At 64.9% G+C, this 57,671-nt stretch carries 50 protein-coding genes and 1 tRNA gene (2 of these 51 running past the window's edge); 19 read left to right on the forward strand and 32 right to left on the reverse strand.

Annotated features, from left to right (window positions below; translation table 11 throughout):
* Together sucD and sucC are read right to left on the reverse strand one after the other, a co-directional pair.
* Window positions 1-358, reverse strand: the 5' end (the start) of a protein-coding gene (gene sucD, locus BW38_RS16580) for a succinate--CoA ligase subunit alpha (RefSeq protein WP_017356169.1). It extends 518 nt beyond the left edge of the window; the window shows 358 of its 876 coding nt (coding positions 1-358); the start codon lies at window positions 356-358; its stop codon lies off the left edge, out of view.
* Between the two features lie 21 nt (window positions 359-379).
* Entirely contained in the window at window positions 380-1,549 is a 1,170-nt protein-coding gene (sucC, locus tag BW38_RS16575) for an ADP-forming succinate--CoA ligase subunit beta (RefSeq protein ID WP_025874298.1), read from the reverse strand.
* 376 nt (window positions 1,550-1,925) lie between these two features.
* Here sucC and BW38_RS16570 point away from each other — a divergent pair, with 376 nt between their 5' ends.
* Window positions 1,926-3,539 (forward strand): ATP-binding protein, encoded by a 1,614-nt coding sequence (locus tag BW38_RS16570; protein ID WP_032975166.1) that lies wholly within the window; start codon window positions 1,926-1,928, stop codon window positions 3,537-3,539.
* A 54-nt stretch (window positions 3,540-3,593) separates the two neighbouring features.
* Entirely contained in the window at window positions 3,594-4,967 is a 1,374-nt protein-coding gene (locus tag BW38_RS16565; RefSeq protein WP_025874296.1) for a sigma-54 dependent transcriptional regulator, read from the forward strand.
* A 514-nt stretch (window positions 4,968-5,481) separates the two neighbouring features.
* Here the strand turns inward: BW38_RS16565 and pilB are convergent.
* Together pilB and BW38_RS0120490 are read right to left on the reverse strand one after the other, a co-directional pair.
* Window positions 5,482-7,209 carry a type IV-A pilus assembly ATPase PilB gene (pilB, locus tag BW38_RS16560; protein WP_032975168.1) on the reverse strand — a complete coding sequence of 576 codons (1,728 nt, stop codon included), beginning with the start codon at window positions 7,207-7,209 and terminating at the stop codon, window positions 5,482-5,484.
* A gap of 17 nt (window positions 7,210-7,226) precedes the next feature.
* Window positions 7,227-10,280: a fused MFS/spermidine synthase gene (locus tag BW38_RS0120490; protein WP_161763227.1), complete on the reverse strand. Its 3,054-nt coding sequence runs from the start codon at window positions 10,278-10,280 to the stop codon at window positions 7,227-7,229.
* Window positions 10,281-10,796: 516 nt separating this feature from the next.
* Between BW38_RS0120490 and BW38_RS0120495 the strand changes: the two genes are divergently transcribed.
* The 3 genes from BW38_RS0120495 to BW38_RS16550 all read left to right on the forward strand — a co-directional run bounded on the left by BW38_RS0120495 (window position 10,797) and on the right by BW38_RS16550 (window position 14,135).
* Window positions 10,797-11,669: a glycosyltransferase family 2 protein gene (locus BW38_RS0120495; protein ID WP_032975170.1), complete on the forward strand. Its 873-nt coding sequence runs from the start codon at window positions 10,797-10,799 to the stop codon at window positions 11,667-11,669.
* A gap of 101 nt (window positions 11,670-11,770) precedes the next feature.
* Window positions 11,771-12,895, forward strand: coding sequence for a glycosyltransferase (locus BW38_RS16555; RefSeq protein WP_235189896.1), 1,125 nt, complete (start codon window positions 11,771-11,773; stop codon window positions 12,893-12,895).
* On the forward strand, window positions 12,885-14,135 hold the full coding sequence (locus tag BW38_RS16550; protein ID WP_032975172.1) for an oligosaccharide flippase family protein: 1,251 nt from the start codon (window positions 12,885-12,887) through the stop codon (window positions 14,133-14,135). The genes BW38_RS16555 and BW38_RS16550 overlap by 11 nt, the downstream gene beginning before the upstream one ends.
* On the opposite strand, the gene BW38_RS16545 is transcribed toward BW38_RS16550, so the two are convergent.
* Window positions 14,098-15,213, reverse strand: a complete 1,116-nt coding sequence (locus BW38_RS16545; RefSeq protein WP_032975173.1) for a glycosyltransferase — start codon at window positions 15,211-15,213, stop codon at window positions 14,098-14,100. The two genes, BW38_RS16550 and BW38_RS16545, sit on opposite strands and share 38 nt — an antisense overlap.
* Window positions 15,210-16,097, reverse strand: coding sequence for an FkbM family methyltransferase (locus BW38_RS16540; protein WP_051584899.1), 888 nt, complete (start codon window positions 16,095-16,097; stop codon window positions 15,210-15,212). The genes BW38_RS16545 and BW38_RS16540 overlap by 4 nt, the downstream gene beginning before the upstream one ends.
* Window positions 16,098-16,178: 81 nt before the next feature.
* On the opposite strand from BW38_RS16540, the gene BW38_RS16535 reads away from it, so the two are divergent.
* The gene (locus BW38_RS16535; protein ID WP_032975174.1) at window positions 16,179-17,291 is read left to right on the forward strand and encodes a glycosyltransferase family 4 protein; all 1,113 of its coding nucleotides are present in this window, start codon (window positions 16,179-16,181) and stop codon (window positions 17,289-17,291) included.
* Here the strand turns inward: BW38_RS16535 and BW38_RS16530 are convergent.
* From BW38_RS16530 to BW38_RS16520, 3 genes are read right to left on the reverse strand one after another with little or no spacing between them, the layout of a single operon-like run.
* Window positions 17,285-19,189 carry a hypothetical protein gene (locus BW38_RS16530; RefSeq protein ID WP_032975175.1) on the reverse strand — a complete coding sequence of 635 codons (1,905 nt, stop codon included), beginning with the start codon at window positions 19,187-19,189 and terminating at the stop codon, window positions 17,285-17,287. The two genes, BW38_RS16535 and BW38_RS16530, sit on opposite strands and share 7 nt — an antisense overlap.
* A complete protein-coding gene (locus BW38_RS16525) occupies window positions 19,189-19,626 on the reverse strand; it encodes a pilin (protein WP_313114357.1) in 438 nt (145 codons plus the stop codon). The genes BW38_RS16530 and BW38_RS16525 overlap by 1 nt, the downstream gene beginning before the upstream one ends.
* A gap of 60 nt (window positions 19,627-19,686) precedes the next feature.
* Window positions 19,687-20,100 (reverse strand): pilin, encoded by a 414-nt coding sequence (locus BW38_RS16520; protein ID WP_032975177.1) that lies wholly within the window; start codon window positions 20,098-20,100, stop codon window positions 19,687-19,689.
* 352 nt (window positions 20,101-20,452) lie between these two features.
* On the opposite strand from BW38_RS16520, the gene BW38_RS16515 reads away from it, so the two are divergent.
* The 3 genes from BW38_RS16515 to coaE are packed head-to-tail and all read left to right on the forward strand — an operon-like array spanning window position 20,453 to window position 23,206.
* The gene (locus BW38_RS16515; protein ID WP_032975227.1) at window positions 20,453-21,712 is read left to right on the forward strand and encodes a type II secretion system F family protein; all 1,260 of its coding nucleotides are present in this window, start codon (window positions 20,453-20,455) and stop codon (window positions 21,710-21,712) included.
* A 7-nt stretch (window positions 21,713-21,719) separates the two neighbouring features.
* The gene (locus BW38_RS16510; RefSeq protein ID WP_025874291.1) at window positions 21,720-22,583 is read left to right on the forward strand and encodes an A24 family peptidase; all 864 of its coding nucleotides are present in this window, start codon (window positions 21,720-21,722) and stop codon (window positions 22,581-22,583) included.
* Window positions 22,584-22,594: 11 nt separating this feature from the next.
* A complete protein-coding gene (gene coaE, locus BW38_RS16505; RefSeq protein WP_032975178.1) occupies window positions 22,595-23,206 on the forward strand; it encodes a dephospho-CoA kinase in 612 nt (203 codons plus the stop codon).
* Window positions 23,207-23,258: 52 nt separating this feature from the next.
* Here coaE and BW38_RS16500 read toward each other — a convergent pair whose 3' ends face one another.
* From BW38_RS16500 to BW38_RS16455, 10 genes are all read right to left on the reverse strand, one after another.
* On the reverse strand, window positions 23,259-23,645 hold the full coding sequence (locus BW38_RS16500; RefSeq protein WP_025874288.1) for a hypothetical protein: 387 nt from the start codon (window positions 23,643-23,645) through the stop codon (window positions 23,259-23,261).
* Between the two features lie 564 nt (window positions 23,646-24,209).
* Entirely contained in the window at window positions 24,210-25,580 is a 1,371-nt protein-coding gene (locus BW38_RS16495) for a HAMP domain-containing sensor histidine kinase (RefSeq protein ID WP_032975180.1), read from the reverse strand.
* Entirely contained in the window at window positions 25,543-26,220 is a 678-nt protein-coding gene (locus BW38_RS16490; RefSeq protein ID WP_025874286.1) for a response regulator transcription factor, read from the reverse strand. The genes BW38_RS16495 and BW38_RS16490 overlap by 38 nt, the downstream gene beginning before the upstream one ends.
* An 8-nt stretch (window positions 26,221-26,228) precedes the next feature.
* Window positions 26,229-26,702: a hypothetical protein gene (locus BW38_RS16485; protein ID WP_025874285.1), complete on the reverse strand. Its 474-nt coding sequence runs from the start codon at window positions 26,700-26,702 to the stop codon at window positions 26,229-26,231.
* An 89-nt stretch (window positions 26,703-26,791) separates the two neighbouring features.
* Window positions 26,792-27,268: a hypothetical protein gene (locus tag BW38_RS16480; protein ID WP_032975181.1), complete on the reverse strand. Its 477-nt coding sequence runs from the start codon at window positions 27,266-27,268 to the stop codon at window positions 26,792-26,794.
* A gap of 255 nt (window positions 27,269-27,523) precedes the next feature.
* A complete protein-coding gene (gene rimK, locus BW38_RS16475; protein ID WP_025874283.1) occupies window positions 27,524-28,402 on the reverse strand; it encodes a 30S ribosomal protein S6--L-glutamate ligase in 879 nt (292 codons plus the stop codon).
* Between the two features lie 96 nt (window positions 28,403-28,498).
* Window positions 28,499-28,729, reverse strand: a complete 231-nt coding sequence (locus tag BW38_RS16470) for a hypothetical protein (protein ID WP_032975182.1) — start codon at window positions 28,727-28,729, stop codon at window positions 28,499-28,501.
* Window positions 28,730-28,873: 144 nt separating this feature from the next.
* The gene (locus BW38_RS16465) at window positions 28,874-29,278 is read right to left on the reverse strand and encodes a DUF805 domain-containing protein (protein ID WP_032975183.1); all 405 of its coding nucleotides are present in this window, start codon (window positions 29,276-29,278) and stop codon (window positions 28,874-28,876) included.
* 291 nt (window positions 29,279-29,569) lie between these two features.
* Window positions 29,570-29,643, reverse strand: a tRNA-Gly gene (locus BW38_RS16460).
* 112 nt (window positions 29,644-29,755) lie between these two features.
* A complete protein-coding gene (locus tag BW38_RS16455) occupies window positions 29,756-31,588 on the reverse strand; it encodes an autotransporter domain-containing esterase (RefSeq protein WP_032975184.1) in 1,833 nt (610 codons plus the stop codon).
* 207 nt (window positions 31,589-31,795) lie between these two features.
* Between BW38_RS16455 and thiS the strand changes: the two genes are divergently transcribed.
* The 4 genes from thiS to BW38_RS16435 all read left to right on the forward strand — a co-directional run bounded on the left by thiS (window position 31,796) and on the right by BW38_RS16435 (window position 35,532).
* Entirely contained in the window at window positions 31,796-31,996 is a 201-nt protein-coding gene (gene thiS, locus BW38_RS16450; RefSeq protein WP_025874279.1) for a sulfur carrier protein ThiS, read from the forward strand.
* Window positions 31,997-32,128: 132 nt separating this feature from the next.
* Window positions 32,129-32,923 carry a thiazole synthase gene (locus tag BW38_RS16445; protein ID WP_032975186.1) on the forward strand — a complete coding sequence of 265 codons (795 nt, stop codon included), beginning with the start codon at window positions 32,129-32,131 and terminating at the stop codon, window positions 32,921-32,923.
* On the forward strand, window positions 32,923-33,657 hold the full coding sequence (gene trmB, locus BW38_RS16440) for a tRNA (guanosine(46)-N7)-methyltransferase TrmB (protein WP_032975187.1): 735 nt from the start codon (window positions 32,923-32,925) through the stop codon (window positions 33,655-33,657). The genes BW38_RS16445 and trmB overlap by 1 nt, the downstream gene beginning before the upstream one ends.
* 27 nt (window positions 33,658-33,684) lie before the next feature.
* Window positions 33,685-35,532 (forward strand): SLC13 family permease, encoded by a 1,848-nt coding sequence (locus BW38_RS16435; protein WP_025874276.1) that lies wholly within the window; start codon window positions 33,685-33,687, stop codon window positions 35,530-35,532.
* Window positions 35,533-35,975: 443 nt separating this feature from the next.
* On the opposite strand, the gene BW38_RS16430 is transcribed toward BW38_RS16435, so the two are convergent.
* Window positions 35,976-36,311 (reverse strand): Rieske (2Fe-2S) protein, encoded by a 336-nt coding sequence (locus BW38_RS16430; protein WP_032975229.1) that lies wholly within the window; start codon window positions 36,309-36,311, stop codon window positions 35,976-35,978.
* Between the two features lie 178 nt (window positions 36,312-36,489).
* On the opposite strand from BW38_RS16430, the gene BW38_RS16425 reads away from it, so the two are divergent.
* The 4 genes from BW38_RS16425 to BW38_RS16410 all read left to right on the forward strand — a co-directional run bounded on the left by BW38_RS16425 (window position 36,490) and on the right by BW38_RS16410 (window position 39,664).
* On the forward strand, window positions 36,490-36,771 hold the full coding sequence (locus BW38_RS16425) for a hypothetical protein (RefSeq protein ID WP_025874274.1): 282 nt from the start codon (window positions 36,490-36,492) through the stop codon (window positions 36,769-36,771).
* Between the two features lie 70 nt (window positions 36,772-36,841).
* Entirely contained in the window at window positions 36,842-37,558 is a 717-nt protein-coding gene (locus tag BW38_RS16420) for a fumarylacetoacetate hydrolase family protein (protein WP_025874273.1), read from the forward strand.
* A 55-nt stretch (window positions 37,559-37,613) separates the two neighbouring features.
* Window positions 37,614-38,018, forward strand: coding sequence for a large-conductance mechanosensitive channel protein MscL (gene mscL / locus BW38_RS16415; protein WP_032975189.1), 405 nt, complete (start codon window positions 37,614-37,616; stop codon window positions 38,016-38,018).
* 224 nt (window positions 38,019-38,242) lie between these two features.
* A complete protein-coding gene (locus tag BW38_RS16410; RefSeq protein WP_032975190.1) occupies window positions 38,243-39,664 on the forward strand; it encodes a M28 family peptidase in 1,422 nt (473 codons plus the stop codon).
* 78 nt (window positions 39,665-39,742) lie between these two features.
* On the opposite strand, the gene BW38_RS16405 is transcribed toward BW38_RS16410, so the two are convergent.
* The 10 genes from BW38_RS16405 to BW38_RS16365 form a co-directional block, all read right to left on the reverse strand.
* The gene (locus tag BW38_RS16405; RefSeq protein ID WP_025874270.1) at window positions 39,743-41,194 is read right to left on the reverse strand and encodes an alanine/glycine:cation symporter family protein; all 1,452 of its coding nucleotides are present in this window, start codon (window positions 41,192-41,194) and stop codon (window positions 39,743-39,745) included.
* A gap of 13 nt (window positions 41,195-41,207) precedes the next feature.
* Window positions 41,208-42,200: a hypothetical protein gene (locus tag BW38_RS16400; protein WP_032975191.1), complete on the reverse strand. Its 993-nt coding sequence runs from the start codon at window positions 42,198-42,200 to the stop codon at window positions 41,208-41,210.
* A 209-nt stretch (window positions 42,201-42,409) separates the two neighbouring features.
* A complete protein-coding gene (locus BW38_RS0120500; RefSeq protein ID WP_032975193.1) occupies window positions 42,410-43,243 on the reverse strand; it encodes a TrmH family RNA methyltransferase in 834 nt (277 codons plus the stop codon).
* Window positions 43,236-44,753, reverse strand: a complete 1,518-nt coding sequence (locus BW38_RS16395) for an alanine/glycine:cation symporter family protein (RefSeq protein ID WP_025874267.1) — start codon at window positions 44,751-44,753, stop codon at window positions 43,236-43,238. The genes BW38_RS0120500 and BW38_RS16395 overlap by 8 nt, the downstream gene beginning before the upstream one ends.
* Window positions 44,754-44,989: 236 nt before the next feature.
* Window positions 44,990-45,529, reverse strand: coding sequence for a GNAT family protein (locus BW38_RS16390; protein ID WP_032975194.1), 540 nt, complete (start codon window positions 45,527-45,529; stop codon window positions 44,990-44,992).
* The gene (locus BW38_RS16385; RefSeq protein ID WP_025874265.1) at window positions 45,522-48,647 is read right to left on the reverse strand and encodes an efflux RND transporter permease subunit; all 3,126 of its coding nucleotides are present in this window, start codon (window positions 48,645-48,647) and stop codon (window positions 45,522-45,524) included. The genes BW38_RS16390 and BW38_RS16385 overlap by 8 nt, the downstream gene beginning before the upstream one ends.
* On the reverse strand, window positions 48,644-49,750 hold the full coding sequence (locus BW38_RS16380) for an efflux RND transporter periplasmic adaptor subunit (protein WP_025874264.1): 1,107 nt from the start codon (window positions 49,748-49,750) through the stop codon (window positions 48,644-48,646). The genes BW38_RS16385 and BW38_RS16380 overlap by 4 nt, the downstream gene beginning before the upstream one ends.
* Window positions 49,751-50,067: 317 nt before the next feature.
* On the reverse strand, window positions 50,068-52,131 hold the full coding sequence (locus BW38_RS16375) for a TonB-dependent copper receptor (protein WP_032975197.1): 2,064 nt from the start codon (window positions 52,129-52,131) through the stop codon (window positions 50,068-50,070).
* 72 nt (window positions 52,132-52,203) lie between these two features.
* Complete coding sequence (locus BW38_RS16370; protein ID WP_032975230.1) at window positions 52,204-52,632, reverse strand: DUF2946 family protein; 429 nt, start codon at window positions 52,630-52,632, stop codon at window positions 52,204-52,206.
* A 618-nt stretch (window positions 52,633-53,250) separates the two neighbouring features.
* Window positions 53,251-54,234: a LysR family transcriptional regulator gene (locus BW38_RS16365; RefSeq protein ID WP_025874261.1), complete on the reverse strand. Its 984-nt coding sequence runs from the start codon at window positions 54,232-54,234 to the stop codon at window positions 53,251-53,253.
* Between the two features lie 208 nt (window positions 54,235-54,442).
* Here BW38_RS16365 and cysK point away from each other — a divergent pair, with 208 nt between their 5' ends.
* Both cysK and BW38_RS16355 read left to right on the forward strand, forming a co-directional pair.
* The gene (gene cysK, locus BW38_RS16360; RefSeq protein WP_032975199.1) at window positions 54,443-55,402 is read left to right on the forward strand and encodes a cysteine synthase A; all 960 of its coding nucleotides are present in this window, start codon (window positions 54,443-54,445) and stop codon (window positions 55,400-55,402) included.
* A gap of 321 nt (window positions 55,403-55,723) precedes the next feature.
* Window positions 55,724-56,320, forward strand: coding sequence for an O-acetyl-ADP-ribose deacetylase (locus BW38_RS16355; RefSeq protein ID WP_025874259.1), 597 nt, complete (start codon window positions 55,724-55,726; stop codon window positions 56,318-56,320).
* Between the two features lie 73 nt (window positions 56,321-56,393).
* On the opposite strand, the gene BW38_RS16350 is transcribed toward BW38_RS16355, so the two are convergent.
* A complete protein-coding gene (locus BW38_RS16350; RefSeq protein WP_032975200.1) occupies window positions 56,394-57,506 on the reverse strand; it encodes a hypothetical protein in 1,113 nt (370 codons plus the stop codon).
* Between the two features lie 135 nt (window positions 57,507-57,641).
* Window positions 57,642-57,671, reverse strand: the 3' portion of a protein-coding gene (locus tag BW38_RS16345) for a class I fructose-bisphosphate aldolase (protein WP_025874258.1). 975 nt of this gene lie beyond the right edge of the window; only the last 30 of its 1,005 coding nucleotides appear in the window; its start codon lies off the right edge, out of view — the gene reads right to left on this strand; its stop codon occupies window positions 57,642-57,644.

Consider the following 57,671-nt stretch of genomic DNA (forward strand, 5'->3'; position numbering starts at 1 on the left):
CGGTGTCCGGATGCGAACGGGTCAGCACGTTCTTGACGCGCAGCATGTCCAGCACCGGGATGCCTTCGGTGATGCAGACGATGACCTTGATGCCGGCAGCAGCGGCTTCCAGGATCGCGTCAGCCGCGTACGGCGGCGGCACGTAGATGACCGAAGCGTTGGCGCCGGTGCTCTGCACGGCGTCGGCAACGGTGTTGAAGACCGGCAGGTCGATATGGGTGGTGCCACCCTTGCCCGGGGTCACGCCGCCAACAACCTGGGTGCCGTACTCGATCATCTGAGTGGCGTGGAAGGTGCCCTGCTGGCCGGTGAAGCCCTGCACGATCACCTTGGTGTTCTTATTGATCAAAACTGACATTGGATTTCCTTCGGTGTCGGATCAGGCGGCGTTCTTGACAGCTTCGACGACCTTCTTGGCACCGTCGTTGATGTTGTCGGCCGGGATGATGGCCATGCCGCTGTCACGCAGCAACTGCTTGCCTTCTTCCACGTTGGTGCCTTCCAGACGCACCACGACCGGAACCTTGACGCCCACTTCCTTCACGGCGGCAATGATGCCTTCGGCAATCATGTCGCAGCGGACGATGCCGCCGAAGATGTTGACGAAGATGCCTTCGACCTTGTCCGAGGACAGGATCAGCTTGAACGCTTCGATGACGCGCTGCTTGTTGGCGCCGCCGCCCACGTCCAGGAAGTTCGCCGGCTCGCCGCCGTTGAGCTTGATGACGTCCATGGTGGCCATGGCCAGGCCTGCGCCGTTGACCATGCAGCCGATGTTGCCGTCCATGGTGACGTAGTTGATGTCCAGCTCCGAAGCGATCACTTCGGTCGGATCTTCCTGGGTCTTGTCGCGCATGGCGACCAGGGCCTTCTGGCGGAACGCGGCGTTGTCGTCGCTGTCGAACTTGCCGTCCAGCGCGTACAGGTTGCCGTCGTCCAGGATGGCCAGCGGGTTGATTTCAACCAGCGCCAGGTCCTTTTCGTTGAACAGGCGGTACAGGTTCACCATGATGTTGGCGAACTGGCCGGCCTGCTTGGCGGTCAGGCCCAGCTTGAAGCCGAAATCACGACCGTGGTAACCCTGCACGCCTTCGACGAAGTCGACGTTCAGCGAGTGGATCAGCTCCGGGGTTTCAGCGGCGACCTGCTCGATCTCCACGCCGCCTTCCGAAGAAGCGATGTAGGTGATGGTCTTGGTGCCACGGTCAACCAGCACCGACAGGTACAGTTCCTTGACGATCTCGCCAGCGGTGGTCACCAGCACCAGGTTGACCGGCAGTTCAACGCCAGCGGTCTGGTAGGTGGCCATCTTGGTGCCGAGCATCTTGGCCGCAGCGGCCTTCACGTCGTCGGTGGTCTTGCAGAACTTGACGCCGCCAGCCTTGCCGCGGCCGCCAGCGTGGATCTGCGCCTTGACCATCCAGGGGCCCTGGCCCAGGGAGTTGGCAGCGGCAACAGCTTCGTCCGGGGTCGCAGCGACCTTGCCGGCCGGGACCGGGATGCCGTACTCGGCAAGCAGTTGTTTTGACTGGTATTCGTGGAAATTCATGCGTCACCGTGGGAATAGGAACGACCGCACGCAATTCCTCAGGGCCCCGGCGGGGCGCCGGCATGGACCGCGGCGGGCCCACTATTGTGGCCGAGCCGGCGCCGGGGCGCAAAGAAGTATGGACAAAAGGCCGGAACCGGCCAGATTTCCATGGTCATTCAGGCAGTTGCGGCACGGGCTGGATCACGCCGCAAACGCCCGCCCGGGCCGACTGCGCAGCCCAGCCCGGTACAGGCGCCCTATACTGGCCCCGTAAATTCGACCCACGGTGCCGGCAACCGGGCAGCGAGCAGATCCGACGATCGGGGGACGTCGGGCAGGTTCGGCCCACCGCCGTCATGACCCAGTTCCAGGCAGCCAGAAGGGGAGTTCCGGCGTGTCACCCAGTGCTTCATTGATCGACCGCATCGAATCGATACCGCGGCGCGAGCTGTATTTCTTCGCCCTGTACCGGGTGCTGATCGCCTCGGTCATCGCCGCCCTGCTGTACAGCCCGTTGTCGGCCATGGTCGGCGAAGCCCACCACCCGCGCCTGGCCTATTCGGTCGGCGCCAGCTATCTGCTGCTGTCGCTGCTGCTGCTGGTAATCGGCCGCAACGAACGCTGGCTGCGACCCATCGTGGTCGGCGGCGTGCTGTTGGACATCGTCGCCGCCAGCCTGCTGGCGCATGCCCTGCCCGGCGCCAGCGCCGGCATCTCGATGTCGCTGCTGTTCAACATCGCCGCCGCCGCCACCCTGCTGCCGCTCAGCTGGGGCCTGCTGCTGGCGCTGGCCGCGAGCGTCGCCACCGCTGCCGAATACCTGTGGAAGGTGCTTGAAGGCGGCGACCCCACCCGCACCCTGGCCGAACTGGCGATGTTCACCACCAGCTACCTGGCCCTGGCCTTCATCAGCTACCAGGTCGGCAACCGTGCACGCCGCAACCAGCAGCTGGCCAACCAGCGCGGCGATGAAGTGGCCAACCTGTTCCAGATCAACGAACTGATCATCCGCCGCATGCGCACCGGCGTGGTGGTGGTGGACGCCGACAACCGCATCACCCTGGCCAACGAAGCCGCCTCGATCCTGCTGGGCGACCGCGATGGCAACAGTGATTCGGGCCGCCTCGACCTGGCCAGTGTCGCCCCCGAACTTGCCCGGCGCCTGCAACGCTGGCGCAACGGCTGGGCACAGGATGAAATGCCGCTGCAGCTCAACCCCGACCAGCCGGAAGTGCAGCCACGCTTCGCCCGCCTGCTGGCCGGCAGCGACCTGGTGCTGGTGTTCCTGGACGACTCCAGCGTGGTCTCGCGCCGCGCCGAATCGCTCACCCTGTCGGCGATGGGGCGCTTCTCGGCCAGCCTCGCGCACGAGATCCGCAACCCGCTGGCGGCCATCAACTACGCCGTGCAGCTGCTGGAGGAAGGCACCGGCTTCAACGAAAGCGACCGCCGCCTGCTGCAGATCATCCACCAGCAGTGCCAGCGCACCAACGGCATCGTTGAAAGCGTGCTGGGCCTGGCCCGGCGCGAACGCGCCAACCCGGAAAATGTCGACCTGGCCGCCTTCGTGCGCCGCTTCGTGCTGGAGTACAAGCAGGGCCAGACGCTGGAAACCGACAGCATCGAACCGATCATCAACGACACCTCTGTGCCGGCCCAGGTCGACCCGCGCCACCTGTACCAGGTGCTGACCGTGCTGGTGCACAACGCCCTCAAGTACGGCCGCATCGGCGAGCAGCCCGCGCGCGTGCGGCTGCGCGTGGCCCAGCACGAGCGAAGTGCGGTGATCGACGTGATGGACCGTGGCCCCGGCATCCCCGAGACCGTCGCCGCGCAGCTGTTCCGCCCCTTCTTCACCACCTCCGAGCACGGCACCGGCCTGGGCCTTTATATCGCCCGCGAGCTGTGCAGGGCCAACCAGGCGCGGCTGGATTACATCCCCGTCCCCGCCGGCGGCTCCTGCTTCCGCCTGGTACTGCCCGGCCCGCACACCCTGCTTCCGCACTGATTCGGTGCGTCAAACATTTGTCGCCTTCCACACCCTCGGCTATCTTTCCCACCCATGAACGAAACCCGCAGCGCCCTCGTCGTCGACGATGAACGCGATATCCGCGAACTGCTGGTGTTGACCCTCGGCCGCATGGGCCTGCGCATCAGCACCGCCGCCAACCTCGCCGAAGCCCGCGAACTGCTGGCCAGCAATCCCTATGACCTGTGCATAACCGACATGCGCCTGCCCGATGGCAATGGCATCGAACTGGTCAGCGAGATCGCCCAGCACTATCCGCGCACGCCAGTGGCGATGATCACCGCCTTCGGCAGCATGGACCTGGCCGTGGAAGCGCTGAAAGCCGGTGCCTTCGATTTCGTCAGCAAGCCGGTGGACATCACCGTGCTCCGCGGCCTGGTCAAGCATGCGCTGGAACTCAACAACAGCGAACGCCCGGTTGCCGGCCCCGCCGCCGAACAGGCCGCACGTCTGCTCGGCGAATCGCCGGCGATGGACGTGCTGCGCGCCACCATCGGCAAGGTTGCGCGCAGCCAGGCACCGGTCTACATCCTGGGCGAATCCGGGGTGGGCAAGGAACTGGTTGCACGCACCATCCATGCTCAGGGTGCACGCGCCGCTGGGCCGTTCGTGCCGGTCAACTGTGGCGCCATTCCCACCGAGTTGATGGAGAGCGAGTTCTTCGGCCACCGCAAGGGCAGCTTCACTGGCGCCCATGCCGACAAGCCGGGACTGTTCCAGGCCGCACACGGCGGCACCCTGTTCCTGGATGAAGTGGCCGAGCTGCCGCTGCAGATGCAGGTGAAGCTGCTGCGTGCGATCCAGGAAAAATCGGTGCGCGCGGTGGGCGCCCCCAGCGAAGAGCCGGTGGACGTGCGCATCCTCTCGGCCACCCACAAGGATCTGGCCGAGCTGGTCGAAGACGGGCGCTTCCGCCACGACCTCTACTACCGCATCAACGTCATCGAACTGCGCGTGCCGCCGCTGCGCGAGCGTCGCCAGGACCTGCCCGCACTGGCGGCGTCGATCCTGGCGCGGCTGGCCCGCAGCCACGGCCGCGCCACCCCGCTGCTGGCGCCGTCGGCGCTGGACGCGTTGGCCCAGTACGGCTTCCCCGGCAACGTGCGCGAGCTGGAGAACATCCTGGAACGCGCGCTGGCACTGGCCGAGGAAGACCGTATCGGCGCCGACGACCTGCGCCTGCCGCAGCATGCGCCTCGCTCACCCGGCAGCGCTGCGCACGCTGAAGCCGTGGTCGATCTGCACCCGGGCAGTGCCGCCCTGCCCTCGTACATCGAGCAGCTCGAGCGCAGTGCGATCCAGCGCGCGCTGGAAGAAAACCGCTGGAACAAGACCCGCACTGCCGCGCAGCTGGGCATCACCTTCCGTGCGCTGCGCTACAAGCTGAAGAAGCTGGGGATGGAATAGGTAGTGCCGGCCGCTGGCCGGCAACCTCGTGCACCGCCCATCCACGCATGGCGTGGATCAACCGGCCGTTCTGCGTCGGAATGGTAATGCCGGGCGCTGCACCGCCCATCCACGCATGGCGTGGATCTACTGGTTGGCCATCCACGCACGGCGTGGATCAACCGGCCGTTCTGCGTCGGAATGGTAATGCCGGCCGCTGGCCGGCAACCCCGTGCATCACCCATCCACGCATGGCGTGGATCTACTGGTTGCCCATCCACGCATGGTGTGGATCAACCGCCCGTTCTGCGTCGGAATGGTAGTGCCGGCCGCTGGCCGGCAACCCCGTGCACCGCCCATCCACGCATGGCGTGGACCTACTGGTTGCCCCATCCACGCACGGCGTGGATCAACCGCCCGTTCTGCGTCAAAATGGTAGTGCCGGCCGCTGGCCGGCAACCTCATGTACCGCGTCATCCACGCATGGCGTGGATCTACTGGTTACCCCATCCACGCCTGGCGTGGATCTACGGCATCAATCCTTGGTGACGCGATTGATCTCGGCCAGGCTGGTCACGCCCGCGGCCGCCTTCTTCAACGCCGACTGCCGCAGGTCATTCACGCCGATCGCCTGCGCGGCCTCGGCAATCTGCAGCGCGTTGCCGCCCGCCAGCACGATGGTCGCGATCTCGTCGGTCATCGGCATCACCTGGTAGAGGCCGGTACGGCCCTTGTAGCCCTCGGTGCATTCGTCGCAGCCCACTGCCTCATACAGTTCGATGCCTGCATCCAGCTGCGCCTGGGTGAAGCCCTCGGCCAGCAACGCATGCTCCGGCAGATTGGCCGGGCGCTTGCAGTTCGAACACAGGCGACGCGCCAGGCGCTGGGCGATCACCAGCGTCACCGAGCTGGTGATGTTGTACGGCGCGATACCCATGTTCATCAGGCGCGCGATGGTCTGCGGCGCATCGTTGGTATGCAGCGTGGACAGCACCATGTGACCGGTCTGCGCAGCCTTGATCGCAATTTCCGCTGTTTCCAGATCGCGGATTTCGCCGACCATGATGATGTCCGGATCCTGTCGCAGGAACGAGCGCAGCGCTGCAGCAAAGGTCATGCCGCGCTTGTTGTTCTGCTGCACCTGGTTGACGCCGGGCAGGCGGATTTCCACCGGATCTTCCGCGGTGGAGATGTTGCGGGTCTCGTCATTGAGGATGCCCAGCGCGGTATACAGCGACACCGTCTTGCCCGAACCGGTCGGACCGGTCACCAGCACCATGCCGTACGGCTTGTGGATCGCCTCCAGGAACAGCTTCTGCTGGTCCGGCTCGTAACCCAGCTTGTCGATGCCCAGCTTGGCCGCGCTGCCATCGAGGATACGCAGCACCACCTTCTCACCGAACAGCGTAGGCAGCGTGCTGACGCGGAAGTCGATCTGCCGGGTCTTGGACAGGTTGAGCTTGATGCGCCCGTCCTGCGGCACACGCTTTTCGGCGATATCCAGCTGCGCCATCACCTTCAGGCGCGCGGCGATGCGCTGGTTGAGCTTGTTCGGCGCGCGCGCGACCATCTTCAGCAGGCCGTCGATGCGCAGACGCACGCGGTAGTCGTCTTCGTAGGGCTCGAAGTGGATGTCCGACGCGCCCTTGCGGATCGCGTCGACCAACACTTTATTCACGAACTTGACCACCGGGGTGTCGTCGCCCTTGGCGTCGATACCGCTGTCGGTGCTGGTCATGTCGTCGTCGCCACCGCCAACATCGAGGTTGGACATGCCATCGTCATCACCACCCAATGCATCACCGATGGTGTCGTGGCTTGCATGCCACTGCTCCAACGTGCGGCGAATCTGATCCTCATCCACCAAGATCGGCTCCACCACCAGATTGGTGTGGAACTTGATCTCGTCCAGAGAATGGGTGGGGTTGCTGGTGCCGACGAACAGCTTGCCGCCGCGTTTGAACAGCGGCAGCACGTTGTGCTTGCGCAGCAGCTCCTCGCTGACCAGACTCATCGCGTTCTGGCTGCTGTCGAACGTGGAAACGTCAAACAGCGGCATGCCGAACTCGAGCGAATTGGCGGCAGCCAGTTGGGCAGCGCCGACAACCTTGTTCTGGGCGAACCAGGTCGGTAGTGGCTGGCGCGCAGCGGTGGCCTTGGCCATGGCATCACGGGCAGCGGCTTCGTCCAGCGCGCCATCCTGGACCAGGCGGCGGGCCAGCCCAGTGATGCCGACGAGGTTGGCAGTGATAACGGCGTTCATCTCAGCTACTCCAACTATTATTTGCTTCCAGACCGCAAGCTTACGCTCTCAGTCGGATCGGTTCCCATACCTGGGGCCGGACTCGCCGCTGGGGCTTCCTGCATCGAAAGGCGCGCGAGCAGCTGCAGGATCGGGTCACTTGAAGCGATAGGTGGCAGGTGCGGGGTATACGTCGAGTGAAGGATCTTCGCCAGTTCCGGCTGCTGCGTCGCCAGGGCCGCATAATGCAGGCTTCCCAGTACGTAATGGCTTGCGATTTCACTACTCAATACACCACGCGCGCCCGGGCCGCCCAGCATCCGCTGCCCGATTGCCAGGACCGCTTCCTGGTCATCCTGCGAGGCTGCCGCAACCAGGGCGAAAGCATCCACTACTGCAGAATCCTTTGGGGCACATTTGACCCACGTCGGCTTCTGCCACAAGTCCACCTGATCCCCAGCCGCCATGAACGGCACGGTTTCAATCGCAAGCGAATAGATCATGTCGGCAGAACCCACCGGATCCTTATCCAACGAGCAAGCCTCTGCACGCGACCGAAGCACCTCTGCCTTCAGGGCATCGCTAGGCGTCACGTTAACCGTCAAGTTTCCCTTGCCATCAACGATAGATCGGCGAAGCTCACGCGCAGCCCGATTCTTGGAGACAACACGTAATGGCAGCCCACTTCCGCCAGTCGCTTCATCATTGATCGGCCGTCTGGAATGACCGGCAAGAAGCTTCGTAATCGGCCACGGAGCAACGCTGATTCCACCGAAGTCGGCAACTTGGTCGTTGCGGAATCTGGCTTCAGGCGCCTTCAGTTGCAGGAGCGGGAAGTAGTCGGAGTTGGCGCGTGCGGGGTATTGCTGAGTGAAGGCAATCAAACCACGACGGTCCATCACGAAGCTGTCCTGAAGGTCGTGCAATGTCTTCACTCCAACTCGAGCCAGGTCTGCCTGCAGGAGTTCGCTATTGAATGCATCGGCACCCAATGCCGGAATCCTGCCTTTCGGCGAAGCCACCAGGATCAGATCACTTTCATTGGCCAGATAGGCCCTTACGTCCGAAAAATTTGCCAGCATTCCAGTGATCACCGAGCTCACGAGCTGCGGGTTGATCTCGTACAGCTGTAGCCACTGAACGAACAAGCCGCCGGAATTCAGTTGTCCCGGGACGAATGAATAGAATTCCCTGCTGAAAAGGGACGCCGTACCCCCCATCCACGGGTTGGACGGTTCTGACACGATAAGATCGTATTTCGTCGGCGACGCGGAGAAATATGCCTTCGCATCATCAATGACGATGTTGGAACGAGGGTCTTCGTAGGCGCGCGCCACCTTGCTCCCGAAGTGACGGGCAGCCTCCACCATCGCCGGTTCGATTTCCACTGTATCCACACGGCCAACATTGCGACTGCCCAGCAACGAGTGGGTTGTCATGCCTGAGCCGAATCCAATGACACCAACATGTGGATACTCTGCCTTGAGCGAGAGAGGCAATGCAGCCAACAGGACCATGGTGGACTCGTCAATCGCAGGCGGCGCCGACGGATTGATCGTCAAGCCCGCGTCGACCTTTCCGTTAGTGGAAATCGAACGTGAGATCGCACCATCACCACGAGCGGGCTCCTCGTATACCGCTACCGTGGCCGTCTTGCCGTCCTTGGAGAAGATCACCTTGGTGCCTTCTGCCAGCATGGACCGACCATGCCTGTATACGGAAGAATTCAACATAAGCGGATCGAAGTGCACAAACATGAGGGCGCACGAAATGCCCGCCGCGGACAAGCCTGCCGCCCAAGCGATCTCCTTGCGCGCGCCAAACCCGGAAATCGAATAGCGCTTCAACAGCAGCATGCCCAACAGCAGATCAATCGCGGCCGCAACAGCCAGCGCCAGCTTGAGGCCCAAGCCAGGCAGCAGAAGGTGAGCCGCGAGAAGAATACCCACGATCGCGCCCAATGTATTGAAGGCGTACACCTGCCCGATTGCGCGCTCACCATGTCCCTGCCGCAGCAGCGCGAGGGTCAGCAATGGCAGCGTCATGCCGGCGAAGAACGCTGCGGGGAACATCACCAGTAGCGAGATGATTCCGCTGGCAACATTGTAGAGACCGTAGCCTTCACTGCCACGGACGATGACGCGCATGAGCCAGCCGACCCACTCGAACGAGTGGGCGTAGACGAACATGGACGCCAGTGCGGCCAGGCCCATCCACACCTGGACCCAGCCTGCAGTGCGCAGGGGAGAATCGAGGCTGTCCGCACGGGATCGCAGCCACAATCCGCCCATAGCGATGCCCGCGATGAACGCAGCCAGCATCAGTTCAAATGCATGGATGGTCGTGCCCAGGGCCAGCGAAAGCATGCGGACCCAGGTGATTTCGTACACGAATGACGACGCACCGGTCAGGGCGGCAACCAGCAGGACGAACATTGACAGGCGACGCCTTCTGCTGCCCTGCGCTCCATGCGAGGTCGCAACAATTGCCGGCGATTCCGATTTCGTCAGCGGATAGATGAAGATCGCAATGAGGACATTGAGCAATCCAGCCGTCATCATCGCGCCCGGCAGCCCTACGCCGGGCAGGAGCAGATAAGTGGCCACCAGCGCACCCGCAGCAGCACCGATGCTGTTGGAGAAGTACAGACCGGAGAGCACCTCCCCCTGTGCCCCCTCCTTGATGCGGATGAAGCCCGCGCTCATCAGCGGGAATGTAGCCCCCAGCAGTATGCATTGCGGCAGCACTAGAGCAGTTGCCAGGCTCCAGCGCACAAGCTGGACACCTTCAACGCCTATCCCCGGGAAGACGCTCGTGTACGCCCAGCGGGTCAACGCACCGTAGGCTGGATCAAAGGCAAGCCCGAACAGACCGATGATCAGCTCAATAGCCGCATATGCCAGCAAGGGGCGGGCAAGCAGCTCACTGCGCCGGCTGACAAGCCAGGCGCCGCATGCCATGCCGCCCATGAAAAGCAACAGGACGAGAGATTGCGCGTAGGAGGAATGTCCGAGGAACAGTCCCAGGTAGTGGGTCCAGATTGACTGGTATACGAGGCCTGAAAAGCCCGAAAGGACGAACAGCCACAACAACAGCACGCCACTAGGCGACGACGAAGATCTCAAGCCGTTCTCCCCGAATATCGTTGAATATAGGGCGCCCATATCCCCACAGGCACCCTGGTGACATCGTAACAGTTGCGTGCACTACCAGCGGCAGACCTTTAAGTGGCCCTAGCCAGACCCCGCCCCCATACACGGTGCGTGTCAGCCCTGCCGATGTATCGATGCCCCTTGAAGGCAACGAAATGGATCAACATCGAGGGAGTAAGGCTGCTTGACGGCGGCACCATCCAAGGACCATGCACCTTCAGCATTGCTGCGCAGTAGCTCCTTGCCCACGCACACTCCGGCCCGGGGTCGCCCACCGCTTCCAGTCCGATAGGCACACTGTGGGCTCCCCCTGAGGTGATCGCTCTCCCAAGCAGCCCCCCCCGGCCTGATCGGCGCACATGACGGCAATCAGCGACCGCATGAACTGTAACCGCCAGCAGCCCATTCAGGCACCATGGCGGAGTAAGATTGGACAGGGGAAAACGGGGACACGCATTGAATCAGCTCAGTATCATCCTGCCAGCAAAAAACGAAGCCGAAGGTCTTCTTCGCACGCTTCCGGCACTCCGCCAACTGTACGCTCACGCCGAGATCATCGTCGTGGATGACGGCTCCACTGACGCCACGGCAACCATAGCCCACGAGCAAGGCGCGCGGGTGCTTTCCAGCCCCTATTCCATGGGCAACGGCGCCTCGATCAAGCGAGGCGCGCGCATGGCCACCGGGGACATTTTGGTGTTCATGGATGCCGACGGGCAGCATAGCCCGAGCCACGTCGCCGTCCTGCTGGAAAAGCTGGAAGAGGGCTATGACATGGTCGTCGGTGCCCGCGACAGCAGCGGCCAGGCCAACGTGCACCGTGGCTTGGCCAACCGGTTCTACAACTGGCTAGCGAGCCACATGACGGGTTTTGAGGTCATGGATCTCACCTCCGGCTTCCGGGCCGTACGGGCAGGGCGTTTCCGCGAATTCCTGCACCTGCTGCCGAATGGGTTCAGCTACCCGACCACCAGCACGATGGCCTTCTTCCGCAGCGCCTACCCGGTAGCTTACGTCCCCATCCCCGTGGGCAAGCGAGTGGGCAATGGCAGCCACATCCGCCCCATCAAGGACGGCATCCGCTTTCTGCTGATCATCTTCAAGATCGCCACGCTCTATTCACCGCTCAAGCTGTTCGCACCCGTCGCAGCGGCGTTCTTCCTGCTGGGGCTGGGCTACTACGGCTATACCTTTACGACCATGCACCGCTTCACCAACATGAGCACTTTACTGTTCAGTGCGTCAGTGATCATCTTCCTGATCGGCCTGATCTCGGAACAGATCACCGGCCTGACTTACCTCGCGTCGCGCAAGGACTCCCAACCGTGACAGCAGGGGGCGGGGCCACTGCAGCCCTTCCAAAACTCCTGGTCGTGGCGTCCACCTATCCGCGCTGGCGAGGCGACCCGGAACCTGGATTCGTCCACGCCTTGAGCCGGGACCTGACCGCCCACTTCCAGGTCACAGTGTTATGCCCGCATGCCCCCGGTGCAGCCCACCGGGAGCATCTGGACGACGTACAAGTCATCCGCTACCGCTACGCACCCGAAGCGCTGGAACAGTTGGTCAACGGCGGAGGTATCGTTTCCAACCTGCGGCGGCGCCCGTGGACGCTGGCGCTGGTACCCAGCTTCCTGTTTGGCCAGTGGTGGGCCGTGCGACGCGAACTGCAGCGGCATCGCCACCACGCCCTCCACGTCCACTGGATCGTGCCACAGGGCTTGACCAGCGCCCTGCTTCCGAAACGGCTGCGGCCGCCGATGCTGGTCACTTCCCATGGCGGCGACCTGTTCTCGCTGCATGGCCGAATGTTCCAAGCGTTGAAGCGCTTCGCGCTTGCCCGCGCACAGGCAGCCAGCGTGGTCAGCGAAGCAATGGTCGCGCCGATGCAAGCGCTGGCGCCGCACCTACCCCTGTTGGTCTCCCCAATGGGCGTGGATCTGCAGCATCACTTCACGCACTCCACGGCTGCACGCGCAAGCAATGAACTGCTTTTCGTCGGCCGCCTGGTCGAGAAGAAGGGCCTAGTCTATTTGCTGGACGCGCTGCCCACAGTTCTCGCCCACCACCCTTGCACAACACTTACCGTCATTGGGGATGGCCCGGAACGCGAGGCACGGCAATCCCAGGTGGAAGCCCTAGGACTGCAGGACCATGTGCACTTCCTTGGCGCCCTGTCGCAGAACGCTCTGCCGGCGCATTATCAGCGCGCAAGTGCTCTGGTCGCCCCTTTCGTGCAGGCCCGCAATGGCGACCAAGAAGGGCTGGGGCTGGTCTCCGTCGAGGCTCTCGGCTGCGGCTGCCCGGTGGTAACCACTGACGTCCCTGCGGTACGCGATGCGTTCCCGACCGCCCCCCCGCGCTATCTGGCCCCGCAGCGCGATGCTGAGGCCCTTGCGAGCGTGCTGGTGCAGTTGTTGGATGCGCCGGAAGAGGCCGAAGCTTGGGCCCGATCTCAGCGCCCTGCCCTGCTGGCGCGATTCGATCACGCCGAAGTCGCCGCCAGGTATGCCCGGCAATTGCAGACCATCATGGAGGCAGCGAGTGCCCCTTGAATTGCCGCGTCTTGGCAAGCTGGCCAGAACCTCGATCTTGGTGATGTTCTGGCAGAGCGTCCGCATGGTCTGCCTGGCCGCTTGGATCCTCGTCGGTGCGCGCGTGCTGGGCGCGGACAACTATGGCCTTTTCTCCGGCACGGTCGGAACCGCGTCGGCCCTAGCTGGTCTGGTGGGGCTGGGCGGCGGCATGCTGATGTACCAGTACGCTGCTGCAGACCGCGCACGCTTTGCCCGTTACTGGAAACAGTGCCTGCTGCTCTGCCTGATGAGCGCGCCACCCCTTTCCCTCGTCTTCTGCCTGCTCAGTGCCGGGCTACTGTCATGGCCTGCGCTCTGCCTGGTCGCGCTTTCGGAAATCGTCGCGTTTCCCTTCGTGACCAATGCCGCGTTCGCCTTCTCCGCAAATGATCGGATGGGATGGTCAGCCGCGCTGCCTGCGCTGAATGCAATGCTACGGCTGGCCGCGATCTGCATCTTCAGTGCCCTGCCATCGTCCGCAGCCCTGACCGGTTATCTTCTGCTGCATCTGGCATCGGCCGCCTGCAGCGCATTATTCGCATTGCTGGCGGTGCGCCACCTACTGAAGCCAGGACCGGCGCAGCTGCAGATCAACCGTAGCGACCTGATCCATGGCACCGGCCATGCCGCCGCATGGAGCTCATCCGTGGGGGTAACCACCCTGGACAAATCCTTCGTGCTGCACACCGGCGGCAGCATGATTGCTGGCCAGTATTCGGCCGCCTACCGCATCGCCATGGTCCTGGCGATGCCACTAGATGCCATGGTGATGTCCGCCATGCCGCGTCTGTTCCGCGCCCAGCAGGACAATGTCCGTTACCGCCGTCTGGTCACCTCGATGGTACTGGCAGCGCTTGGTTACGGCGCCATCGCCAGCCTGGCTCTGGCCTATTGCGCCCACCTGCTGCCGCATCTGCTCGGCGGCGAGTTCACTGCCGCCATACCGGCCCTGCAATGGATGGGGCTGTTCGTCGCCGGCTACAGCCTGCGGCAGATCGGCTGCAACACGCTTGTAGGTCGAGGCTGGAAGATGCGCAGGTTCCTCATCGAAGCCCTCGGACTGATGCTGATGGCGGTGCTTTCGGCTCTATGGATACCGGCACATGGACTGCAGGGCGCAGTATGGATGATCATCACCGCCGAAGCCGTGATGGCCTCCCTTGCATGGCTGACCGTCCCCTTCAGCCCCGCGCCTGCATACGCACACGCGCAGCACTGAACAGGTCAAGGTACGCGCGGCAGGCGGCGTCGATGGAAAAAGCACTGCTGTGTGCCCGCAGTACCTCCGCAGGAACCTCACAGCGCCCGTCGACAACATTGCGCAGTGCCTGGGTCAGTGCAAACACATCCCCTACCGGCACCAGTTGCCCGTACTTTCCTGCACCGAGCACCTCGGCCGGGCCATGCGGACAGTCGGTGGACACCACCTGGACGCCGCAGTGCATGGCCTCAACCAAAACGTTGCCAAAGCCTTCGTAATCCGAACACAGCACCAGCGCCCTGCCTCGCGCTATCCACGGCAGTACGTCCGCTACACGCCCGGGCATCGCGACGTCCTTCTGCAAGGTGCTGGCCGCCACCCAAGCTGAAAGATGACGCCCCTCCTCGCCCTGCCCCAGTACCAGCAGGCGTGCCCGATGAGTCTGTCGCAACCGCGTGAACGCCTCCCACAACAGGTCCAGGCGCTTTTCCGCTGACAGACGCCCGGCATAGATCAACACCGGAACGCCATCATCGGGGAACGGCCACAGCTGCTTGGGCAAGGCTTGAGCGCGGCGAGATGCGCGCGTGATCGGATTGTGGATGACCTGCACCCTGGAAGCAGGAACGCCAAGCTCCCCTTCCATATCCCTGGCCAAGGCGGCGGAAACCGCGATCATTCCCTGTGCGGCTGGCATTACGATGCGCATCAGCCAGCGGATGATCTCCCGCTTGCAACGCGCGTAGCCACGCGCCGCCTTCCGCGGAGCGGACAGTGAAAGATGCTGGGCAATCACCACGGCTGTTGTGGGATACAGCAGTCGGCGCCAGAAAACGACCCAGATGGCCACATCATTGGCAGTGGTGACGACGACGAGGGGACGCTGCTTGCGAATCAGCCACGGCAGCCGCAGCAGCAGCTGCCAGGCACCGGCAGGTGCGATGAAGTCAACCTCGCCAGCATCTCCCGGCCCACCCAGATCGCGGCCCGCAATGATGCGCGCCGCCTCCCCTTGCTTCTTGAAGCCACGCAGCAGATTCAGCTGCACTCGCTCCAAGCCACCAGGCTCCCAGCGGCTGGCCAACAACCAGATCATGCCGCTTCGACCGCTCTGAGCGGCCCAGCGATACAGATGACATCCTGGTAGTCACGCAGGTCTGCAATTTCGATCCTGACCAATCGACCTTGGGCTTCCAGCCGGTGGAAGCGATATCCCAACGGCTGCAGAAACGTGAGGATGTCCCGGCTCTGATAACCCGCTGCCACGCAGGCCTGTTCCTGTACCTCAACGGCAATGACCGGGAGAAACCGACGCACGATGTTCAACCCACCCTGCAGGCACGGGAGCTCACCGCCTTCGATATCGATCTTCAGCAAATCCAGACGGGTCAGCCCGACGCGATGGGCGACGTCCTCCAGCGTAGTAATGTCGGCCACACCGACACAGCGATCCACGCTGGCATTTCCATACAGGCTGCCAAGGCCCTGGTTGAACTCCACTCCGTCGGTCTGCCCACAGGATGCGTATATCGGCAACTGACCGGCCTGGGCCGCGAGTCCTTGCCGGTGAACCTGTACTGTTTCCTGCAGACCATTGATCTGTACGTTGCGCTGCAACTGATCAGCGATCCCGGCGATGGGCTCGATGGCTATCACGCAGCCGCTTGGCCCCACGCGATTCGCGCAGACCAGGCTTATCTCGCCGATGTTGGCTCCGACATCGATCACGGTCATGCCAGGTTCGAGAATTCGATCCAGGAGTGAGACCAGGTGGATGTTGTAGTAGCCCATCCAGAACATGCGCCTTTGCATGTGCTCGGCAAGATCCAGTGACACGGTAAACCGGCCGTCGAAGTCATCAATGATCTGCCGCCCGCGCAAATGCCGGAACAGCCTGCGCAACGCACTCTGGGCCACGCCGGGCCGCTCGCCAACGCGCAGGCTGTTGCCCATCTGCCGAAGCACCGTCATCAGCCCCATCGCTTTTCCCCAAGGTGACTTTCCACCTGCAACTGCCCATCATGAGGTACTGCCCGCAAGAATAGCCCTACAGGTCCGTCCATGCATGTCCTCATGCTCTGCAAACGGCAGTACACCGGAAGGGATCTGCTTGATGACCAATACGGAAGGCTGTACGAACTGCCGGAGGGTCTAGCCCGCCATGGTTTCGCGGTCAGCGGCGTCACCCTGAGCTATCGCCCCCGGGCAGAACGGGAGCATCGATCCCCAGCGGGTGTGCATTGGAAATCGCTCAACGTCAGGCCCAAGGGTCTTCTTGCCCTGCCTGCTTCCATTCGGGACATCCACCGACGCAGACCCGTGGATGTCGTGCTGGCAGGCTCGGACGCCCCCTGCTGTATTCTCGGCAGTAAGATCGCAGAACGTCTCGGCGTGCCCTATGTGCTTGATCTGTACGACAACTACGAGAGCTTCGGACTGAGCCGTATCCCCGGCGTCACCACCGCCTTCAGGAACGCATGCGCATCGGCAGACGGGATCAGCGCCGTCACTCAGACGCTGGCCGACTACCTCCGCACCATCGTCAACCCATGGTTGCCCATTGAGGTGATTGGAAATGCGGTGCGAACCGATATCTTTCGCGCGCTCGACAAACAGGAATGCCGCAAGGCGATGGGCCTGCCAGCGCACGCGCGCTTGATCGGTTGTGCTGGTGCCATTGATGAAAGCCGGGGCATCGCCGACCTGTTCCAGGCATTCCAACAGCTGGCGGAACACGATCCCGACCTCCACCTGGTGGTTGCCGGGCCCGGGGACGGAACAGCCGCGCGCTTCGCGCACCCCCGCCTGCTGGATCTGGGTGTACTGGACTGGAAGCGCGTACCGATCCTTCTCAATGCGCTGGACGTAGCCATCACCTGCAATCGGGACTCGGCCTTCGGTCGGTACTGCTACCCGCTCAAGCTCGCCGAGAGCCTGGCGTGCCGGACGCCGGTGGTCGCCGCCGCTATAGGAGACGCCGGCGCACTGGTGGACAATGCGCCCGCCTGTCTCTATACGCCCGGAGATACCCGTGGCCTGGCTGGGGCCATCAGCGATCAATTGTTCAGCCCAAGGTACCCCGACTCAGTAGAAATATACGACTGGAGTCATCGGGCAACGGCACTGGCGGACCTACTCATCCGAGCAGTGGCGACGGCAGGCACCGCTCACTGAGGAGGCTTCGCGGGAGAAGCCACCGGCGGAGCAGTTTCGATTCCCAGCTGCTTCGCGGTCTGTCTGGCCACTGCGGCCTGCTGAAGGTGGCCTTGGCGTTCCATCGTAGAGATCATCTTCTGCACATAGTCAGGCGAACCCAAGCTTTGCTCTACTGCCTTGGCGAACGCCCAATCGGCCATTGCTGGATTACCAGCACGGGTCAGGGCGTAGTCACCGAACTGAGCGTAGCTGCTGGGCGGCAACGTGGTGCGATCAAACAATACACCAAAGGCTTCCATCAGTCGGCCATCATCCAATTCAAAACCTTCGTAACGACTGTTCATGAGCGAAAACAGTGCGCCTCTTACTTCTGGGGCAATAGGCTGTCGTCGCAACTTGCCAATCAGGCGCTGCCACCAGGCATCCGGGACCGGACGCCTCGCCTGGGTGGCCGCGAGGATCAATCCCTGGTCGCTGATGACCGAGCTCCCCGGCAGAGCGGCAGAGCGCTCGAACTGGCTGATGGCCAAGTCTACAAACGGAGAATCCGGATATCCGTCAGACATCTCCAGATAGATCGCACCCAGGTCGTTGGCCGCACGCGCCGAGCGCGGATTCTCCACCGCAAGGTCAGAAGCAAGCAGCAGAGGATCGCCCCATATGCTGGAACGGATCAACGATGCGCCTGACAGCAGTACGACAATCGCAGCCACGACCGCCCGGCGAACGAGAGGCGATCCAACACGGATGTTGACCATGATCGCCGCCACAGCCCAGAGGATACCCAACAGCGCAAGATAGTTGCGATGCTCGAAAATCAACTCAAGACCGATGACATTGCTGGTCAACAGATGGGAAACAAAGAACCAGAGCACCCCCAGACAGAGCAGTGGCGCCCTGCGTCTCAAAACAGAAACTCCCAGCACAAGCGTCAACAACACCAGGCCGGAGAGCAGGGTCGAAGCCGGATGCAACCAATCATGCGAGGGCTGGAAGTCGTCGTAATAGAAAGTCAGCGAGGTCGGTAGCGGCAGGAGTACTTGGGTCAGGTACATGCACAGGACGCGCAGCTGACTCAGCAGGCGCTCATAGGTTCCGAAATCGCGCCCGGGGTAATTGTCAACCCAGTAGGTCGGGACCACGACGAAGAGGAACCCCACTATCGCCACGATCAAGGCAACAGCGCAGAGCGACTTCCAAAAACGGATCACGTGCGGCGAGCGCGCCCTGAAATGCAGTACTCCCCACTCCAACAACACGCCATAGGCAGCGACCAGAACGCCCGATTCCTTGGCGAGCACCCCCAGCAAAGCGAGCGGCAGACATGCAACGAACCAAGGCCATGCGCGGCGCTCCTGCATCTGCTGAGTACGTGCCTGCAGGTAGCACAGCAGCGTACCGAGCATGAAGGTCGCCGCAAGCGTCTCCATCCGCTGCACGACATACAGCACGCTCGAGATCTGCAGGGGGTGAATGGCCCATATGAATGCCACGACAAAACTGATGCGCAGCGCCACAGTCGGCGTTGCGGTCTCCAGGAGGATCAGTATCCGGCGGGTCAGCAGCAGCACGAGCACAACGTTGACCAGGTGCACTAGCACGCCGATCAGTTTGTAACCCCAAGGGTCCAGCCCTCCCAAAGCGTGATTCAGCGCGAAGCCAGCCATCGACAGCGGCCGGGCGCCCAACAGACCGCCGGGCTCGAACGAGGTTGTCGCCTGCAGGATCGCCTGCCATGTCAACGAATCTGCATGGATAGCCCTGTTTTCAACGATGGTGCCGAAATCGTCAAAGAGGAAGGGGCCACGCATGCCGGGCCAGTAGATGCCGGCAACCAGCAGCAGGACAACCGCCAACCACAGGTAAGACGATGCGAACAGGCGCTTCGCGCGTGTGTCATTCGGAGGCAGCGCCATCAGTTGCAGTCGCGAGGCCGGGCGTAGGAGGGTATATCCGCATCGACCTTGCACTGCCAGACGCCTGACGAATTGCGTGCAATCTGCACCGTCTTGCCATTGATGATCGGATTGCCCTTGAGGCGGCAGCGGATGCTGCCGGTCTCCGACGAATCCATGCTCATGGTGCAGCGTGCGGTGCTGGACTGAAGGCCGATATCAGACAACTGAAAAGTGGTGATGTTATTGGCAAGTATCTGTGATTCGAACATGGTACGGCCGCCGGCCACCTCGGCCAGCCCCGCAGTTACCTGCGATTTCGCCACGAACATCTGGTACGCAGGCACGGCAATGGCCGCCAGAACCGCAATGATCGCAACCACGATCATCAGCTCAATCAACGTAAAACCACGCTCCCCAAGCATGGCGCCTCCCCTTGGATACTCTTGATTTTCCATGATGAAAAACGAAGAAGGGGGCGAATTCGCCCCCTTCTTCAAACACCTGCGAGCCCGCTATCAGCAGCCGGCCGGCTTGTAATCAGCCAGCTTGGCCGATGCGGTGCAGTTCCAGGCACCGGAAGCGTTGCGGGTGAGGGTGACGGTCTCGCCGACGACCTTCGGGTTACCCTTCAGGGTGCAGACGATCTTCTGGCCAGAAGCATCGCTCCAAGCGCCGCTCGGGGCAATGCCGCAACGCGGGGTGTTGGAGTTCAGACCAAGGTCAGCAGCCACCGGGCTACCAGTTTTGGTGCCCGACTGGATGCCTTCTTCGAAGGCAGTCACGCCGCCGCGGATGTCGGCCAGGCCGGCAGTGACCTGCGACTTGGCGACGTAGTTCTGGTAAGCCGGCAGCGCAATGGCGGCCAGGATCGCGATGATCGCGACGACGATCATCAGTTCGATAAGGGTGAAGCCCTTCTGGTTCTTCATAGTCGTACATCCCCAAGATTAGTGGTGGTTGAGTCAGTGCACAGGATCGGTCCGACCTTCGGCCGGCTGAGCGGGTCCTGCACCTGCGGGTGGATCAACGCAGGTTGCGTGCCAACCCCGGCACGCCTCCCCCTGGATTTCCCCGCGCCCATGATGGCAGCAATTTCGTGGATGGGAACCCCCCGTATGCGAATCTGCGATGGACGCGGCAATGTGACGCAGTGCGTCACCTTTGGTCGGCGGCCGGCACGAAATTGCATTCCGGCCCGCTCGGCAACTGCCCAGACGGCAATGAACCCGCTACCATCGGCAACTGGATGCCCGTCTGGGGATGGCGGGCCGGGGAGCCAACATGTCTGTCAGTCGCAGTGCGATCAAGAAAGAACCGGTGGCGCGCGCCACCATGGAGCTGCAGCCGTTTGTCTGGGAGGGGACCGACAAGCGGGGCGTGAAGATGAAGGGCGAGCAGTTGGCCAAGAATGCCAACCTGCTTAGGGCCGAACTACGCCGCCAAGGCATCAATCCGGGAACGGTGAAAACGAAGCCGAAGCCATTGTTCGGCGCCGCTGGTAGTGCGATCAAGCCCAAGGACATCGCCTTCTTCAGCCGTCAGATGGCGACAATGATGAAATCCGGTGTGCCCATTGTTGGCGCCTTGGACATCATCGCGAGCGGGCATAAGAACCCGCGCATGAAAAAAATGGTTGACTCCGTGCGTACCGACATCGAGGGCGGATCCTCCTTGTATGAGGCGGTCAGCAAGCATCCGGTGCAGTTCGACGAGCTCTACCGCAACTTGGTGCGGGCGGGCGAAGGGGCGGGTGTACTTGAAACGGTGCTGGACACCGTTGCTACTTACAAAGAGAACATCGAAGCCCTGAAAGGCAAGATTCGCAAGGCACTCTTCTATCCCGTCATGGTGATGGCAGTAGCGCTCTTGGTCAGCAGCATTCTGCTCGTTTGGGTGGTCCCGCAATTCGAAGATGTATTTAAGGGCTTCGGCGCCGAACTGCCTGCCTTCACTCAGATGATTGTCAACCTATCCAGATTTATGGTGTCTTGGTGGTGGTTGATACTGATCGCTTTAGTTGGAGGCATTGTTGGGCTGATCGCCGCCTACAAGCGCTCACCAAAGATGCAGCACGGAATGGATCGCCTGATCCTGAAGGTGCCAGTGATCGGCCAGATCATGCACAACAGCGCCATTGCGCGCTTCGCCCGCACCACGGCAGTGACCTTCAAGGCCGGTGTACCGCTAGTGGAGGCGCTCGGCATCGTGGCTGGCGCTACCGGCAACACTGTGTACGAAGAGGCGGTGCTGCGGATGCGCGATGACGTGTCTGTCGGCTATCCGGTCAACGTATCCATGAAGCAGACCAACCTGTTCCCGCACATGGTCATCCAGATGACCGGTATCGGCGAAGAGGCTGGCGCCCTGGACGCCATGCTGTTCAAAGTGGCTGAATACTATGAACAGGAGGTCAACAATGCTGTTGACGCCCTGAGCAGTCTGCTGGAACCGATGATCATGGTATTCATTGGTACCATCGTCGGCGGCATGGTCATCGGCATGTACCTGCCGATTTTCAAGCTCGCTTCCGTCGTCGGATAAAACATACATGGCATTTCTTGACCAGCATCCCGGCCTCGGCTATCCCGCCGCGGCCGGCCTGGGACTGCTTCTGGGCAGCTTCCTGAACGTCGTCATCCTGCGCCTGCCCAAGCGGCTGGAATGGCAGTGGAAGCGCGATGCGCGCGAGGTTCTGGAGGAGCCGGACTTCTACGAACCGCCCCCGCCGGGCATCGTGGTGGAGCCCTCGCACTGCCCGCACTGCAAGCACAAGCTGGCCTGGTACGAGAACATCCCGCTGTTCAGCTGGATGATCCAGGGCGGCAAGTGCCGCCACTGCAAGGCGCCCATCTCCATCCAGTACCCGCTGGTGGAGGCCCTGACCGCGGTGATGGTGCTGGCCTGTGTGTGGCAGTTCGGCTTCGGCTGGCAGGGCTTCGGTGCGATCGTGCTGACCTGCTTCCTGATCGCCCTGTCCGGCATCGACCTGCGCACCCAGCTGCTACCGGATCAATTGACCCTGCCGCTGATGTGGCTGGGGTTGATCGGCAGCATCGACAACCTGTACATGCCCGCCAAACCGGCCCTGCTCGGCGCCCTGCTGGGCTACCTGTCGCTGTGGTCGGTGTGGTGGCTGTTCAAGCAGCTGACCGGTAAGGAAGGCATGGGCCACGGCGACTTCAAGCTGCTGGCCGCGCTGGGCGCGTGGTGCGGCATGAAGGGCATCCTGCCGATCATCCTGATGTCGTCGGTGCTGGGCGCCCTCATCGGCTCGATCTGGCTGTACAGCCGTGGCCGTGACCGGGCGACGCCGATCCCATTCGGCCCCTACCTGGCCTTGGCCGGCTGGTTGTTCTTCATGTGGGGCGAGCCCCTGCTGAACCAGTATCTGGTGATGAGCGGGCTGCGCTGAGGGGAGTCCCCATGAGCCAGTATGTGGTGGGCCTGACCGGCGGCATCGCCTCGGGCAAGAGTGAGGTGACCCGGCGCTTCGAGGCGCTGGGAATTGTCGTGGCCGACGCCGACCTGGCCGCGCGTGCGGTGGTGGCGGTGGGCAGCCCTGCCCTCGCCCTGATTGCCGAGCGCTTCGGTGCGGACATGCTGCTCGCCGACGGAGGTCTGGACCGAGCGCGCCTGCGTGCCCACATCTTTGCCGACCCGGCCGAGCGGACGGCGCTGGAAGCAATCACGCACCCGGCCATCCGCCGGCTGATGCAGCAGCAGTGCGAGCAGGCCGCCAGCCCCTATGCGCTGGCGGCGATCCCGCTGCTGACCGAAGTGGGCGGTCGCCAGGCCTATCCGTGGCTGGACCGGGTGCTGCTGGTGGATGCCCCGGAAGCCGTGCAGCACGCCCGGCTGATGCAGCGCGACGGCATCGACGCCGCGCTGGCTGACCAGATGATCGCCTCCCAAGCCACCCGCGCGCAGCGCCTGGCGCTGGCTGATGACGTGGTCGTCAATGATGGCCATCCGGATGACCTGCAGGCGCAGGTCGAGCAGTTGCACGCGCGGTACCTGGTGTTGGCGGCAGGGTAATCCTGCAGGTCTATCGGCACCGCGCGAACGCGCATCCACGCATGGCGTGGATCTACTCCAGCTGCTGGCGGGCGTAGCGGGCCAGTTCGCGGGCGGCCAGCAACAGACCTTCCACTACATCCGGCGGCAGTTGCTGGCCTGCGCTGCCCTGCACGCGTGCCGCTTCGGCGGCGTGCAGCATCTGGATCAGCGCATTGAGACCGGCCAGGGTACGGCTGAGGCTGGCCAGGGTTACGGCCTGCGACGGACTGAGACCGGTGCCCTTCCGGGTCTGGCCATCGGCGTTGTCGCGGCCATCCATGCGTGCCATCAGCGCGGGCAGCAGGTCGCTGGGTTCGGCCAGTACGTCTTCGATGCGTTCGGCGATGTCGGCCGGCAACTGATCGGCGGATTCGCCAACCAGGCGGCGCAGGTTCGGATAGGTAGTGCGTGCAGACATGGCAATGCTCCTCGCAGACGGCAAGGCCACCCGCGAATGCGGGGTGGCGGACGGTGCGGGTTGGCGTACCGGAGACCCAACTACTCAACAGCAAGGAAAAAGACTCCAGCGGATTCTGGTGAATCCCCACGCACCGCCCGCCGAAGCAAGAGCATGCGGTGCATTTTCCATGATGGCCTGAGCGCATCAGGAGCTGTTGAATTGTCGGGTTTATTCGGGACGCCAATCCCGGCCGGGGCGATGACCCCGACCGTGCCATCTCGCCAGCTGCATGCATTGCGGTCATGAGGCGAAAACGCCATGCGGGCCAGCCGTCTGCGGAACCGTGCGGTGTGACACGCGCAGGGCGCGGAATGCATCACGCAGGTGTCGTGCTGGACCAGAAATGCCGCGCCTTCGCGGAAGCTGCATTGGCGTTGCATGCGACATTTCGCGCCGAGTGGGAGATTTTGGCGACGGATGGATTTGTGCCGACCAAGGTCGGCACCCACCAGATCAGCATCGGCGACCGGAGGATTCGTGCCGACCAAGGTCGGCCCCCAGCAAAGCAGCAGCCAGAATGGGTTACAGCGGCTTCGGCGAGAACGTCAGCGTTGCGATCACGCCACGGGCGCCGCCCGGGCGCACGCTCACCTGCCAGCCGTACAGATCGCACAGGCGGCTGACGATCGACAGGCCAATGCCACCGCCCTGCGAGTGGCCGGCATGGGTACCGCGGTAGCCGCGCTGGAACAGCTTGGCGGCATCTTCCTCGCTCAGGCCCGGCCCGCTGTCGGTCACCGACACGGCGTTGGCGCCCACATGCACGCGCACCTCGCCATCCTGCGAATACTTCACCGCATTGCCGATCAGGTTGCCCAGCGCCACCGACAGCGCCGCTTCGGGGGCATCGATGACCAGATCGCGTTCGCCATCCAGGTGCAGCTCCAGCGGCTTGCCACCCAACTGGGCGCGGTGCGCGTCCAGCAGCTGTTCGGCCACCCGGGCTACATTGCTGCTGCCCTGCCCGCGTTCGTTGCGCGACAGCAGCAGCAGCGCGCCGATCAGATCGCTGCACTGCTGCTCGGCACGCTGGATGCGCTGCAGGCGCTGCAGCACCTTTTCGTCCAGGCCGGGGCGGGTCAGCAGAAGCTCGGTGGCGCCACGGATCACCGCCAACGGCGTGCGCAGCTCGTGGCTGACATCGGCATTGAACTCACGGTCGCGCTGCACCACTTCGGTCAGCCGCGAGGAATAGTCATCCAACGCCTGTGCCAACTGGCCCACTTCGTCATCCGGGAAGCGCGGCGCCAACGGCTCGGGCTCACTGGTACCGCCACGGTACGCACGCAGGCGCGCGGCCAGATCCGAGACCGGCTTCATCACCTTGGAGGCCGACCACCAGCCCAGCACCAGCGACAGCAGGCTGAATACCAGCACCGACAGGAACAGCGCGCGGTTGAGCTGCTGCCCACCGCGGACGCTGTCGGTCATGTCGTAGGCCAGGAACGCCCACGCATCGGGAGTCTTGCGCACGGCCAGCTTGTAGGAATAGCGCTCGCCGCGCTCGTCCACACCGCCCATGTTGTACAGGCCGTCCTTGAACTCGTACCAGTCCGGCTCCTCCTCGCGCAGGGCTTCGAACTTGTCCGGCTTGATCAGGCGCGCGCGCATCTGCTGCACCGGCAGGTCGGGGTTGCGGTCCGGGCTTTCGTAATAACGCCGCACGTACTCGCTGATGTTGCGGTTCATCACGTCTTCCACCAGCTGGTTTTCCACCCGCATGCGGGCCCAGTTGGTGGCGAACGCGAACAGTGTCGTCAGGCAGAAGCCCAACAACACGAACGAGACGATGATGCGGCTGCGCAGGCGCCGCCGATAAGGCGTGCGCCGGCGCTCCCCCTTGCTTGCCACAGAATCAGGCTTCCGGCGTAGCGATGCGGTATCCGATGCCATGGCGGGTCTGGATCATCGGCACTTCAAAGGGCTTGTCCACCACGGCGCGCAGGCCGTGGATGTGCACGCGCAGCGAATCAGAGTCCGGCAGCTCTTCGCCCCAGACACGGGTTTCCAGCTCCTGCCGGGTGACCACGGCCGGGGCCGCTTCCATCAGCGCCTGCAGGATCTTCAATGCGGTCGGGTTGAGCTGCAGCAGCTTGCCCTGGCGGCGCACTTCCAGCGTGTCGAGGTTGTATTCCAGGTCACCGGTTTCCAGCACGCGGGTCTGCACGCCCTTGCCGCGACGCGACAGGGCGTTCAGACGCACTTCCACTTCCTGCAGCGCGAACGGCTTGATCAGGTAGTCGTCAGCACCGGAATCGAAGCCGGCGAGCTTGTTGTCCAGCGAATCGCGCGCGGTCAACATCAGCACCGGGGTCTGCTTGCGCGCTTCGTTGCGAAGCTTGCGGCAGACCTCGATACCGTCCATGCCCGGCAGGTTGAGGTCCAGGACAATCGCGTCGAACTCGTGCACGACAGCCAGATGCAACCCGGTCACTCCGTCGGCAGCGAAGTCCACGGTGTGGCCCCGGTCCTCCAGGTAGTCGCCCAGATTGGCCGCAATGTCGCTGTTGTCTTCGATTACCAGGATTCTCACTGTCACCTCTAATTGACGAATTTACCGACGCGCTGGGCCTGGCCCATGTCGCGCTGTGCCTTGTCCTTCTGCCGAGCACGCTCGGCGACGGTCATGCATTGCGTGGACGACATGTTGGAACCAATGGTCTTCTCACGTCGGCATATTAGACGACTATCTTCACGCGCCTGTGTCAAAACGGTGTTCACGACCTGCTGATCGTTGAAGACCTCAGTTCGTACCGATTCAGGCATCGCGTCCTTGGTCGGGTACTGCTCGGCGGCGGCACGGATGCGAACCAGGGTCTCGCGGACCTTGCCGCGCTCTTCCTGACGCAGCTCGGAATAGGTTTCGCCATCGTTGAGCTCGATCTCGATGCGCTCTACCTGCTGCAGCAGCGGCTTGCCCGGCAGGAATACCTCTTCGGCACTCTTGGCCCCTGCCGAGGCAGCGACCAGAGCCAACGCCGAAACCAGAACCGCTGATATCACTGGATGCTTCATGACAAACGAATCCCTGTCTGAGGTGAACGCCGACTGTATGCGGATGCCCGCTCTGCCAGCAAGTGCTGGCCGGCAGGGTGCAGGCGGCCTTAAAGCTTGGAGTCCGGGTTCAAGTTGCTGTAGGTGCGCTGGTCGTTGAGCAGGGCCTTGCCCTTCTCTTCGATGCGGCGCCGTTCGGCCACGGTCATGCAACGGCTCTTGGGCATGTTGCTGCCCGTGGTGCGCTGGTACGAGCAGATCTGGCGGCTGTCGTCGTGGGCGCGCGTCAGGATGCCGTTGACCCGCTCCTGATCGTTGAAGACGTCGTTCTGCACCTGCGGTGGCAGCTCCTGGACGGTCTGCCGGTCGCCCATCCGCTGGGTGATCCGCGCCAGTGCCTGCTGGACCTGACTGCGGTCCTCGGCGGAGATTTCGTTGTAGTCGCCCTGCTGCAGGGCTTTTTCGACCTGGCGGACCTGCTCGGCCACCGGGGTCTGGCGGTCCATCTGCACAGCCGCCTTTTCCGGCTTGGCCAGTGCAACGCCAGGCAGGCACAGCAACAGCACGATCATCGTGGTGCGGTACATCGCCAACCTCCCGATCCTTCGGAACGAAGGCCCAACTCTACGAGTGTCCCCACGTGCCCACAAGGGCCCCTTGGCAGGGGGACACAGGGCATAAAAAAGACCCAGGCGGTGCACCCGCCTGGGCCTGAAGTTGTATCCCGATACCGATCCTGCTGAGAGGCAGAGCTGCGGTTCGTTGAAGGCTACGCCCGCGGCGATTAAAGCAGTGTTAAACCCGCCAACCCTGCCTGAATTTAATTTCAAGCCACTGAAATATCAGGATTTTTTGATCTTCTCGACGTGTTCGATGATGCGTGCAGCCACATCCACCCCGCAGGCGGCCTCGATCCCTTCCAGACCCGGGGTTGAGTTCACCTCCAGCACCAGCGGGCCGCGCTCGGAGCGGATCAGGTCCACCCCGCAGACGCCCAGCCCCAGCGCCTTGGCCGAACGCACCGCCACCTGCTGCTCGGCCCGGCTGGCCTTGGACGCCACCGCCGTGCCGCCGGCATGCAGGTTCGAGCGGAAATCCCCCTCCGGCGCCTGGCGCTGCATCGACGCCACCACCTGGTCGCCGACCACGAAGCAACGCAGGTCGGCGCCCTTGGCCTCGCCGATGAACTCCTGCATCAGGAAGTTGGCATACAGGCCACGCAGGGCTTCAACGATGCCGCGCGAGGCGCTGGCCTTCTCGGTGAGGATCACGCCACGGCCCTGGGTGCCTTCATTGAGCTTTACCACATGCGGCGGCGGGCCGAGCATGGACAACAGGTCGACGGTGTCATCCGGGTTGTCACCAAAGACGGTGACCGGCATGTCGATGCCCTTGGCCGCCAGCAGCTGGTGCGCCCGCAGCTTGTCGCGCGAGCGCAGGATCGCGTCGGACGGATTGGGCGTGCGTGCGCCCATCAGTTCGAACTGGCGCAGCACGGCGGTGCCATAGCGGGTGACCGAAGCGCCGATGCGTGGGATGACCGCGTCCACGCCGGTCATCGGCCGGCCCTTGTAGTGCATGGAAAAGCCGTCCGCGGCGATGCGCATGTAGCAGCGCAGGGGGTCCAGGATGCGCACGGTATGGCCGCGCGCGCGCGCGGCCTCGACCAGCCGACGGGTGGAGTACAGCCGGGTGTTGCGGGACAGGATGGCGAGCTTCATCGCAGTGGGATCGGTCGGCAGGCGCGAAGCATAGCGTGGCAGCGTTGCGACCGGATGATGTTGCCTGGCGGCACCACCGCGTGCCGGGCTTCCCCTTCATTCCGCCGCTGGATAGCCGCGTGCGGCCTCGCCCAGAGCGGCGATGCACGCCATCTGGACAGTCGACCCGCCGAAGGCATCCTTGTAAATCTCCACGATGCGCTGCGCGGCCTCCGGCCCACCTGCCCTGCCCAGGGCGCGCACCGCTTCAACCTGTTTGGCCGAGCCAATTCCCGCGGAAAGGAATATCTGATGCAGTTCGTTGACCAGGTCGTTCCTGCGTTGCATGCCGGCGTGCTCCTTGAAATGAGGGCAACACGCTAGCGGAGGGCAAGTCGGGGGGACATACGGATTGTTGGAATCTGCCTTGCACGCTCGGACGCGAAGTCCGCACTCTCAAGCAGGCACCGGCAAACGCTGCGCCAGATACTTTCAGCCCCCCGACAATCCCTGCGTCCCGCCAAATCGATTCTCTTCCTCGCTACCGGGCAGCAGCATGACCGGAAACAGAACGAACACCCCCAAAGGAACGAAGGCAATGACAACAAACCATCCCGACTCATCAATGTCGTGCAACCTGCGCACGGTCAGTGCGAGCATGGGCGGGAGGAAAGATACCAGCGCGACCGTTGCCAGGCCCTGCCCCACGCTATTGAGACGCAAGCCCAGTTCCCAATTGTAGAACCGTGTGCCGATCAGCCAGTAGCCAGCTTCCATCAAGCTGTAGCTCAGCGCGGCCAAGAAAGCGGCAAGCAGGAAGAACGACCAGAACTCTGTCCGGTTGGATCGTCCCGAAAAATCAAAGCATCGCCTGATGGGCACAAGTGCAGCGATCATTCACGCTCCGGACAACGAACGATTGATACCAATTGTTGACGGATTTCTAGCATGTCCGATCCCAGCAAGAACTGAACCTGTCCGTGTGACTGGATCGAGCAGACCGCAAGGTCGCAGAGGAGGCTTTCCAGCGCTAAGGACGGTCGCGCGGCGCTGAGCCAAGGAAAACTCACCTGGCAGCATGCCCGCGATCACTGTGCGGCAAAGCGGATCGAAGTGCCCGAGCCGAGGCGCTGTCGCGCTGGCTGGGTAGCGCGGAGCGGCTGACACGCCGCAAACCGCTGGAAGACATGGAGCGGGCGAAGGGAATCGAACCCTCGTCAGTAGCTTGGGAAGCTACAGCTCTACCATTGAGCTACGCCCGCGTTGCCCGACAAGTCTATGCGGGGCACGTGTTCAAACGCAACGGGCAGGCCCTTGCAGCTTGCCCGTGACGGTGACGGTGACGGCAGGCCCGCAGGCCTGCCGTCGTGTGCATCAGAAGCTGCCGCTGAAGCTGGCAAACAACGTCGCGTCCTGCGCACGCTTCTGCAGGGTGGTGGCGCTCAGGCCGATGTTGCTCTGCAGGCCGAACAGCTCCATGCGCGCGCCCAGGATGGCGGTCGCATAGTTCTTGTCGAAGTCCATGCCTGGCACGCGGTACATGCCCACGTCCGGCAGGCTCTGCACCCAGGCGCTGGCCTGCTTGGTGTCTTCGAACTCGTGGTCGTAGGTCACCTGCACGTACGGCTTGACCGCACCGCCGTCAAAGCGGGCCTGCCAACCGATACGGCCTACAGTGGAGTCGACATCCTGCTTGCCGTAACCCAGTGCAGTAGCCAGGGTGCCGGCGTTGGCGCTTTCGGTGTAACCGTCGATCTTGACCTGCTGCCAGATCACCGAGGCGATCGGGCCGTGGCGGAAGCCGCCTTCGGTGCCGAACTCGTAACCGGCGTTCAGGGCGGCGGTCAGGTTGCTGCCGTCCGGCGAGCCACCGTGTTCGCGGGTGGCCGGGCCGAGCTGGACCTTGCGGTTCACGTCATAGGACAGCCAGGTGTAGCTGACCTGGCCATTGACCCACATGCGGTCGCCGTACCAGCCGGCGAACAGACCGGCGGTGGTGTCCTTCTGGGTGAAATCGCCACGGCTGTTGCCGAAGTCGGCATTCAGGCGGCCAAAGCCGGCGAAGCCGCCGAAGACCATGCCGTCACGTGCCCAGTCGACACCGAACAGGCCGGCCGGGGCCAGGCCGTCGTACAGATCGGCGTGGTCGTAGCGCTGCATGTCACCGCGCACGCCGCCCCACCAGGACATCCCGTCGGCCGGACGGCCGGCCTGGTGCAGGCTGACCTGGTCGGCGCGCGAACGGCCGATGGTCTGCGCCGAGTGGCTCAGCACCTGCTGCAGGCGCGGGCCTTCCAGGATCGAGATGGCGTACTGGCCCAGCATCTGGTGCGCGGCCGAGGTCGGATGCACGTCATCGGCGAAGAGATAGCTGCTGGCCGCGTCCGGACGGGCATAGGCCAGCGGGCTGCAGGTCAGTGACGAAGCCACCAGGCAGGCGCGGCCGGTGACGTTGCTGAAACCATACATGCCCGGATTGGCGATGATTTCATGCAGCAGGGTGTAGGTATCGAGAGGGATGAAGTCGATACCGGCCTGCTTCAGGCCACCGTACAGCGCAGTGTTGTACGCGGTAGACAGGGCCGTACCCTGCGCTTGACCCGCCGCACCGCGGTCGATGAACCCGGGGGTGATACCGACGTCGGGCAGGTTCGGCACCAGCACATACTGCGCGCCGGCCTGCTTGAGGCTGGCCACGATGCCGATCTGGTCGGTCACCGCTGCGCCAATCACGGCCGGGGCCTGGGCCGGAGCGGTGATCGAGAACAGGTCGTTGGCGCCCCCCCACACGGTGTACAGCGCATTCGGGTCCGCCTTGCCACCGTTGGCGGCGAGATACCTGGCCATCTGCGTCTTCAGCGACGGCACCGGCACGTTGCCGAAGGCCGGCTGGGTCAGGTCGGTACCCACGCGGGCACCGCCGACAGCGTAGTTGTCACCGGTCTGGCCGTTGCCGTTGGGGGACGCATTGGTGCCGTAGTAATCGGCGACGAACTGCGCCCACTCCCAACCGGGGTTGGTGGTGAACTGGCCGGCGACCGGACGCGCCTCCGCCGGCAGCAGGGGACGGTAGTAGCCGCTGTCGGTGAGGCTGTCACCGAAGAACACGGTACGGGTGAACGGGGATTCGCCTGCCATGGCCGGCAGCGCGGCCAGCGCGATCGCGGCCGCCATGAGGGAGCGGATCGGGCGTTTGCTGAGCAGCATGTAAAAACTCCTGTGGGGATATCGTTTGAGGATCCGACGCACGTACGCCGGCGCACGGTGAATGGTTTCACTGCGCCGCCAATTGCTCACGCTGCGCCGCCGCATGGATTGTCGCTCGAGCCAGGCCCGGCGGGCTTTGCCGGTGCGGGCGTAGCGCAGAACTTGCAACGGTTCCGATGCGAACCGGCAATCAGCGACAATGGCCCCATGAACATCCAGCTCAATGGCGAACCCCGCACCCTGCCCGCTTCAGCGACCCTCCTGGACCTGCTCGCGGCCGAGCAGCTGTTGCAACGCCGGGTGGCGGTTGAGGTGAACGGCGAGATCGTCAGCCGCAGCCGTCATGCCGAGCATGTGCTGGCCGAGGGCGATGTGGTGGAGATCGTGCATGCCCTGGGCGGCGGCTGAGGCGTCCCGCGCTTCGCGTTCGCCGGGCATGGCCCGGCGCTACCCTGCGCATCCGTTCCGGTAGCGCCGGGCCATGCCCGGCGGCGTCGAAGTGACGACCCCATCTTCGGGCGGATAAGCGATAATCGCGTCATGAACGCTCATGTCTCCCCCGATTCGCTGGTGATCGCCGGCAAGACCTACAGCTCGCGGCTGCTTACCGGCACCGGCAAGTTCAAGGATCTGGAAGAAACCCGCCTGGCCACCGAGGCCGCGGGCGCCCGGATCGTCACCGTGGCCATCCGCCGCACCAACATCGGCCAGAACCCGGGCGAACCGAACCTGCTCGACGTGCTGCCGCCGGACCGTTACACCATCCTGCCCAACACCGCCGGCTGCTACACCGCCGAGGATGCCGTGCGCACCTGCCGCCTGGCCCGCGAACTGCTGGACGGCCACAACCTGACCAAGCTGGAAGTACTGGGCGACCAGAAGTCGCTGTACCCGGACGTGGTGCAGACCCTCAAGGCCGCCGAGCAGCTGGTCAAGGACGGTTTCGAGGTGATGGTCTATACCTCCGACGACCCGATCCTGGCCAAGCGCCTGGAAGAGATCGGCTGCGCTGCGGTGATGCCGCTGGCCGCGCCGATCGGCTCGGGCCTGGGCATCCAGAACAAGTACAACCTGCTGCAGATCATCGAAGACGCCAAGGTGCCGATCATCGTCGACGCCGGCGTGGGCACCGCGTCGGATGCGGCGATCGCGATGGAGCTGGGCTGCGACGGCGTGCTGATGAACACCGCCATCGCCGGCGCGCGCAACCCGGTGTTGATGGCCAGCGCCATGCGCAAGGCCGTGGAAGCCGGCCGCGAGGCGTTCCTGGCCGGCCGCATTCCGCGCAAGCGCTATGCCAGTGCGTCCTCGCCGATCGATGGGCTGATCGGCTGATGACCAATCCATTCGACAGCGCCGGTTCGAAGGCACCGCCCAAGCCGTTCACGGTCAACGAAGGCCGCCGTGAAGTGCGCAGCTTCGTGCTGCGCCAGGGCCGTTTCACCCCGGCCCAGCAGCGCGCGTTCGACGAGCGCTGGCCGCGTTTCGGCCTGGATTTCAGCGGTGAAGCGCGTGATCTGGACGCCACCTTCGGCCGCGATGCACACAAGGTGCTGGAAATCGGCTTCGGCAACGGCGCCGCGCTGCGCTTCGCCGCACAGCAGGACCCCAGCCGCGACTACATCGGCCTGGAAGTGCACGCGCCCGGCGTGGGCCGCCTGCTGAACGCGCTGGCCGACGACAACGCCGACCACGTGCGCCTGTACCACCACGACGCAGTGGAAGTGCTGGAAAAGGAAATCGCCGATGGCGCGCTGGACGAAGTGCGCATCTACTTCCCCGACCCGTGGCACAAGAAGCGCCACAACAAGCGTCGCCTGATCCAGCCGGGTTTTGCCGAGCTGCTGGTGCGCAAGCTGCGCCCCGGTGGCCGCCTGCACTGTGCCACCGACTGGGAGGATTACGCCGAGCAGATGTGGGACGTGCTCGATGCCACCCCCGGCCTGGTCAACCGTGCCGGTCCGCGTGGCAGCGTGCCGCGCCCGGACTGGCGCCCGCAGACCCACTTCGAGACCCGCGGCCAGAAGCTCGGCCATGGCGTCTGGGACCTGTTGTACGACCGCACCTGATGAACGCCTGAGGACGCCGCGCCCCACATGGATACCGCGCTGACGCTGACCACTGACATGAAGCTCGTGCTCGGGCTGGTCGGCTTCACAATGGCGATGTTCCTGTTCGAGCGCATCCGCGCCGACGTGGTCGCGCTGGTGGTGCTGGTGGTGCTGGGCGTGACCGGCCTGATCGCGCCGGAGGAGATCTTCGGCGGCTTCTCCGGCAACGCGGTGATGAGCATCATCGCCACCACCATCCTCGGCGCGGGCCTGGACCGCACCGGTGCGTTGAACCGGCTCGCGGCCTGGCTGCTGCGGCGCGGCCATGGCGTGGAGCAGCGGCTGCTGATGATGACCACGGCCATCGCCGGCCTGAACTCGTCCTTCATGCAGAACCCGTCGGTGATGGCGTTGTACCTGCCGGTTGCCTCGCGCCTGGCCGCGCGCACCGGGCTGACCATGCAACGCCTGCTGCTGCCGATCTCGGCGGCGATCGTGATGGGTGGCGCGCTGACCATGGTCGGCAACTCGCCGCTGATCCTGCTGAACGATCTGCTGGCCTCGGCCAACAACAACCTGCCCTCCGGCCTGGCCACCATCGAGCCGCTGCGCATGTTCGCGCCGCTGCCGATCGGCATCGCCCTGCTGATCGCCTCACTGCTGTATTTCCGCTACTACGGCGACCGCAAGCTGGTGGAAGAGGAAAGCCTGGTCAACGACGGCACCACGCCGGCCCGCACCGAGAGCTACTTCGCCAAGACCTACGGCATCGAAGGCGACGTGTTCGAGCTGGTGGTCACCGCCGAGAGCCCGCTGGTCGGCATGACCCTGGGCGAGGCCGAGAACCTGCATGACGCGCCGCTGCTGCTGGCACTGAAGACCGGCAATGACACCCGCTTGGCACCGCCGGCGGAAATGCGCATCTGGGTGGGCAGCGTGCTCGGCGCGATGGGACCGCGCCAGCAGATCCACGATTTCGCGCAGAACCAGTTCCTGCGCATGTCCTCGCGCCTGAAGCACCTTGGCGATCTGTTCAATCCCAGCCGCGCCGGCATTTCCGAGGCGGTGGTGCCGCCGACCTCCGGCGTCATCGGCAAGACCGCAGGCGAGCTGCGCCTGCGCAAGGAACGCGGCATCAGCCTGCTGGCGATCAACCGCGACAAGCAGGTGATCCGCGAGGATGTACGCGATGTGCAGCTGCGCGCCGGCGACATGCTGGTCTTCCACAGCATCTGGACCGACCTCGCGCAGGCCGCCAAGAGCCGCGACTTCGTGGTGGTCACCGATTACCCCACCGGCGAGCAGCGCCCGCACAAGTTCAAGATCGCCATGGCGATCTTCGCCCTGACCATCCTGATCGCGCTGACCAGCAAACTGCCGGTGGCGCTGACCCTGATGACCGGCGTGGCCGGGATGCTGTTGACCGGCGTGCTGCGCATGGACGAGGCCTATGCCTCGATCAACTGGAAGACGGTGTTCATGATGGCCGGGCTGATTCCGCTTGGCTGGGCGATGGATTCCAGCGGCGCAGCGGCATGGGTGGCCGGCCATACCATCGACAAGCTGCCCACCGGCATTCCGATCTGGGTGCTGGAACTGGCGCTGGCGCTTCTGACCACGGTGTTCTCGCTGGTGATCAGCCATGTGGGCGCGACCATCGTGATGGTGCCGATCGCGGTGAACCTGGCGCTGGCGGCCGGCGGCAATCCCACGGCGTTCGCGCTGATCGTGGCGCTGTCGGCGTCCAACAACCTGATGACGGCGTCGAACCCGGTGATTTCGATGATCACCGGCCCGGCCAACTACACCCCGCGCGAGATGTGGCGGGTCGGCGGCCCGCTGTCGCTGATCTACACCTGCGTGGTGGTGGTGATGATCAACCTGATGTTCTGAAGGTTGGGTTTGTTGGCAGGGCTGCGCCCTGCACCCGCAGAGGCAACGACAACGGCAACGGTCTGCATTCCTTGGGATGGCGGGGTGGGTCCGGTTGCGGGGGACGCCGTAAACCCCCAGACCGGCCCAGCCGCTGGCGGCTGTGCGTTCGGGCGCTTGCGAAGCAGTGCTTCGCAAGCAAAGCGCCCTCACCCTTGGGGGCTTGGCCGCGGCATCCATGCCGCGGACACCCCCGCAACCGGACCCACCCCGCCTTCGACAGATTTCCGCGCGCTGTCGGAACGGCATTCTGTGCTGCTGTGGGTGGGTGTCGACCTTGGTCGACACGGTAGATCCACGCCATGCGTGGATGGATTCCTGGATGTTTCGCTGATGTGGTGGGGTCTGAACTTGGTGGGGTCTGAACTTGGTAGGTGCGGACCGTTGGTCCGCACACCGATGCCTCAGGCCAGGTAGACCTGTCCATCCCGCACATCCACCGGCACTGCGCGCAGGCGGTCGCCCTTGCAGGGGCCGGCGATGCAGTCGCCACTGTCCAGCGCGAACGAGGCGCCATGGGCGGCGCAGACCAGATGGCCTTCGCGGCTCTTCAGGAACTGGCCGGGCGCCCAATCCAGGCGGCGGCCCGCGTGCGGGCAGATGTTCAGGAACGCGCGCACCTGTTCACCGTCGCGGTACAGCAGCAGCGACTCGGCATCGCCATCGATCACCGCTTCAACCTCGGCAAACGCACCATCGGCAATGGCATCCAGGGTGATCAGGGCAACAGCGGCAGTCATGGCGAAGGCTCGGACGGAATCGCGCATTGTCGCACGCCTGGTCATGTGACTAGCTGCGACATGAACACAAGTCATTGATCCGTAATAAGCCAAGGCTATATTTAACGAGTTTTTCACTCAATGACAGTGGCACCTGCCGATACTCATGGCTCGCTGATTTCCAGCCTATCGAGCCACCATGTTCAATCGCGATTTCGCCTTCAACCAGTTCCGCACCCTGTTTGCCCCGCGCAAGCCGCGCCATCCGCTGGTGCGCGTTGCCGTGGGCCTGCTCGGCCTGGCGATTCTGGCCGCGATGGTGTTCATCGGCGTATTCGTCGGTGCAGCCATGATCCTGGTGGGCCTGGCGTGGAAGCTGCTAGCTTCGCGCAAGCCCGGCCCGAGCCGCCCGGTCGACCCGAACGTGGTCGAGGGCGAGTACCACGTGGTGCGCAAGTCGGCGCTGCCGTCCTCGCGCTGATCGACGCTGCCCGCTGACGGCGGGCCTTGCTGCGTTCTAGACTGCGGGCACTCCCTTCCTGGATGCCCGCATGTCCGATGTCTCCGATGTGATCCCTGCTGCAGCCACGCCGCGTGTACCGGTGGTGGGTGGCGGCAGCTTTCCCGTGCACCGCATCTACTGCGTCGGCCGCAACTTCGCCGACCACGCGCGTGAGATGGGTGCTGCCGTGCCCGCAGCAGATGATCGCGGCCGCCCGATGTTCTTCACCAAGCCGGCCGACGCCATCGTGGTCGGCCACGACGATGTGATCCCCTACCCGCCAGCCACCAGCAACCTGCATCACGAGGTGGAACTGGTGGTGGCGATCGGCCGTGACGCGCCCACCGGCGTGCTGGCCGTGGCCGACGCCGAGGCCCTGGTCTATGGCTATGCCGTGGGCCTGGACCTGACCCGCCGCGACCTGCAGGCGGCCGCCAAGGAGAAGGGCCACCCGTGGGATTCGGCCAAGGGTTTCGATGCCTCTGCACCGATCAGCGAGATCGTGCACGCCGGTGAAGTCGGCGATCTGGCCGCGCTCAATCTGTCGCTGGAGATCAATGGCGAAGTCCGTCAGCAGTCCCTGCTCGACCAGATGATCTGGAACGTGCCGGAGATCCTGCACGAGCTGTCCAAGCTGTGGCAGCTGCGCGCCGGCGATCTGGTGTTCATGGGCACGCCGTCCGGCGTGGCCGCGCTGAAGCCCGGCGACCGTTTCAGTGCACGCCTTGAGAACGTGGCCGAACGCCACGGCGTGATCGCCGGCTGACATCACCTGCGCTACCCTTCGCGCTGTCCCCCTCGCCCTCAGGAGAAAAACAACAATGGGAATGCTCACCGAGTTCAAGGAATTCGCGATGCGCGGCAACGTCATCGACCTCGCCGTCGGCGTGGTGATTGGCGCTGCCTTCGGCAAGATCGTCACCGCGCTGGTGGAGAAGATCATCATGCCGCCGCTGGGCATGCTGATCGGCAAGGTCGATTTCTCCAAGCTTGCGTGGACACTGTCGCCGGCCAGCATCGGGCCTGATGGCAAGGAAATCCCGGCCGTGGTGATCGGCTACGGTGATTTCATCAACACGCTGATCCAGTTCGTGATCGTGGCGTTCGCCATCTTCCTGGTGATCAAGGTGATCAACCGCCTGTCGCGCAAGAAGGAAGCGGCACCGGCAGCGCCGGCCGAGGAAGTGGTGCTGCTGCGCGAAATCCGCGACAGCCTGAAAAAATAAGGTTGGTGGCGCCGGGCCATGCCCGGCGGAACGCCATCTTGCCGCTGCACTCGCCGGGCGTGCCCGGCGCTACCGCAGAGGCATGCGAAAGCCCCGCTCCGGCGGGGCTTTCGCTTTGCTGCATCTGGCGGAAAACAGCATCCGCGCCGGCCATGACCTCCCGCCCATGCGCGGCGCTGAACGACTGTTAAGCTCCAAGGCTTACACCCTTCCCGGAGCTGTCCATGCGTCGCCGCGTCCTTGCCATCGCATCCTCCCTCGCCCTGCTGGCCGCGCCGGCCTTCGCGGCGCCGAGTGCCACCACCCTGCCGCCGGCTTCGCTGGCCACCGCCGCGCAGCTGCGCGACCAGGCGCTGGCCGATGACACCGGCTGGAAGGTGGTCGAATCGTTGACCACCGAGATCGGTCCTCGCATCGCCGGCAGTGAGGCCGACGCCCGTGCCGTGGCCTGGGCCGAAGCCAAGTTCAAGGCACTGGGTTTTGACAAGGTGTGGAAGGAACCGGTGACCTTCCCGAAATGGGAGCGCCGCAGCGAGCACGCCGCCGTGACCGGCAGGAACCCGCAACCGCTGCAGATCACCGCGCTTGGCGGCAGCCCGGGCGGTACGGTCGAAGCCGAGGTAGTGCGGTTTGCCGATCTGGCCGCGCTGCAGGCCGCACCGGCGGGTTCGCTGAAGGGCAAGATCGCCTTCGTCGATTACCAGATGCTGCCGTTCCGCGATGGCCGCGACTATGGCCGTGGCGGCGCGATCCGCAGCAAGGGCCCGTCCGAGGCCATCCGCAAGGGCGCGATCGGTTTCCTGATGCGCTCGGCCGGTACCGATTCGCACCGCGTGCCGCACACCGGCATCACCCGCTTCGATGACGGCCTGACCCCGGTGCCGTCGGCGGCGCTGTCGGTGCCCGACGCCGACCAGCTGGCGCGCCTGCTTGCCCGTGGCGCAACCACGGTGAAGGTCGCACTGGACTGCGGTTGGGATGGCACGGCGACCTCGTACAACGTGATCGGTGAGATCACCGGCCGCACGCTGCCGAAGGAAGTGGTGGTGATCGGTGGACACCTGGACTCGTGGGACCTGGGCACCGGCGCGGTCGATGACGGCGCAGGCGTGGGCATCACCATGGCCGCCGGTCATCTGATCGGCCAGCTGAAGCAGGCGCCGAAGCGCTCCATCCGCGTGGTCGCCTTCGCCAACGAAGAACAGGGCCTGTATGGCGGCAAGGCCTACGCCGAGGCGCATGCCAAGGACGTAGCCCTGCACCAGCTGGCCGCCGAGAGCGATTTCGGTGCTGGCCGCATCTACGCCTTCAACACCGGTTCGCCGAACCCGGAAGGCTCGCGCGAGGCAACCAGGCAGATTGCCGAGGTGATGAAGCCGCTGGGCATCGAGTACGCCGCCGACAAGGGGGGCCCGGGGCCGGATGTCGGTCCGCTGGCCGCCAAGGGTGGCGCATGGGCGTGGCTGGCGCAGGATGGCTCGGATTACTTCCACCTGCACCACACCGCCGACGACACCCTCGACAAGATCGACCCGAAGGCGCTGGCGCAGAACGTGGCGGCCTATACCGTGTTTGCCTACCTGGCGGCCGAGGCCGATGGCAACTTCGGTAGCGAAGCCAAGGCAACCACGCCGCCCAACGAGTGAGTCCACTTCCACGCTGTGCGTGGAGTGACTCATGAGCGGGTAGCGCCGGGCCATGCCCGGCGCTACCGGCCTGGGTGCTTACTGCGCCCACACGCTGGTGTTGCGAACCCCCAGCAGTTTCGGATTGAACAACGGGTCACGCCCGTGACGCCGGTGATCTTCGTAGTCGCGCAACGCGGCCAGCGCGGGCCTCTGCAGCAGCAGGATGGCGATGATGTTCAGCCAGCTCATCATGCCTACGCCGATGTCGCCCAGCGCCCACGCCACTGTCGCACTGTTCATCGCGGAGTAGCCCGTAGCGGCCAGGAACAGCAGCTGGAAGGTGCCCATCACCCACCCTCGGGGACGATCGCGGCAGAGGTAACTGACGTTGGTTTCGGCCATGTAGTACAGGGCCAGGATGGTGGTGAACGCGAATGGCAGGATCGCCAGCGCGACGAACGACTTGCCGAAGCCGGGCAAGGCCGACTCCACCGCGTGCTGTACGAAGCGTGGCCCTGCTTCCACGCCGGGAAGGTTGCCCAGCAGCAGGCGCGCCTCGTCCGGTACACCGTTCACCGCCGGGTCGTAGACGTTGTAGAGCCCGGTGGAGAGAATCAGGAAGGCCGTCGCGCTGCACACGACCATGGTGTCGATGTACACCGAGAACGACTGCACCAGCCCCTGCTTCACCGGGTGCGACACTTCTGCTGCAGCGGCAGGATGCGCGCCACTGCCCATGCCAGCTTCATTGGACAACACGCCACGACGTACCCCCCATTGGATCGCGGTCCCGATCATCGCGCCGAATGCAGCGTCAACACCGAAGGCGCTGCGCAGCACCAGGGCGATGACCTCAGGCACGCGCTCGACGTTGAGTACCATCACCACCGCAGTGACCAGCAGATAGGCCACGGCCATCACCGGCACCACCCATTCGGCGACGCGCGCGATGCGACGCACGCCGCCGAGCAGGATTGCCGCCAACACCACCAGCAGCACACCGGTGGTGACCATCACCGGAACATCCCACGCTTCGTTCACCGCACTGGTGATGGCGTTGGACTGCGTGCCCGCCAGCATTGCCCCCGCCAGCACCGTGACCAGCGCGAACAGCACGGCGTACCAGCGCTGGCCCAGCCCCTTCTCGATGTAGTACGCCGGGCCACCGCGATACTGCCCCTTGGCGTCGCGATCCTTGTAGATCTGCGCCAGGGTGGACTCGATGAACGCGCTGGAGGCACCGAGGAAGGCGACGATCCACATCCAGAAGATCGCGCCCGGACCGCCGAAGGCAATGGCCATGGCGACACCGGCGATGTTGCCCACGCCCACCCGGCTGGACAGCGACAGTGACAACGCCTGGAACGGCGAGACACCGGCATCGGAGCGCTCGTGACGGAACATCAGGCGCAGCATGTCCGGCAGCGCGCGCAACTGCACGAAGCGGGTACGTACGCTGAAGTACAGGCCCGTTGCCAGGCACAGCACCACCAGGTACGGGCTCCAGACAACGGCAAGCACGGCATTGACGATCGATTCGACATTCATCGCAGGGCCCCCATCAGAAGAACATGCCCAGGGCGACCTGGGGACTGATGATGCGGCCGGTATTGCGGCCGGCAACGGTGAATTCGACGCCGGCGATCAGCCCCAGCGACGGGCTGAAGTGGTACTCGACAGCGGGCGCGAAGGTCAGGTTGCGACTGGCCGGGCGGTGTTCGTTGATGGGCCGGACGCCACCTGCAGCATCGGGCGCGAAACCGGTCAGGCGCTGGCCGGTCTCGCGGCTGGCGGCAACTTCCATCACGCCGACCCAGCGTTCGTTGAAGCTGTATTCGGCGCCCACGGAAAGACCCAGTACCGAGCCCCGCGCGATATGGCCCTGGAAGCCGTACTCGGTGCCGTACACGCTGGTGCCGGAGATGGCCGTTCGCGATGGCGCCGGCCCCGCGCTGAACTGCGCCCGCCAGCGCAGCGGCCGATCGTTGCCCAGCCACAGCACCTGCTGCACGGCCAACGCGGCGACGGTGCGCTGCACGCCATCACCCTGCGCATCCAGCGGATTGCCGGTGATGCGGTCGTGGCTGCCGGTGCTGAAGCGCTGTACCAGGGCAATCGACACCGCCGGCGTGGTGCCATCGGCGCTGGGGGCCTGCAACAGGTATTGCAGGCGTGCGGTGGTATCACCGGCGCGGAAGCCTCGGCTGCGTGCGTTGCCGGATTCGGCGCGTGATGCACTCAGGTTGACCTGGCCGGTCACCCGTTCGCTGAAGCCGTATGCGATGGGCACCACCATCGCCCACGCGCCGCTGCGTTCGCTGCTGCGCTGGCGGTCGCCGTTGTGGTCGAAGGACGAGGAACTGTCGACCCGCACCAGATAGGGTTCGACGTACCAGTGACCCGCCGGCATGCCGGCAGGATTGGGCGTGATCAGCGGGCCGGTGAAGTTGACGCCGTCGAGCGTGCGCTCGTTGGCCTGCGCGGAAACGACGGCAAGCGCACTGAGTGCCAGTACCAGGCAGACACGCACCGCACTGCGAGGAGGATGATGCATGGGAACCGCTCCTGTACGACGTTGGATGGACTTCCACCCTGCGTCGCCGGGAACGGCACACCAATAAGGAAACTTTCAATTCGTCATGCATGCTTTGCGCATGGCACTGCCAGGAAAACCGCCAGACGTTGCCCGGCTGCCGGGAAGTCCCGTTCGACCTGGAACTGCGCTGTGCGGGCACCGGTTTGCGGTGCCCGCAGACACGCCCATCAGCCGCGCTGGCTGACCCACTGCGCCAGCAACACGGCCGTGGCGGAAGCGACATTCAGGCTTTCAACCGCGCCACTGCCGGGAATCGACAGCTGCTGGTCACACTGGCTGGCCAGGCCGCGATCCATGCCTTCGCTTTCCGCGCCCATCACGTAGACCAGGCGGGCCGGCAACGACGCGCGGAACACGTCATCGCCACCCTCGACCAGGGTCGCGGCGAGGCCGAAACCGGCCGCGCGCAGCTGCGCCATCGCTTCTGCATCCTCAGGCAACTGCACCAGCGGCACCGACTCTGCGCCGCCCTCGGCCACGCGTGCGGCCGCGCCGGACAACGCCAGCGTACTCCTGGCCGGCAGCAGCAGCGCCTTGGCGCCGAAGTGCGCGGCAGAGCGCAGGATCGCACCGAAGTTGTGCGGATTACCGACGCCATCCAGCCACAGTGCCAGCGCCGGGCCTTCGCCCAGTTCGGCCAGCCACTGCGCCAGCGGCAACACCGGCGCGCGCAGCACGTCGGCCACCAGGCCTTCATGGTGGGTGGTGGCAGCCAGCTTGTTGAGGTCGCCCTCCTCCACCACGCGATAGCCCACGCGGTTGGCCACGCACCACTTCAGCACCGGCTGCATGCGCGGAATCAGCGATTCCACCAGGTACAGCTTGCGCAGCGCCTGCGGACGCTTGGCGAACAGCGCCTGCACCGCGTTCCAGCCATACAGGCGCAGTTCGTCGTTGCCACGCCCCGGCGGTGGCGGGGTGCCGCCCTCACGCGGTGGCAGCGGGGTGGCCCGCGGCGGTCGCGACGACGGGCGGCGGGCATTCTTCCAGGGATCATTCACTACGGGACAACTCCAGCTTGCGTTGACGCCAGAAATCGGCGTTCTTGATGCCCAGGGCATCGGGGTCGAAGATCGGGTCGAGACCGAGCTTCTTCTGTCGTTCGTAATCGCGCAGGGCCAGCATGGCCGGCTTCTGCACGATGAGGATGGCGATGATGTTCAGCCAGGCCATCAGGCCCACGCCGATATCACCGAGCGCCCAGGCCAGGGTGGCGTTGTGGAAGGCACCGAACACCACCATGCCAATGATGCCCAGGCGCAGCAGCAGCACGGTGAGCGGCCGGCGCTTGTTGTGGTTGACGTAGGTCAGGTTGGTTTCGGCCATGTAGTAATAGGCCATGATCGTGGTGAAGGCGAAGAAGAAGATCGCCACCGACACGAAGGCCGAGCCCCAGCCCGGCAGCACCGCTTCCACACCCGCCTGCGCGTAGCCCGCACCTTCGGGAATGCCGGCCAGGCCCTGGAAGATCGGCGCGGCGCCGGCGACCGGTGAATACACGTTGTAGGTGCCGCTGGCCAGGATCAGGAAGGCGGTAGCGGTGCACACCATCATGGTGTCGAAGTAGATGGCGAACGCCTGCACGTAACCCTGCTTGGCCGGGTGCGAGACCTCCGAGGCCGCCGCAGCGTGCGGACCCGAGCCTTGGCCGGCCTCGTTGGCGTAGATGCCGCGCTTGATGCCCCACTCCACCGCCAGGCCCATCATCGCGCCGAACGCGGCATGGGTGCCGAACGCGCTCTTGAAGATGATGCCGAACATTTCCGGCACGCGGTCGTAGTTGATGATCATGATGACGATGGCCATCAGGATGAAGCCGGCGGCCATGAACGGCACCACCACTTCGGCGAAGTTGGCGATGCGCTTGACGCCACCGAAGATCACCACGCCCAGCAGCAGGGCGACGACGATGCCGATGCCCAGCTTCAGCGCCTGCGCCGATTCCATGCCGAAGGCCTGGCCATCGAGCGGACCGCACAGCGCGGTACCACGGCAGGCGTTGATGACGCTGTCGGCGATCGCGTTGGCCTGCACGCCGGGCATCAGGAAGCCGGCGGCGATGATCGTGGCGATGGCGAAGGCCATGGCATACCACTTCAGGCCCATCGCTTTTTCGATGTAGTAGGCCGGGCCACCGCGGTAGCGGCCTTCGGCATCCTTGGTCTTGTAGATCTGCGCCAGGGTGCATTCCACATACGAGGTGGAGGCGCCGAGGAAGCCCATCACCCACATCCAGAAGATCGCGCCGGGGCCGCCGAAGGCGATGGCGGTGGCCACGCCGGCGATGTTGCCGATGCCCATGCGGCCGGCCATCGACATGGCCAGGGCCTGGAACGAGGACACGCCGGCGTCGGACTTCTCACCGGACACGGTGAGGCGGCACATCTCGACGAAACCACGGATCTGCATGAAGCGGGTGCGCAGGCTGAAGAACAGGCCGGCGGCCAGGCACATGAAGATCAGCGCCTTGCTCCAGATGATGCTGTTGATGAAATGTACGGTAGCTTCCACGCGCGCTCTCTCCAGTCGGCGGGTTGTGAGGACGTCCCGTCGGCTGGAAGGGACCGGTCGATTCTCCCTGATCGAAGGTCGCTGCGATAGCGCCGGATGTGGGGGCGTGTTCTCCGCCGGGCATGGCCCGGCGCTACCGGGTATGCCGGCCGCACCACGGGTAGCGCCGGGCCATGCCCGTCGACCGGCAATGACCGTGCCCCCCACGGTAGCGCCGGGCCGTGCCTGGCGGCCTGTTACGGAAGCTGCCTGCGTACCCGGGCGAAGCGGCGCAGGTCATGCAGGACGCCGCGCTTGTAGACGGCGCAGCGCTCCACGCCCTCCTCCTGGAAACCGTTCTTTTCCAGTACCCGGGCCGAGCCCAGGTTGAAGTCGACCACCGTGGCCTGCAGCCTGAACAGGCCAAGCTCATCCATCACCCAGGGCGCGAACAGGCCGACCACAGCGGTCATCAGGCCCTGCCCCCAGTGGGCCTGGCCGAGCCAGTAGCCCAGTTCCGCGGTATGCCCGCGCTCGGCCACGCCCTGCTGGGCGCCAACGCTGCCACAGGCCTGGCCCTCTATCTCGATGGCCAGGTTCAGCGTGCCTGGGGCCAGTACGCGCCCGCCCAGGAAGGCTTCGCCATCCTCGCGGGTGTACGGATACGGGAAGCGGTCACGCAGCCCACGCGAGACGTTCGCGTCGTTGGCGTGATGCAGCAGCGACTGCAGGTCATCACTGCGCCAGGGGCGCAGCAGGAAGCCTGCGCCGTGCAGGATCCGCGCCGGCTCAGGCATGACCACCCACCGACGGCGAGTCGGCCTCCTGCTTCTCCAGCTCGCGCTTCACCGCCTCCGGCGAGCGGGTGTACGGGGCCAGCCGCGCGTAGAACGCCGGCACCACGAACAGCGACAGGAAGGTGGACAGGGTGACGCCGAAGATGATCACGATGCCGATGGTGCCACGGCTGGCCGAGCCCGGGCCACCGGCCACCACCAGCGGGATGGCGCCGACCACGGTGGCGATCGAAGTCATCAGAATCGGACGCAGGCGCACCATCGCCGATTCGATGATCGCTTCGCGCACGCTGCGGCCATCGTCGCGCAGCTGGTTGGCGAATTCGACGATCAGGATGCCGTTCTTGGCCGCCAGGCCGACCAGCATGACGATGCCGATCTGGCTGAACAGGTTCACCGTGCCGCCACTCAGCCACAGGCCAACCAGCGCGCCGAGCACGCCCAGCGGCACGGTCAGCATGATCGTCAGCGGGTGGATGAAGCTCTCGAACTGCGCGGCCAGCACCAGGTACACCACCAGCAGGGCCATGGCGAAGGTCAGCAGCACCGCGCCGCCCGCACTCTGGTACTCACGCGATTCGCCCTTCCAGTTCACCTGCGCGTACTGCGGCAGCTCTTCGCCGGTCACCTGCTGGGCCCAGGCGATGGCCTCGCCCAGCGGATAACCCGGTGCCAGGCCGGCACTGATGGTGATCGAGCGCAGGCGGTTGAAGCGGTTCAGGGTTCCGGCCTCGGCCACTTCGCTCAGCGTGACCAGGTTGGACAATGGCACCAGCTCGCCAGAAGTCGCACGCACGCGGATAGCGGCCAGATCGGCGGGGCTGGCGCGGCCATCACGGCCGGCCTGCACCAGCACGTCGTACTCCTCGCCGTTGTCGACGAAGGTGGTGACGCGGCGCGAGCCCATCATCGTTTCCAGCGCCGAACCGATCGCGGTGACCGGCACGCCGAGGTCGGCCGCACGCTGGCGGTCGATGTTCACCCGCATCTGCGGACGGGTTTCCTTGTAGTCCGAGTCCGGGCCGACCAGGCCGGGGTTGTCGGCCATGCGCAGCAGGATGCGATCCCGCCACTGCGCGATCTCAGCGTATTCCGGGCCACCCAGCACGATCTGGAACGGCTGCCCGCCACTGCGCACCAGGCCGCCACCGACCTGGGTACGTACGCGCACGCCACGGATGGTGTCCAGTTCCTTCTGCAGTTCGTTGGCGACTTCCGGCGTGCCTTCGCTGCGCTGACGCCACGGCTGCAGGAACACGCTGACGCGGCCAGTGTGCATTTCCTCGCTGGCGCCGAAGCCGCCGGGTACGCGCGGGTTGGCGCGCACGATCGGCTTGTCCGCGCCCACGTGCGGTGCCAGCAGCGCTTCGACCTGCTGCACCTGCTGCACGGTGTAGTCGTAGCCGGCGCCTTCCGGGCCGTCGATCATGATCTGGAACGAACCACGGTCTTCGGCCGGGGCCAGTTCCGAAGGCAGCACTTTGATCAGCAGCCAGCTGGCCGCCAACGCAGCGGCCATCACCAGCAGGTAGATCCACGTGCGATCGACATGATGATCGAGCACGCGGCCGTAGGCGCCGGCCAGGCGTTCCAGATTGCGGTTGATGAAGCCGTGCAGCCCGCGCGGTGCCTGCCCGGTATGCGGCTTGAGCAGCTTGGAGGCCATCATCGGCGTCAGCGTCAGCGCGACGAACGCCGACAGCGCGACAGCGGCGGCCAGGGCTACCGCCAGTTCACGGAACAGGCGCCCGGTATTGCCTTCCAGGAAGCCGACCGGCAGGAATACCGCCACCAGCACGGCGGTGGTGGCGATCACCGCGAACGCCACCTGCGCGGTACCCCGCTTGGACGCCACCAGCGGCGGTTCGCCCAGGTCGATGCGGCGCTGCACGTTTTCCACCACCACGATCGCGTCATCCACCACCAGGCCGATGCACAGCACCAGCGCGAGCAGGGTCAGCAGGTTGATCGAGAAGTCGAACGCGTACAGCGCGATGAACGCCGCCACTAGGCATACCGGCACGGTGACCGCAGGAATCAACGCCGCGCGGAAGCTGCCGAGGAACAGCCAGATCACCGCCAGCACCAGGATCATCGCCTCCACCAGGGTGGCGTACACGCGGTCGACGGCAGCCTCGATGAAGGTGGTGTTGTCGAAGGCAACGAAGATCTGCGTGCCCTTGGGCAGGGTCAGCGCGACACGTTCGGCCTCGGCGCGCGCGGTGCGCGCTACATCCAGCGAATTGGCAGTGGAGGTCTTGACGATGCCCAGGCCGATGCCGGGCTCGCCGTTGCTGCGGTAGTAGGCGCGACGCTCGGCCGAGGCCAGCTCGATCTTCGCCACATCGCCCATGCGCACCACATAGCCATCACTGCCCTTGCCCAGCGGGATGGTCGCGAAGTCTTCCGGCTTGATGTAGTTGCGCTCCACGCGCAGGGTGAAATCGCGGTCGGTGGATTCGATGCGGCCGGCCGGCAGTTCCACGTTCTCGTTGCGCAGCGCGGTTTCCACATCGCCGGTGGTCAGCCCACGTGCGGCCAGCTGGTCGCGGTCCAGCCAGATGCGCATCGCATAGCGCTGGCGGCCACCGATGCGGACCTGGGCCACGCCATCGAGGCTGGAGAAGCGGTCGACCACGTAGCGGTCGGCGTAGTCGCTCAGTTCCAGCGTATCCATGGTCGAGGAGACCATGTTGAACCAGATGATCGGGTCGGCATCGCTCTCGACCTTGGCGATCTCCGGTGGCCGTGCCTCCTCGGGCATGCGGTCGGCCACGCGGCTGACCGCGTCGCGCACGTCGTTGGCCGCCGCTTCGATGTCACGGTTGGAGGTGAATTCGATGCTGACCTGCGAGCGGCCGTTGGTGCTGCGCGCGTTGATCGTATCGATGCCTTCGATGCCGGCCAGCGCGTCTTCCAGCACCTGGGTGATGCGGCTCTCGATGACCGCTGCCGAGGCGCCGGTGTAATCCACCGAGACCGAAACGATCGGTGGGTCGATGGCCGGCAGTTCGCGCAGCGTCAACCGGGTGAAGGACATCACGCCCAGCACCAGCAGCAACAGGCTCATCACCACGGCAAACACCGGCCGCTGGATGGAGATGTCGGACAGCTTCATCCGCCGTGACCCTCGGCGGCTGCAGGTGCTTCAACCGTCGCCGGCTGCGCGCCGCTGGCGGGCGCGGCGTCGGAGGCTGCCACCTTCAGGCCCGCCCGCAGCTTGCCGGTGCCGTCCACCACGATGCGCTGGCCTGCCTGCAGGCCCTGCTTGATCTCGACCACGCCGGCGCGGCGTGCACCGGTGACCACGTCCACGCGTTCGACGGTGTCATCGGCCTTGATGCGGTACATGAAGCTGTCGCGACCGACCTGCACCACCGCGATTTCCGGCACCACCAGGGCCGGTCGATCAGGATGGAACAGGCGCACGTCGAGCAGCATGCCCGGCCGCAGCGCATGGTCGCCATTGGCGAAGTCGGCACGCACGGTCACCGCACGGGTGGCCGGGTCGATGCGTGCATCGATGGTGCTGACCTCGCCCTCGAAGGTGCGGCCCGGCCAGGCCACGCTGGTGGCCTGCACCTTGTCGCCGGTGGTCAGCGACGCCAGTTCCACTTCCGGCACCTGGAAATCGACGTGCATGCGCTCGACGTCGTCGAGGGTGGCGATCACCGTGGTCGGCGTCAGCAGCGTGCCCGGGCTGATCTGGCGGATGCCGAGGACGCCGGCGAACGGCGCGCGCACGCGACGGTCGCCGATGTCCGACTGCATCTGTGCCACCCGCGCTTCGGCGGCGTCGCGGATCGACTTCTGCGTGTCCAGGGTGGCACTGGATACCAACCGCTGCGCCGCCAGTTCGCGCTGGCGCTTGTACAGCTGGTCGGCTTCGCGGAAGGTCGCCTGCGCCTGCACCAATGCGGCCTCCTGGGCCTGCCCGCGCAGTGTCACGAGGGGCGCACCGGCGGCGACCTGCTGGCCACTTTCAAAGTGCACGCGCTCGACGATCTCGCTCACCTTGGCGGTCACGCTGATCGACTCGCGCGCCTTGGCCGTGCCCAGCGCCTGCAGCGTGTCGTTCCACTGCACCGCCTGCACGACCTGCGCGGTGACCGGCACGGCTTCGCCCTGCCGACGCGCGGCGGCCTCCTGTTTGCCTGCGCACCCGGCCAGCACGGCCAGGCTGAGGCCAAGGGCCAGGGTCGAAGCGATACGAGCCAACATGAAGCGTCCTGAGTGGTACACGGCCGCCGAGTGTAGGCAAGGCCCCGCAAAAGCGGTATGTGCCAAGCGTTTACCGGCGTGGAACGGGGGCTGCGATAGCGCCGTGTGCCCATTCCATGCAGGGGGCACCGACGCAGTGTCGGCGTATGTCGGGATGTATCAGGCCATCCCGCCAGGGGCGATGCCGTCGTACAGTCGAGGGGCCTGGCCGAGGGCGCCGGGCGGGGTCGGAACCTGGCGGGGATCCGACCCCGTTTTCTTTGGACGCAGGCCTTCTGTGCGCGGCGCACCGGTAGCGCCGGGCCATGCCCGGCGGATCAATACCGGTAGTTCACCTTCATCCACAGGCTGCGGCCGGGCTCGTTGATGCGCACAGGGTCAGCGGGGAAGCCGAAGTCGGCGCTGCCGGCCAAGTTCAGATGCTCGCTGTAGGCACGGTCGAACAGGTTGTCGACACCGGCGCTGAGCTGCAGCTGCGAACTGAAACGATAGGCCGCGTTGAGCGCCAGCGTGGCAAAGCCGCTGCTCGGCCCGAGGTCCTGCGCGACCACGTTGCCCTGCCCGTCCGCGACCCGATGCTGATGGGTGACCGCGCGCACCAGCGCACCGCCACTCCAGCGCTGGCCTTCCCAGTCAGCGCTCAAGCGTGCTTCCAGCGGCGGCATCTGCGGCAACGGTCGATGCTGATCGCGGTTCTCGCCCCAGGCATAGGCCAGGGTGCCCCCCAGCTTCCATTGCTCGTCCAACCGCAGCTGCAGGCCGGCCTCGGCACCGGCGATGCGCGCCTGCACATTGTCAGCCTGGCTCATGCCCATCATGCCGCTGCCGCGATAGGTGAACAGGATGTAGTCCTGGATCTGCCCCGCATAGGCCGAGACCCAGGCCTGCACGCGCGGGCCCTTGTATTGCAGGCCGACGTCGAGCTGGGTGGTGCGCTCGGGCTGGATGCCAGCGAACGCGTTCACCGCACCTGCCGGCCCCTGATCGGGCGAGAACAGTTCCCAGTAGTCGGGCATGCGCTGGCTGTGGCCCAGCCCGGCATACCAGGTCAGGCCGTCGGCAAGGTCCTGTTCGTAGCGCAGGAAACCACTGCCCAGCCATTCCCTGCGGCGCTGGCCGGCGGTGGGATTGGGCATGGCCATCATCATGCCGCCGATGTCGGCACGCGCATCGCGCACGCTGGCACGATCGATGCGCAGCCCGCCGATCCAACGCTGCCCGGTGTCCACGCCGAGGGTCAGTTCGGTGAATGCACCGTAGCGGCGGAAATCGGCGTCGGTGTTCCAGTCCGCCTGCTTGTAGGTATCGCGCCCCATGCCCATGCGGCCGCGATGCCGGCTGTCTTCGCCGTCGATGCCGGCCACCAGCTGCACGTCCTGCCAGCGCCATTCGGCGCTGATGCGCCCGCCCTGCGTGCGGCGATCCACGTTCGACGCCATCGGCATCGGCATCATGCTGTGCGGGTTCGGCGCACGCAGCGTGTAGTTGTCCATCACGTGGTCGGCTTCGTTGTAGTACACGTTCGCCTGCAGCGCGTCCCACGCCCCGGGCAGATTGCGCTTCTCGAAGCGTGCGGCGTAACTGGTGCGTTCGAACGCGGCACCATCCATGCCGCGCCCCGCGTAACGTGCGATCGCATCGCCGGCACCGGCGGAGACCTCCAACAGGGTATCGGCGTCAGGCGTCCAGCCCACCGCTACGTCGCCATTCCACTTGCGCCATTTCGACGGAACCACATCGCCGTTGCCGTCCTTGTAGTCATCGGCTTCGGAGCGATTGCCGCTGGCACGCACGTAGCCCGTTGGATTGCCCAGGGTCAGGTCCAGCACCTGGTCGTTGCGGTTGCGTGAGCCGACCAGTGCACTGGCATCGGCACGCAGCCCGGGCGCATCGAAACGCGGGGTATCACGCTCGAAGCGCACGGTGCCCGCAGAGGCACCCGCGCCCCAGCGCACGCTCTGCGGGCCCTTGATGATGGTCAGCCGGTCAAAGCTCTCCGGCGATATGTAGGACAGCGGGTTGTCCATGCGCGAGGGACACGCGCCAATCAGATTGCCATCGTTGCTGAGGATGTTCAGGCGCGAACCGAACATGCCACGCAGCACCGGGTCGCCGTTGGTGCCGCCGTTGCGGATGGCGGAGAAGCCGGGAACGGCCTTCAGGTAATCGGCGCCATCGCTGGCTGGCACAGGCTGCCGCGGCAGGCGCGGATCGGTCACCCAATGCAGCGGCGAGGACGGCGCGGCGGCGGTGACCACCAGCGTATCCAGCGTCCGCGCTTCTTCAGCGGGCGCGGCATGGGCGAAGGGGGCGGCCAGGGCAGCGCCAAGCGCAAACGGCAGGCGCGCACGGGCGCCCGCAGCGGGGAAAGTCATTTTCATGGAAACAGCTCCAAGGTACGCACGCGCGCACGACGCCCTTGCAGGCCTCATGCGGCGGATTCGATAGGGAAATCAGCGGACGGTGGAGATCAGCGGCGGGCCACGCGCGGCATGTGCCGGCCAATGCAGCAGCGGCAGTCGCGGCTGCGACCATGGGAACATCGGCTTCGGCCGCCACAGCAAGGGCAGCAGCAGCACCAGCACGGCCAGCCACGGCAGCAGGCGCATGGCCAGCACGCAGTACTCGCAGGCCTCCCCGTGCATGGCGTGGGGATCGGCGGGCGGGCTGGGGGCTGCTGGCGCAGCAGCATGGTCATCGTGCCCGGCCATGGCCATCTCGTGCATGTCATGGCCCATGGCCGCGTGGTCCATGCCCGCCATCGCCGCATGGTCCATCGGCTGCTGCTGCAGCGCACGGCTGACCAGCGGCGCAAGCACCATCAACAGCGTCGCGATGAAGGCGAGCTGGAGCAGGGGTCGACGCAGGCAGCCGGTACGGATCACCGCGCTAGTGTAGAGGTGCCTCCAGAAGGCACCGTGCGACGAACCGTCGCAGGAGGGGGTTTATCGGCAGGGCTGCGCCCTGCACCCGCAGAGGCCACGTCCACGGCAAGAGCCGAAGCAACATCAAAAGCTGGCTTCCTGTGGGTAGGCGGGGTGGGTCCGGTTGCGGGGGACGCTGCAAGTACGTCCATGTAAGCTCGGTCGCCGCATCCATGCGGCTCACGCCCCCGCAACCGGACCCACCCCGCCTTCGACAGTTTTCCGCGATCTGCGGTAGATCCACGCCATGCGTGGATGCTCTTCGATCAATTGTCGAAACATTCGATTTCCATGGAGATTCATCCACGCATGGCCTGGATCTACCGTGTCGACCAAGGTCGACACCTACCAACGGCCGCCGGAATCTGTCAGAGGCGGGGCGGTGTGGGTAGGCAGGACCGTTGGCGCCATGGATGGCGCCATCGAGCCCCCATGGATGGGTTTACGGCGTGTCCTGCCTACCCACACCGCCCCGCCATCCCACGGAATGCCCGCTGTTGCCGTTGCTGTTGCCGTTGCTGTTGCTGTTGCTTGAATGTCGTAGCAGGTGCAGGGCGCAGCCCTGCTCGACCAACCTCACACCGTGATGGTCTGGGTCAGCGATTCCCAGGTCGGCGGCACCGGCCAGGACGCGGCCTGGTTGCCATCCAACACCCGCCGCAGGTCGCGCGGATCGATCTGCGGGGCCAGCACATGCACCAGCTCCAGCGCGTAGTCGCGCAGCACCCGGTCGCGCGGCAGCACCGCCCAGGCGACGCACTCGGTGATCGGTGCCGGCGCTGGCCATACCCGCAGATCCTCGTCGTTGGCGCTGATCGCCATCTCGGCCAGCAGACCTACCCCCAGACCCGTACGCACATAAGTCTTGATCAGGTCCGCATCCAGCGCCGTCAGCGCCAGATCGGGTACCAGGCTCTGCGCGGCAAAGGCGCGCTGCAACGAGGAGTTGGGACGGGTCGAGGATTCGTAGCTGATCAACGGCTGGCGTGACAATGCCGCCAGGTCCGGTGCGCGCCCGGCGCGGTCCAGCGGATGGCCCTTGGGCACCACCACCAGCCGCCGCCAGCGGAACAGCGGCACGGCGATGCCATCGCTGGGTTCACTGCCGGCGGTACTGATGATCGCGATATCGGCATCGCCCTGGTTCAGCCGGTCCAGCGCATCGGCCTCACCGGCCTGCTGCAGGTGCACGCTGACCTGGGGATAGGCCTGCTTGATGCGCGCCACCGCCGGCGGCAGCACGAAACGCGCCTGGGTGTGGGTGGTGGTCAGGATCAGCTGGCCCTGGCTCTCGCGACGCTGGTTGGCCGCGTAGGTGCGGATGTTGTTGGCCTCGGACAGCACCGCGCGGGCGCGGCTGATCACTTCGGTGCCAGCCGGGGTGACCGACTCCAGGCTGCGCCCCTTGCGTACGAACAGCAGGAAGCCCAGTTCGTCCTCCAGCTGCTTGAGCTGCTTGGACAGCCCAGGCTGGGTGGCATGCACGCGCGAGGCGGCGAGCGTGATGTTCAGCTCAGCGTCGGCGATGGCAACCAGGTAGCGCAGCTGGGTCAGCGTCATGGCAGGCGGGCGATGTGGGGGCGGAGGTCCACTCTAGGGTCAATTGCCGTCACCAGCTTATAACCAAAGGTTGTTTAAGAAAGGTATCTGGTCATTTCCGGGCGTCATATGCCGGCGCTACGGTCAGCCGGCAGCCGCTGGCCTGAACAGCCAGCCCACTTCCTTTCCGCCCGCCGAGCCCGGCGCGGCCTGTTCCTGGAGCGCTCCCATGGCCCTGTACGACTCCATCCTCGACACCATCGGCAACACCCCCATCGTCAAGCTGCAGCGACTGGCGCCGCAGGGCGTGACCCTGTACGCCAAGGTCGAGTCCTTCAATCCGGGCGGCTCGGTGAAGGATCGCCTGGCGCTGGCGATCATCCTCGATGCCGAACAGCGTGGCCTGCTCAAGCCGGGCGACACCATCGTCGAAGCCACCTCGGGCAACACCGGCGTCGCCCTGGCGATGGTGGCGGCCGCACGCGGCTACAAGTTCGTGGCGACCATGGTCGAGACCTTCTCGGTGGAACGCCGCAAGCTGATGCGGGCCTACGGCGCGAAGGTCATCCTGACCCCGGCCGCCGAGCGCGGCAGCGGCATGGTGCGCAGGGCGCGCGAGTTGGCCGAGGAACACGGTTGGTTCCTGGCCAGCCAGTTCGCCAACCCGGCCAACCCGGCCTACCACCGCAACACCACCGCCGCGGAGATCCTGCGTGATTTCGCCGGCAAGCGGCTGGACTACTTCGTGAGTGGCTGGGGAACCGGCGGCACCTTGACCGGCGTCGGCGAAGTACTGAAGGTCGCCCGCCCGGACACCCGCATCATCGCCACCGAGCCGGCCGGCGCCGCCTTGCTGAAGGGCGATGACTGGAAGCCGCACAAGATCCAGGGCTGGACCCCGGACTTCGTGCCCGATGTACTCAACCGCAATGTGGTGGACGAACTGGTGACGGTGGAAGATGACCGCGCGATCGCCACCGCCCGCCGGCTGGCGGCGGAGGAAGGCATCTTCGTCGGCATCTCCGCCGGTGCCACGGTTGCCAGCGCACTGGACGTGGCAGATCGCGCCGAACCGGGCGCGGTGATCCTGGCGATGTTGCCGGACACCGGTGAACGCTACTTCTCCACGCCGCTGTTCGCCGACGTCAATGAAGGTTCGGACGACGACTGGTTGGCCGGTCTGCCCTGATCACCGCGTTGTCGATGACAGCAGGATGACGCCCACCCTCGCGGTGGGCGTTTGCCATTTGGGTGATCCTGTCTGGGTATTGCCGACGGAAGCGGACAGCTTTCCCCAGAAATCATAAGAGATTTACCCCGAAAACTTTCGTTTTGCCGCGTGCGGCGCTCGCTTCAGCCTGCGTGAAGGCGCCGCCGGCCATCGTGCATGAACAGCGCGGATCGCAGTGCATGAGACGGTCATGACGCAGCATCGATGCCCTGTCCCGCAAGATGCGGGTGCAGCCAGCGTGGGCACGGCGCGCAACAACTACAGGCAGGAGACGGACGCATGAAGATCGAAGTGTGGCAGGGCGACATCACGGCCCTGGCGGTGGATGCGATCGTCAACGCGGCCAATGAATCACTGCTCGGTGGCGGCGGTGTCGACGGCGCCATCCATCGTGCGGCCGGCCCTGGCCTGCTGGCCGAGTGCGAGCGTCTGCCGGAGCTGCGCCCCGGTGTGCGCTGCCCGACCGGTGAGGTGCGCGCAACCGATGCCTATGCGCTTCCGGCACGGCACGTACTGCATACGGTCGGCCCGGTCTGGCACGACGGCCAGCGGGACGAACCGGCATTGCTGGCGAACTGCTACTGGAAGTCGCTGCAGCTGGCCGAATCACTGAACCTGCAGTCGATCGCGTTCCCGGCCATCAGCTGCGGTGTGTATGGCTATCCGCTGTACCAGGCCGCACAGATCGCGGTCACCGAAACACTCGCCTGGCAGCGCAGCCACGCCCAGCCGATGCGGATCGTGCTGGTGGCGTTCAACACGGCGACCGCCAAGGCCTACCAGCAGGCACTGTCGGCCGCAGGCCAGGTCGCCGACAGCGGGCGCGGTTCGCTGCTGTCGCCCTTGGGCGATACCGGCTTCGTGCCGGCGCATTGAAACAACGACGGACGTGGAAAAAAAAAAGGCCGGGCATTGCCCGGCCTTTTCGTTTGCATCCGTTGCAGCGGCGTCAGTCCGTCGCTTCAGCGGCAGCGTCGGCCGCCGCCGTAGCAGCAGCTGATGCAGCGGCCGAAGCGGCGCCGTCGATCTGCACGCGTACTTCCACCATGCCCGCTTCATCGCTCAGGCTGGACACGTCCACGGTGTAGTGGCCGGCCGGCAGCGATTCTTCCACGCGTGCGTTGGTGCCGTTGCCACCATCGTCATTGACCAGCTCCACGTCGCCGCCGACCACGCGCAGTACCGTATCCACCTGGCTGGAAATGGCGTCCAGGCGCACATCGGCCGCACGTGGCAGGCTCAGCAGGAAGCGGCGGCGGCCTTCGCCATCGAGCATGGCGAAGACACTGCCGGTGTTCGGCAGGGAGGTGCCATCACGCATGACCATGTTGGCCGGCAGCTCGGTGCGCTTGGCCGTCAGTTTGAAAGCGCCGGTACTGTCTTCATCCAGGCTGCGCACGCGCAGGGTGTACTTGCCCGGTTCCAGCGGCATGCCAATGCGCGAATTGGTGTCATCACCGCCATCGTCGTTCTCCGACTGGACGCCGTTGCCATCCAGCTTCAGCACCGTATCGAACGCCTTCGATTCCAGGCGGATTTCGTACATGCCCGCCTTGTCCACCTGCAGGGTGTAATCCTGCGACTTGGAGACCAGCAGGTCGGCGATCTCACCTTCGGCCACCATCGGCTTGCCGTCATACGGCACCAGTTTCTCGGCGCGCAGGCGGTACGGACCGAAGGCGGAGGGGCCGTCGGCATTGATGGCCACCTGGTAGCTGCCAGTGCCGTTGGCGCGGAACGCCAGCGAAACGTCGTTGCCGCGCTCGTAGTCCGAGTTGCTGCTGGCCACCAGCACGCCATTGTTGAACACGGCGATCGAGCCGCGAAGCGCACCGGTCAACGTGATGCCGGCCAGTTGCTTGTCTTCCAGCTTCAGCTGGTACAGCTGATGGTGGCTGCCATCGTTGAAATTGACGCCGCTGCGCGAGGTGATTTCGCCGGAGACCGGCTTGTCGAACTCCAGCGAGGGAGCCTTGCCCATGCCCGTGCTGCCACCCATCCGGTTGCAGCCGCCGACAGCCAGCACCGTGGCCACGGCCAGCGTGATTGCGGTGATACGCATGTTCCTTCTCCTTGGCCTTCCATGTATGCCCCCCGCACTGGCCTGGCGTGCGGGAGGCGGCAACGATACCGGCAAAAGCAAACGCCGGCATGATGCCGGCGCTGCCGTGTTCAGTTCATGCTGCGCAACGGCGGATCAGCCGTTCCACTTGCCCAGCGCGGCCTG

The organism is Stenotrophomonas sp. RIT309, assembly GCF_000632045.1.
GTDB classification, from domain to species: domain Bacteria; phylum Pseudomonadota; class Gammaproteobacteria; order Xanthomonadales; family Xanthomonadaceae; genus Stenotrophomonas; species Stenotrophomonas indicatrix.

Bases quoted from the DNA above. Each gene is read 5' to 3' on its own strand.
- BW38_RS16545 (WP_032975173.1), bottom strand. From the start codon at position 15,213: ATGATCTGGTTGTTGGCCAGCCGCTGGGAGCCTGGTGGCTTGGAGCGA.
- BW38_RS16390 (WP_032975194.1), bottom strand. From the start codon at position 45,529: ATGCCTGAGCCGGCGCGGATCCTGCACGGCGCAGGCTTCCTGCTGCGC.
- mscL (WP_032975189.1), top strand. From the start codon at position 37,614: ATGGGAATGCTCACCGAGTTCAAGGAATTCGCGATGCGCGGCAACGTC.
- thiS (WP_025874279.1), top strand. From the start codon at position 31,796: ATGAACATCCAGCTCAATGGCGAACCCCGCACCCTGCCCGCTTCAGCG.
- BW38_RS16420 (WP_025874273.1), top strand. From the start codon at position 36,842: ATGTCCGATGTCTCCGATGTGATCCCTGCTGCAGCCACGCCGCGTGTA.
- BW38_RS16365 (WP_025874261.1), bottom strand. From the start codon at position 54,234: ATGACGCTGACCCAGCTGCGCTACCTGGTTGCCATCGCCGACGCTGAG.
- BW38_RS16470 (WP_032975182.1), bottom strand. From the start codon at position 28,729: ATGCAACGCAGGAACGACCTGGTCAACGAACTGCATCAGATATTCCTT.
- BW38_RS16465 (WP_032975183.1), bottom strand. From the start codon at position 29,278: ATGATCGCTGCACTTGTGCCCATCAGGCGATGCTTTGATTTTTCGGGA.
- BW38_RS16435 (WP_025874276.1), top strand. From the start codon at position 33,685: ATGGATACCGCGCTGACGCTGACCACTGACATGAAGCTCGTGCTCGGG.
- BW38_RS16380 (WP_025874264.1), bottom strand. From the start codon at position 49,750: ATGTTGGCTCGTATCGCTTCGACCCTGGCCCTTGGCCTCAGCCTGGCC.
- BW38_RS16485 (WP_025874285.1), bottom strand. From the start codon at position 26,702: ATGAAGCATCCAGTGATATCAGCGGTTCTGGTTTCGGCGTTGGCTCTG.
- BW38_RS16520 (WP_032975177.1), bottom strand. From the start codon at position 20,100: ATGAAGAACCAGAAGGGCTTCACCCTTATCGAACTGATGATCGTCGTC.
- BW38_RS16385 (WP_025874265.1), bottom strand. From the start codon at position 48,647: ATGAAGCTGTCCGACATCTCCATCCAGCGGCCGGTGTTTGCCGTGGTG.
- BW38_RS16565 (WP_025874296.1), top strand. From the start codon at position 3,594: ATGAACGAAACCCGCAGCGCCCTCGTCGTCGACGATGAACGCGATATC.
- BW38_RS16375 (WP_032975197.1), bottom strand. From the start codon at position 52,131: ATGAAAATGACTTTCCCCGCTGCGGGCGCCCGTGCGCGCCTGCCGTTT.
- BW38_RS16350 (WP_032975200.1), bottom strand. From the start codon at position 57,506: ATGCGTATCACCGCAATCACGCTGGCCGTGGCCACGGTGCTGGCTGTC.
- BW38_RS16500 (WP_025874288.1), bottom strand. From the start codon at position 23,645: ATGTCTGCACGCACTACCTATCCGAACCTGCGCCGCCTGGTTGGCGAA.
- BW38_RS16430 (WP_032975229.1), bottom strand. From the start codon at position 36,311: ATGACTGCCGCTGTTGCCCTGATCACCCTGGATGCCATTGCCGATGGT.
- BW38_RS16400 (WP_032975191.1), bottom strand. From the start codon at position 42,200: ATGCATCATCCTCCTCGCAGTGCGGTGCGTGTCTGCCTGGTACTGGCA.
- BW38_RS16525 (WP_313114357.1), bottom strand. From the start codon at position 19,626: ATGGAAAATCAAGAGTATCCAAGGGGAGGCGCCATGCTTGGGGAGCGT.
- BW38_RS16455 (WP_032975184.1), bottom strand. From the start codon at position 31,588: ATGCTGCTCAGCAAACGCCCGATCCGCTCCCTCATGGCGGCCGCGATC.
- BW38_RS16425 (WP_025874274.1), top strand. From the start codon at position 36,490: ATGTTCAATCGCGATTTCGCCTTCAACCAGTTCCGCACCCTGTTTGCC.
- BW38_RS16410 (WP_032975190.1), top strand. From the start codon at position 38,243: ATGCGTCGCCGCGTCCTTGCCATCGCATCCTCCCTCGCCCTGCTGGCC.
- BW38_RS16405 (WP_025874270.1), bottom strand. From the start codon at position 41,194: ATGAATGTCGAATCGATCGTCAATGCCGTGCTTGCCGTTGTCTGGAGC.
- cysK (WP_032975199.1), top strand. From the start codon at position 54,443: ATGGCCCTGTACGACTCCATCCTCGACACCATCGGCAACACCCCCATC.
- BW38_RS16515 (WP_032975227.1), top strand. From the start codon at position 20,453: ATGTCTGTCAGTCGCAGTGCGATCAAGAAAGAACCGGTGGCGCGCGCC.
- BW38_RS16535 (WP_032975174.1), top strand. From the start codon at position 16,179: ATGCATGTCCTCATGCTCTGCAAACGGCAGTACACCGGAAGGGATCTG.
- BW38_RS16540 (WP_051584899.1), bottom strand. From the start codon at position 16,097: ATGGGGCTGATGACGGTGCTTCGGCAGATGGGCAACAGCCTGCGCGTT.
- BW38_RS16495 (WP_032975180.1), bottom strand. From the start codon at position 25,580: ATGGCATCGGATACCGCATCGCTACGCCGGAAGCCTGATTCTGTGGCA.
- BW38_RS16480 (WP_032975181.1), bottom strand. From the start codon at position 27,268: ATGTACCGCACCACGATGATCGTGCTGTTGCTGTGCCTGCCTGGCGTT.
- trmB (WP_032975187.1), top strand. From the start codon at position 32,923: ATGACCAATCCATTCGACAGCGCCGGTTCGAAGGCACCGCCCAAGCCG.
- coaE (WP_032975178.1), top strand. From the start codon at position 22,595: ATGAGCCAGTATGTGGTGGGCCTGACCGGCGGCATCGCCTCGGGCAAG.
- rimK (WP_025874283.1), bottom strand. From the start codon at position 28,402: ATGAAGCTCGCCATCCTGTCCCGCAACACCCGGCTGTACTCCACCCGT.
- sucC (WP_025874298.1), bottom strand. From the start codon at position 1,549: ATGAATTTCCACGAATACCAGTCAAAACAACTGCTTGCCGAGTACGGC.
- BW38_RS16510 (WP_025874291.1), top strand. From the start codon at position 21,720: ATGGCATTTCTTGACCAGCATCCCGGCCTCGGCTATCCCGCCGCGGCC.
- BW38_RS16530 (WP_032975175.1), bottom strand. From the start codon at position 19,189: ATGGCGCTGCCTCCGAATGACACACGCGCGAAGCGCCTGTTCGCATCG.
- BW38_RS16355 (WP_025874259.1), top strand. From the start codon at position 55,724: ATGAAGATCGAAGTGTGGCAGGGCGACATCACGGCCCTGGCGGTGGAT.
- BW38_RS16445 (WP_032975186.1), top strand. From the start codon at position 32,129: ATGAACGCTCATGTCTCCCCCGATTCGCTGGTGATCGCCGGCAAGACC.
- pilB (WP_032975168.1), bottom strand. From the start codon at position 7,209: ATGAACGCCGTTATCACTGCCAACCTCGTCGGCATCACTGGGCTGGCC.